28 protein-coding genes and 1 tRNA gene are annotated in these 49,492 nt (G+C 26.4%); 9 read left to right on the forward strand and 20 right to left on the reverse strand.

All coding sequences use genetic code 11. The features are described from left to right. Positions 1-233 precede the first annotated feature (233 nt). The 3 genes from KQI36_RS16335 to KQI36_RS16345 all read right to left on the reverse strand — a co-directional run bounded on the left by KQI36_RS16335 (position 234) and on the right by KQI36_RS16345 (position 3,139). On the reverse strand, positions 234-932 hold the full coding sequence (locus KQI36_RS16335; RefSeq protein WP_216451828.1) for a zinc dependent phospholipase C family protein: 699 nt from the start codon (positions 930-932) through the stop codon (positions 234-236). A gap of 195 nt (positions 933-1,127) precedes the next feature. Next, complete coding sequence (locus KQI36_RS16340) at positions 1,128-1,634, reverse strand: DNA topology modulation protein (RefSeq protein ID WP_216451829.1); 507 nt, start codon at positions 1,632-1,634, stop codon at positions 1,128-1,130. Between the two features lie 533 nt (positions 1,635-2,167). Further along, positions 2,168-3,139 carry an Rpn family recombination-promoting nuclease/putative transposase gene (locus KQI36_RS16345; RefSeq protein WP_216451830.1) on the reverse strand — a complete coding sequence of 324 codons (972 nt, stop codon included), beginning with the start codon at positions 3,137-3,139 and terminating at the stop codon, positions 2,168-2,170. A gap of 361 nt (positions 3,140-3,500) precedes the next feature. Here KQI36_RS16345 and KQI36_RS16350 point away from each other — a divergent pair, with 361 nt between their 5' ends. Next, the gene (locus KQI36_RS16350) at positions 3,501-5,138 is read left to right on the forward strand and encodes an ABC transporter ATP-binding protein (RefSeq protein ID WP_216451831.1); all 1,638 of its coding nucleotides are present in this window, start codon (positions 3,501-3,503) and stop codon (positions 5,136-5,138) included. A 135-nt stretch (positions 5,139-5,273) separates the two neighbouring features. Here the strand turns inward: KQI36_RS16350 and KQI36_RS16355 are convergent, their stop codons facing one another. Continuing rightward, positions 5,274-6,632: an MATE family efflux transporter gene (locus KQI36_RS16355; protein ID WP_216451832.1), complete on the reverse strand. Its 1,359-nt coding sequence runs from the start codon at positions 6,630-6,632 to the stop codon at positions 5,274-5,276. A 288-nt stretch (positions 6,633-6,920) separates the two neighbouring features. Between KQI36_RS16355 and KQI36_RS16360 the strand changes: the two genes are divergently transcribed. From KQI36_RS16360 to KQI36_RS16370, 3 genes are read left to right on the forward strand one after another with little or no spacing between them, the layout of a single operon-like run. Further along, positions 6,921-7,898, forward strand: coding sequence for a helix-turn-helix domain-containing protein (locus tag KQI36_RS16360; RefSeq protein ID WP_216451833.1), 978 nt, complete (start codon positions 6,921-6,923; stop codon positions 7,896-7,898). 56 nt (positions 7,899-7,954) lie between these two features. Next, entirely contained in the window at positions 7,955-8,716 is a 762-nt protein-coding gene (locus KQI36_RS16365; protein ID WP_216451834.1) for a thioesterase II family protein, read from the forward strand. A gap of 13 nt (positions 8,717-8,729) precedes the next feature. Continuing rightward, positions 8,730-9,509, forward strand: coding sequence for a 4'-phosphopantetheinyl transferase family protein (locus KQI36_RS16370; RefSeq protein ID WP_425321732.1), 780 nt, complete (start codon positions 8,730-8,732; stop codon positions 9,507-9,509). A gap of 129 nt (positions 9,510-9,638) precedes the next feature. Here the strand turns inward: KQI36_RS16370 and KQI36_RS16375 are convergent, their stop codons facing one another. From KQI36_RS16375 to KQI36_RS16420, 10 genes are all read right to left on the reverse strand, one after another. Beyond that, positions 9,639-15,125 carry a non-ribosomal peptide synthetase gene (locus tag KQI36_RS16375; RefSeq protein WP_216451836.1) on the reverse strand — a complete coding sequence of 1,829 codons (5,487 nt, stop codon included), beginning with the start codon at positions 15,123-15,125 and terminating at the stop codon, positions 9,639-9,641. A 40-nt stretch (positions 15,126-15,165) separates the two neighbouring features. Then, on the reverse strand, positions 15,166-16,260 hold the full coding sequence (locus KQI36_RS16380; protein WP_216451837.1) for a Gfo/Idh/MocA family oxidoreductase: 1,095 nt from the start codon (positions 16,258-16,260) through the stop codon (positions 15,166-15,168). 27 nt (positions 16,261-16,287) lie between these two features. After that, positions 16,288-17,412 (reverse strand): saccharopine dehydrogenase NADP-binding domain-containing protein, encoded by a 1,125-nt coding sequence (locus tag KQI36_RS16385; RefSeq protein WP_216451838.1) that lies wholly within the window; start codon positions 17,410-17,412, stop codon positions 16,288-16,290. A gap of 14 nt (positions 17,413-17,426) precedes the next feature. Next, complete coding sequence (locus KQI36_RS16390) at positions 17,427-25,295, reverse strand: non-ribosomal peptide synthetase (protein WP_216451839.1); 7,869 nt, start codon at positions 25,293-25,295, stop codon at positions 17,427-17,429. A gap of 198 nt (positions 25,296-25,493) precedes the next feature. Next, positions 25,494-27,083, reverse strand: a complete 1,590-nt coding sequence (locus tag KQI36_RS16395) for a (2,3-dihydroxybenzoyl)adenylate synthase (protein ID WP_216451840.1) — start codon at positions 27,081-27,083, stop codon at positions 25,494-25,496. Positions 27,084-27,127: 44 nt separating this feature from the next. Next, on the reverse strand, positions 27,128-28,864 hold the full coding sequence (locus KQI36_RS16400) for an ABC transporter ATP-binding protein (protein WP_216451841.1): 1,737 nt from the start codon (positions 28,862-28,864) through the stop codon (positions 27,128-27,130). Then, positions 28,864-30,675, reverse strand: coding sequence for an ABC transporter ATP-binding protein (locus KQI36_RS16405; protein ID WP_216451842.1), 1,812 nt, complete (start codon positions 30,673-30,675; stop codon positions 28,864-28,866). The genes KQI36_RS16400 and KQI36_RS16405 overlap by 1 nt, the downstream gene beginning before the upstream one ends. 34 nt (positions 30,676-30,709) lie before the next feature. Beyond that, positions 30,710-32,134: an ABC transporter ATP-binding protein gene (locus KQI36_RS16410; protein ID WP_216451843.1), complete on the reverse strand. Its 1,425-nt coding sequence runs from the start codon at positions 32,132-32,134 to the stop codon at positions 30,710-30,712. Positions 32,135-32,610: 476 nt separating this feature from the next. Beyond that, complete coding sequence (locus KQI36_RS16415) at positions 32,611-33,306, reverse strand: energy-coupling factor transporter transmembrane component T (protein WP_216451844.1); 696 nt, start codon at positions 33,304-33,306, stop codon at positions 32,611-32,613. After that, the gene (locus KQI36_RS16420; RefSeq protein WP_216451845.1) at positions 33,306-33,908 is read right to left on the reverse strand and encodes an MptD family putative ECF transporter S component; all 603 of its coding nucleotides are present in this window, start codon (positions 33,906-33,908) and stop codon (positions 33,306-33,308) included. The genes KQI36_RS16415 and KQI36_RS16420 overlap by 1 nt, the downstream gene beginning before the upstream one ends. Positions 33,909-34,242: 334 nt before the next feature. On the opposite strand from KQI36_RS16420, the gene KQI36_RS16425 reads away from it, so the two are divergent. Beyond that, entirely contained in the window at positions 34,243-36,720 is a 2,478-nt protein-coding gene (locus KQI36_RS16425) for a GxGYxYP domain-containing protein (RefSeq protein WP_216451846.1), read from the forward strand. A gap of 188 nt (positions 36,721-36,908) precedes the next feature. After that, on the forward strand, positions 36,909-37,898 hold the full coding sequence (locus KQI36_RS16430; RefSeq protein WP_216451847.1) for a DUF4003 family protein: 990 nt from the start codon (positions 36,909-36,911) through the stop codon (positions 37,896-37,898). Between the two features lie 70 nt (positions 37,899-37,968). Here KQI36_RS16430 and KQI36_RS16435 read toward each other — a convergent pair whose 3' ends face one another. From KQI36_RS16435 to KQI36_RS16445, 3 genes are all read right to left on the reverse strand, one after another. Continuing rightward, on the reverse strand, positions 37,969-39,306 hold the full coding sequence (locus KQI36_RS16435) for an MATE family efflux transporter (protein WP_216451848.1): 1,338 nt from the start codon (positions 39,304-39,306) through the stop codon (positions 37,969-37,971). A gap of 346 nt (positions 39,307-39,652) precedes the next feature. Further along, the gene (locus KQI36_RS16440) at positions 39,653-40,333 is read right to left on the reverse strand and encodes an HD domain-containing protein (protein ID WP_216451849.1); all 681 of its coding nucleotides are present in this window, start codon (positions 40,331-40,333) and stop codon (positions 39,653-39,655) included. A 401-nt stretch (positions 40,334-40,734) separates the two neighbouring features. After that, positions 40,735-42,645, reverse strand: coding sequence for an ABC-F family ATP-binding cassette domain-containing protein (locus KQI36_RS16445; protein ID WP_216451850.1), 1,911 nt, complete (start codon positions 42,643-42,645; stop codon positions 40,735-40,737). 754 nt (positions 42,646-43,399) lie between these two features. Between KQI36_RS16445 and glsA the strand changes: the two genes are divergently transcribed. Next, positions 43,400-44,314: a glutaminase A gene (glsA, locus tag KQI36_RS16450; RefSeq protein ID WP_216451851.1), complete on the forward strand. Its 915-nt coding sequence runs from the start codon at positions 43,400-43,402 to the stop codon at positions 44,312-44,314. A gap of 62 nt (positions 44,315-44,376) precedes the next feature. Here the strand turns inward: glsA and KQI36_RS16455 are convergent, their stop codons facing one another. Continuing rightward, on the reverse strand, positions 44,377-45,735 hold the full coding sequence (locus tag KQI36_RS16455) for an alanine/glycine:cation symporter family protein (protein WP_216451852.1): 1,359 nt from the start codon (positions 45,733-45,735) through the stop codon (positions 44,377-44,379). Between the two features lie 817 nt (positions 45,736-46,552). On the opposite strand from KQI36_RS16455, the gene KQI36_RS16460 reads away from it, so the two are divergent. Beyond that, positions 46,553-46,634: transfer RNA gene (locus KQI36_RS16460), tRNA-Leu, on the forward strand. Positions 46,635-47,643: 1,009 nt separating this feature from the next. After that, on the forward strand, positions 47,644-48,228 hold the full coding sequence (locus tag KQI36_RS16465) for a DUF4883 family protein (RefSeq protein ID WP_216451853.1): 585 nt from the start codon (positions 47,644-47,646) through the stop codon (positions 48,226-48,228). A gap of 67 nt (positions 48,229-48,295) precedes the next feature. On the opposite strand, the gene folK is transcribed toward KQI36_RS16465, so the two are convergent. Together folK and KQI36_RS17965 are read right to left on the reverse strand one after the other, a co-directional pair. Next, the gene (gene folK / locus KQI36_RS16470) at positions 48,296-49,114 is read right to left on the reverse strand and encodes a 2-amino-4-hydroxy-6-hydroxymethyldihydropteridine diphosphokinase (protein WP_216451854.1); all 819 of its coding nucleotides are present in this window, start codon (positions 49,112-49,114) and stop codon (positions 48,296-48,298) included. 248 nt (positions 49,115-49,362) lie between these two features. Then, positions 49,363-49,476 (reverse strand): integrase core domain-containing protein, encoded by a 114-nt coding sequence (locus tag KQI36_RS17965; RefSeq protein ID WP_425321733.1) that lies wholly within the window; start codon positions 49,474-49,476, stop codon positions 49,363-49,365. Positions 49,477-49,492 lie beyond the last annotated feature (16 nt).

Here is a 49,492-nt window from a genome sequence, read left to right on the forward strand (position 1 = left end):
ATAATGAAAAGGCAATATAAAAATTCATCTTCTAACAAAGATACCTTTAATAATTTTCATCAAAGAAAATACGATTTTGATAAATTAGAGAAAGAACTTTTAGGCTATGATTTTTGTTATTACAGTAAATACTAAATAATAAAAACATAAATTTTCTTCACTTTAGATATGTTTTAAAATAGTTCTAATAATATTACATTTTTAAAGGGAAGTCATTTTTAACTTCCCTTTATTTATACTATAAATTGACTGTTACTAATTTTTGAAACTACTCTATCTATGAAATCAAGCATATCAGAAAATTTCACCACATTAAATTCGTAATCTAAATCTGACTTACGATTATTGTACATATGATTTATCATCTCATTTATTAATATTGATAAGTCATTAACATCAAATAGACCTGATAAGCAATAATTTGTAGAATTTTCTAGTAATGACCATAATATTTCTTTGTTTTCAAGACTTTCTAATAAGCGTGAATCGATTTCAGCAATATCTTTTAAATAACTATCTATATTTTTTTTATTTTCTGCAATTATATTAGAGTTTTTATTTTTTAAATAGTCGTCTATATTTTTTTTATCTTCTTTAACCCTAATAGGAGTCCAAAATCTACTTGTATAAGCAATATCAGTAATTATATGTGCATAATATCCAAATAAAAAATCAGGATTTGTTGTATTAGCATAATTTCTAATGTTTAAATTTAAATTATTTTCCCATTCATCATAATTAGTATAATATCCCCAACCTTCATCTCCAACACAAAAATGAGTTGATGACTTTTCAGAACGTTTACATCCTTTTCTAAACATAATAGCATCTGGAGCAAGTGATCCTTTGTAAAATGCACCAATATCTTTTATATTAGCATTGTTTTTTAATAATTTTTCAGCGACTTTTAAATGTACCATAAAATACCCCATTTATTTCTCTCCTTTGCTAAAAAGTACAAAACATAAATAATTATCAGTTGGACTTCATTATAGTTGTGATGCTTTATTTCACAATTGAAAAGCAACTACTATATAAATCATAATATCTTTCACCATATATTTTCATATTTATTAGCATAACTAATTTGAACCTGCTTTCTTAAATAGTTACTTTCTTCTATATTATTAAATCATTTTTTTAAAGAATAACTCCACATCTTTAGGCCTTTTCAATACTACAACTTTATCTTTAAATTCTTTTTCTATATTTTTATAATGATTATGTTTTTCTTTAGTTCTACCCTCATGTAGAATCCACCAAATGAATTCTAAATCAATTTTTTCTATACACCCTTCAGCCATACTTTCTCGGGTTTTATTTCGATTCTTAAAATATCTTTTTATAGCTCTATAAATACATATCCTACGAGGGAAATCTAAGAAAATAATTTTATCAGCTTGTTCTAATCGTTCTTTCTCAAAAAAATCATTATAGTTTCCATCAATTACCCATGACTCATTCTTCATAAATTTCCAAGTTATAAAACGGCATTCTTCTGTATCACGTTCAACCCAATTTGGTAAAAACTTAACTGTATCAAGAAATAAAACCGGTATATCATAATGTTCGGCAAGTTTTCGAGCAAGTGTTGACTTTCCACTACCGCTATATCCAATTATTGCTATTCTCATAGAATACCCCTCTTCCTATTGAGTTAATAATATATAAACTATAACCTTTTATTTATAATATTGTTTTAAATCACTTTCTAGCTTTGTATAATCTATAAAAAATATATAAATCTAATACATTTTCGCTACATATATATGAAATTCCTTCATTATTTTTTTAATACTATAATTTTAAAAATTTTAGATTTTTTTGCTTATACTTAAAATCCTATATTTATAGGGAAACAAGCTCCAATTTAAATTTATTAAATAACTTTAAAATATTTTCACACAAAATACAGTGTTGAATTTTAAGTGATTCGGAGCATGTCTCACTATTTTAGGTATCCAAGTTTTGGAATGGATAATTTTAAAAGTCAACTTGGAACCTTATAGATTTTTAAAAACTTTATAAAATAAAAAAACATATATTATCATATGTTTTTTATCTGTTTTCAATTGACTATATTGATTATATTATAATGTTACAAGCATGCACGTAAATCTAAGCCATTCTATTTTAATACTATAATTGAGAAATTTTTATAAATAAATTAATTACTTTTTTCTAAGTCTTTTATAATGTTATTTATTTCCTCTAAACTTAATTCTGTTGTCTCAATAATAATATCAATATCTATACCTTTTTTTAAAAGTTTTTTAGCTATTTCTCTTTTACTTTCCTCTATACCTTCTTCTCTACCTTCTTCTCTACCTTCCTCTTTTCCAACTTGTTTATAATGTAGTTTTCTAATTTCTTCTATAGTCATTTTAAACGCACCTCCACTTTTCTTTTTATACTCATCAAACTTTCTTTCTAATTCAGGGTTTTCAATTAAAAATAAGTATTCTAAAAAGTCTACTAATGCTTTTATTTGTTCATTATTTTTTACTTTATCATAGTTTTTTAACTCATCAGCTAAATTGATTTTTGCATCGTATATTTCTTCATCAGTTACACCGATTTCCAGCAAACTTTTCGCCATTTTAAAAACTAATTTTAATGGGTTATCTTCACTAATTTCTTCAAAATTCATTTTCTCTATATCTATAGTTCTAAAATTATATATTAATATATCATTATCTATTTCTGGCAACTTATAAACATACCTTTTATCTTTTCCACGTTGTCCCTTATAAGTATATATTGCTGCAGCTACTATTTCTGATTTATCTTTTTGTTTATATCTAAACTTATCCCATATTCTATAAAAATATCTAAACATTCTTTCCCCAAAAACTTCATGGTCACTACTATAACTTTGTACTTCCACATGTATAAATAGTATTTTACTTTCTTTGTTTTTTAATCTTACTTTTATTATTTTATCTGAAATTATTTTCTCACTACTATCTCTATCAAATATATCCTTTTGAATTTCTTGTAATTCTTTATCTAGTGATTCGGTTCCTAAATTCCAATTTATCTTATTAAATATCTCTGGAAAAAGCAGTTCTACTATTTCTGTTTCAAAAGCTTCTAATATAGACTTCCAAGCTGCATCAAAATCATGTTTTTTAGCCAATTTATTCACATCCTTTGTTTATCTAATTATATCATAATTTAATTATTTTCTTCATGTCTTTATTTCATAAATAATTATTGTATTACATAATTTAGTTACACAATTTTATTGTAAAAGGTTTTAATGAAAATTTTATTAGTGAAAATAATGCTTTAATGTTATTTAAAAAAAAATTCTTTAATACTAATTCTTTTTAATTACATTCCCTTATTTATAGATAATTTAAGCTTCTATATATTTGTTAACAAATTCTTTCCATTTTATTAATTATCTTGAAATTTATTGTTTTTATATGATGCTTAATGTAACATATTTGTAAAAAGGAACCAAATTTATTTATATTATTATGGAGTATTTTATAATGAGAAGTAAAAAAAATTTAAAATTTTTATATAAATTTATAAAACCTCAAACACCTAATATAATATTTGCTACAGTTTTAGAATTTTTAACAATATTATGTTCTGTTTTTATTCCTTATCTTTTAGGCGGAATGTTATCAAGTTTAGAAAACAGCACCGCCACTGTTAATTTACTTGTTAAAAGATTTTTTATTGTTATACTGTTATATTTTATTTGGGACTTATGTAACATATTGATTTCTATAAGATTTTCTGTTATCAATAAAACTATTGAAAATAATATAAGAACTTTTTGTTATGAAAAGCTTTTTAATTCTAATATGGTTTTATTGGAAAAAGAAAGTGAAGGGGAAATTATAAATAAGCTTTTAAAGGATACTGAAAGTTTAGAAAAAGCCTTTTTTAATTTTTTTTATCTTATAGTGTCTTTAGTTCACATTTTAGTTTTAATAGTGGCAATGTTACGAGTAAATGAAATAGCAACACTTATTGTATGTTCTTTATTTATTTTTTTAATCTTACTACAAAAAATATTTTCTCATAAGCTAAAAAATAATTATTCTAAATATAAAATTTCTGAAGAAGATTTATTAAAAGACTTAAAAAATTTCATTTCTGGATTTATGAATATTAAAATATTAGGTTTAGAGGAAAAATGTATATCTATATTAAAAAAAAGAAATACTAAAAATTTAATTAACTGTAAAAAATTAACTAAAACATCTAGTATATATTCCAATATAAGTTTTTTTGTATTATCTATTTTTAGAGCTTCCTCAGTGTTAATTGGAGGACTTATATATATATTAAATCATACGATTCATATTGGAGATATATTTACTATATATTCATATGCTATTCAATTAACATCTCAATTAAAAATCATTATAGAAATAAATATAATATTAAAAGATATAGATACTTCTTTAAATAGAATATTAAATTTTATAAGTAAATTTGAAGTTGATGATAAAGAAATTGATTTGAATTTTAAAATCAACTCTATATGTGCTAGAGATATTAACTTTAAATACAATGAAAATTATATATTTAAAAATATGAAATTTAATGTAAATAAAAATGATATTATTGCTATAAAAGGAAGAAATGGTTCTGGGAAAACATCTCTTATGAAATTAATATGCGGATTTTATCATGTAGATAATTTATTTTTAAATGAAATTCCTCAAAATATACTAACTGAAAAACAAATTTTAAATAGAGTAGCCTATGTACCACAAAATATATATTTATTTCCAGATAGCATAATAAACAATATAAGTTGCTTTGGAAAAACTTCAAAAGAAAGTGTTTATAAAATCTGTAAAGACTTAAATATTCATGAAAAAATTATGTCTTTAGAAAATGGGTATGATACAATTATAAATGATAAAAACTTAAATCTGTCCGGTGGTGAAAAACAAATTATATGTATAGCAAGGGCTTTATTAAAAGATAGTGATATTCTATTATTAGATGAAATAAATTCTGCTTTAGATTCTTCCATGGAAGAAAACATTATAAATAACATAAAAAAATATTATAAAGATAAAATTGTATTTATAATATCTCATAAAGATAAAATATTGGAACAATGTAATAAAGTAATAAATATTGATGATTTTAAAGTTAAATAAAATCCCCAGTTAAATTATATATTGAAAAATATATAATTTAACTGGGGATTTTTTCAGTAAACTTACTTTATGATTTTTTGATCTATAATAAATCTTTTACATTCAAATTTAACTACAAACTTAATTTTATTCATATTACACTTTTACTTTCATTTCACTTGAGTTATCCATATTTTTATATTCCTTGAAAATTAAATATAACGCCATAATAAATACTGTTCCATCTACTAGTGGTGTTGCAAGCCACACCCCATAAATTCCTATTATTTTAGGAAGTATTGTTATTGTCGGTATAAAAAGTATTACTTGTCTTAATAAAACCATAATACTAGCATTTTTTCCATTACCTATTGATTGAAAAAAAGTTATTCCCATAATTATTGTTCCCAACACTGGGAATACACTATACATAGTTCTAAAGCTAACTATTCCTGCCTTAACAGCTTCTACATCTGTTATAAATAATGCTAATACATTAGATGAAAAAATTTCAATAGGAATCCAAAATATTAATGCCAAAACTGTTGCTCCTATTATAAATATATTCGTAGATTTTTTTACCCTTGAAAATAATTTTGCTCCATAATTTGTACCTACTACTGGTTGTAACCCTTGACTCATCCCCCAAAGAGGAATAAATGAAAATGCTTGTATTCTTAAAACTGCACCCATTAATATTAACTGACTTTCTCCACCATACTTTGATGCCATCCTATACATTAAAGTTTGTTGTAAAATACTCATTAGTTGCATCATCATAGCAGATAATCCTACTGAAAATATTTGAGGAAGAAGTAATCTTTCAACTCTTATTTTATGGAATCTTACAGTTTTACTCTTCTTAATAAAATATATCATTGTTATTACAAATTGTACAAATTGAGAAGATATTGTAGCTACTGCTGCACCTTCAATTCCATATTCTCCAAAAGCTATAATTAAAATAGGATCTAAAATTATATTTAATATTGCTCCTATACCCATAAAAATCATAGCTTTATTCATAAGTCCTTCACCACGCATTATCATATTAGCGCTTTGTGCAAAATTAACAAAAATTGAACCTAGAAAAACAATTCTAATATATCTTACTGCTAATTCTAATATTTCTCCTTTTGCTCCAGTTAAAAGTAATAACTTTCTAGCAAATATTATACCTAAAATCATAACGGCAATTGAAAGTAATAAAACTAAAGATAGTAAATTTCCCATAATTTTATCTACAGTTTTTTGGTCATTTTTCCCTATAGCCCTAGCTAAAACCGAAGCAGATCCGATACCTACTAGAGTAGCTATGGCACAGTTAATTAAAGTAAGTGGATATGCTACTGATACAGCTCCCATAGCATTTTTTCCTATTAATTGTCCAGCAAAAACTCCATCCATGAAAGAATATAAGCCTATTACAACCATACCTACTATTGCTGGAACACATAACTTAATCATTAATTTTTTAGGGTCTTCATTTATTAATTCTTCTCTATTTTTACTCATAAATTTATCCCTCCATTAATCAATTAATTATTAATAAATATTAATAAATCTAAAACACATATTATCCCCCCTTAAACTTCAATTGACTTAAATAGTAAAATAATGATATAATTACCTTATAATAATGATAATCATTATCATTATTATATTTCAATATATGCTATAAAATTTTTACTTATACACTTATATATAATTCTATTTAGAATCATTGTCAATTGATAACAAGATAGTTGTCTATTAGCGGAAATTTAATGTCTTATTCTGCTATTTAAAATGGGAGGGGTATTTATGAAAGATATTATAAAAGAAATGCATGAACCTTGTTTATTTAAATGTGGTTTTCGCCCTGCCAAATCTACTTTTAATTATAACAAAGAAGGCTTATGTTATTGTGTATCACCTAATAAAGGTAATGGATATTACTGGGTATATGCTAAAGAAAATCTATTTTCTATTTCTATACAGGACTATGTTCTTTATGATGATCTTTTTTTAGAGTATAAACAACCTACCTACATAGGAATAAATTATTATGATTCTATCTCAAAAAAAGAGCTTCAACCTTATAAACAATTTAATAAAAGTTGTATACGAGGACATATTTCCAACAACGATTTATATAGAGCAATTTACCATAGAAATATTCCAGTTCATTCAGTTGGTATAGAAATAATGCCTGAATTTTATGAAAACTATTTAGATATAAAATATCCTGGTGAATTTAAGAATCCTCAATTTGCATTTAACTCTATTAATGATATAGATGACTTTTCAGAACTTATATTTGTATTTAGACAAATAAGGAATTTTCGTGGTACCGGTGCTGCTGCTAAGATGTATTACGAAAGCAAAGTTTTTGAAGCATTCTCTTTAATAATAGAGAAAAATAGAAATAGGAACTTTACTAAAAAAAAGATTTTAACTTCTCAGGATTCACATTTTCTTTCTTTAGTACATGATTATATTGAAGATAATTTTATATATGATATTAAGCTAGATAGACTTGCTGAAATTGCTCTTATGGGAAAAACTAAGCTTAAATACATTTTTAAAGAAGCATATAAATGTACAATTACTCAATATATACAAGATATGAGAATCAACTATGCTGAATATCTTCTGGTAAATAGTAGTTTAACTATACGTGAAATTTCTAGAGCTGTTGGCTACAATCATGTTGGTTACTTTTCAGAGCTATTTAAACGTAAAACAGGTTTATTGCCAACTCAATATCGTAAACTAACTAAATGTAATATAAGTCTATAACTATAGCTTTCATTGACAAATGATTTAAAATGAATAACAAATTATGGGAGGTTATTATGAAATTCAAAACTAAAACTACATCTTGGTTATTAACATATCCAAATCCTAATGATAAAATTCGTATTTTTTGCTTGCCTTGTGCTGGTAGTGGAGCATCTATATATGGTCAATGGCATAAATTCTTACCAAAAGATATAGGCGTATACCCTATTCAGTTACCTGGAAGAGAAAATAGAATCTGTGAAGATCCTATCCTTGATATGGATAGTTTAGTTAAATATATTACAAACTCTATATTGCCATATTTAGATAAACCTTTTTTGTTTTTTGGTCATAGTTTAGGTGCTAGAGTGGCTTTTGAAATTACTCATAACCTTAATTCTGTTTATAATAAAATACCAAACTGTTTGATTGTTTCAGGAAGTCGAGCTCCACACATCCCAGAGCCAAATCCTATTCATTTTTTACCTGATAATGAATTTTTAAATGCAATAGGAAAATTATCTGGTATTCCTAATATTATTTTTGAAAATAAAGAACTTATGAATTTATTTCTTCCTATATTAAGAGCAGATTATACAATAGATGAAACTTATGTATTTAAAGATAAATCTCCTTTGCCTTGTCCTATAATAGCTTTTGGAGGCGTATATGATACAGAAGCATCTGAAGATGAAATTCAAGACTGGTCAGCTTATACAAGCAATTTATTTTCTTATAGTATGATTGAAGGCGATCATTTCTTTTTCAAATCACATGTTGAGGAGCTTTTAAATAAAATCTCTAAAATCATTTCAAATTATAGGGTTCCAAGTTAACCTTAAAAATTAGATGATTAATAATTATTTTGATTTTTTTAATAAAAATGATAATGAATTTTTAAAGATAATAGTAAAGGATTTTGATACTATCAGTTTTAAGATTTCAAGTTTATTAGAACTAAATAAAAATGAAATTCATATTTGGCTGATTTATATTGACTTATATAAATCTAATACTTTATTCTTTGAAAATCTTCTTTGTAATGATGAAGTAAATAAAATGAATAGCTTTTATTTTGAAAAAGATAAAGAACGTTTTGCAATAACACATGGATTATTACGAATCTTGATAAGCAGATATTTAAACTTACCAAATAATTTAATTAAATTTGAAAAAGACCTATATGGAAAGCCAAAAGTATTTATAGATGATAAAAATATTAATTTTAATATTTCTCATTCAAATAATTTAATTGCTTTTGCATTTTCAAGTTCAGCAACTATTGGAATAGATGTTGAATATAATAAGAATATTAATGATTTTAATGATATAGTTACTAACTATTTTCATGAAATTGAAATTGAAAACTTTAATAAAGTTTCAAACTTAAAAAAACAGGATATTTTTTATAGATATTGGACCCAAAAAGAGGCTTTTCTTAAAGCTACTGGTGAAGGATTAAATAGGTCACTGAGTTCATTTTATATACAAAATAAATTTGATAATTATTATAAAGTTAATGATGAAAATTATTCAGGATATATATGGAATATCATTTCATTTAATATCCTAGACAACTATACTGCATCTATTTGCTTTAAACATGATAAATTAGGTGAATACTATTAAATAATTTAAGACTTTGCCTATAATTCTCAACGTATTTTTTTAAATTTAATAGAACATATTTTGTAAAAATTTTAAGCTATCATTTATCTAAATTAAATTATTAGATAAATGATAGCTTTTATTATTTAACTAGTTAGTAATTATAGGAGATGCAATTAATTTAACTAGTTCTTTAACATAAGATTCATTATTTACACAAGAGAAATGATTTCCTTCAATTTCTATAACTTCTAAGTCGCCAATACATATATCTTCCCATAAATCTATAACTGTTTCATTATCACCTACTAATATATTAGAAAATTCCTTGGCTTTAAAAAATCTAATTTCTCCTACATACGCTTCTGGAATATAATTAGCTGATTTTGAACTATGACAAAATACACTAAATAACTCTTGCAACATTTCTACTGGTATTTTATTTTCAATAGAGCTACTATATATTTTAAACCTTTCTTTTTTACTTAAAGAGCCCATTTTTCTAAACATATCTCCAACTTTATTTAATGTTTCATTTCCACCTATTAAACAAGCTGAACCCTTAGAAATTTTCTTTTTATTTTCTTTTAGCAGATAATTTATTCCTTTAGATAAACTATTTATACCTACATTATTACAGCCAACTTGGTTTAAATTTATATTTAATGCTAATTGAAACATAGCTTCAAGAATTAAATCATCTTCAATATAAAATGTTCCTGGAAAGCTATCAATTAAAGCAACATCTATTACAGATATATTATTTTCTAATAAACGTCTTGCAACTTCAACTGCTATTAATCCCCCCATACTATGGCCTATTAGTTGAAACTTTTCATATCCTGTATCAATTAAAAGCTTTGAATAGTCATCTGCAAGAGCATTAATAAGTTTTTTTTCATCTATTTGCCTATAAATTTTATCATCATTTACAGTGATACCTACAACGGTACCTAATCCTTGTTCTTTTAAATTTTCTAAAAGTAAACCAAATTCATTTATGCTTCCTAATCCGGCATGAAATACTACTCTTAACGGCTCTTTCTTTTCAGAATTAAATTTTGTTATTACTCCATTACTATTATTCTCTTGTTTTAAGGAAACCTTCTTATAATCATTATCATAGTTTCTTATGAATTTTGCACTTGATTTAATATTAGGTTCGTTGAGCATTTGCTTTAATAACACATCAAAGGGTATATCCTTTTTAAAAGGCTCTTTTGAAAGTTTGCTACGTAATTTTGCAGCAACTTGAGCCATAATTAGAGAATCTGCACCAAAATGATAAAAATCTTCTGTTTTATCAATACATGGAATACTTAATGCTTCTGTCCATAAAGTAGTTAAATAATTTTCTAGAAAATCTTTTTCTTCATTTTTAACTGTAATTATATCTTTATTTTCTATAATTTTCGGTCTCCATGTACTTAATTCTTTTTTATCAACCTTTCCATTAACAGTAAGAGCAATCTCGTCTACTATTTGTATATGAGAAGGTATCATGTAATCTGGAACTTGCTGTGATAAATAGTCTATAATCTCTTTTTCTTTAAGTAACTCTTTTTCTTCCTTTACACACATTGCAAAAACATTAATTCCAAAAGGAGCCAGTCTATGTTCTCTTTGTGGCAACATTAAAATTGGAGATTTACTATGTTGTTTCATAAGACTTAACCAGCTATCTGCATTAAGATATGAACTCTTTACTCTAAGCTCATCACTAGGTTTTGTCATCATAAATGCTTGTGATATTAAAATCCAATTCTGTTCCTTAACTGGTTCTGAAAAAACCATCCAACCTTGTGGAGACAATAACTCTATTAGATTTTTAAAAGTCTTAGGTATATTCTTTGCATTTTCTATTACTTCTGCTCCAATAATTATGTCAAAACTATTTGGTGCAAATCCTTGAGTTCTATAATTATTATCTATATCGAATATGCCAAAGGTTACACCTTTATATTTTTCAAATCGACTTTTTGCACTAGGTATAAAAAACTTTGTATTATCCGTAAATAAATATTCTATTTCTTCTTCCTTAAGAATATCTAATACTTGCTCAGTAGTTGCTCCTGTCCCTGCTCCTATTTCTAAAATTCTTAATGGTTTTTTAGGATGATTTTCAGCTATTCTTTTTATTAAAGTAGCTATACAACTATTTAAATATCTAGAAATTATATGTTCAAAATATAAAGACTGTACATAATCCATTTTACCTTCTGGATAAAGTAATGAAACTGGATCTTGCTCTTTAGCTAATAACTGTGGCAACTTTTCAAAACATCCACGTAAATAGTTTATAAATCCTTTAGTGCCACTTATTTTTTCCCATACTTGTTCTAAAATATCCCACTGTTTTTCTATCTCATCTTTAGTTATATATTTACTACATACATAATTGCTATTATCATCTGTTAATAAAACTTTATCTTCTTTTAATTTTGATAACCAACGAATTACAATCCAATGAAAATCATCACTAATTTTTTTACAATTAATTATATCTTCAATATTCATTTTTTCTCCATTTTTTAACAGTCCAATTTTTTGAAGTGAATATAACATAGAATTTAGTACTACTTTATCAAGACAGTTTACTGCATTTTTTATGCTATCACTATCTATATCTTCAATGACTGAATCAGAACTTTCATGAATTCCATCATATAGTTTATACAAATTAGAACTAATTTCTTTTTTATCTATATTCCTACTGTTAGCAAGTTTAACAACACCTAATAAAGATTTTTCCTCATTTATTTTATCTACTAAAACATTTGCCATAGCAATAGACGGATGTTTAATTAATGCGCTTTCAATTTCTCCTAGTTCAATTCTATGTCCTTTTATTTTTACTTGATTATCTATTCTTCCTAAGAATTCAATATTACCATCAGGGTGATAACATCCTAAATCACCGGTTTTATACATTCTCATTTTATCTGATGGATGGGTAACAAACTGTTTAGATGTACTCCCCTCATCATTTAAGTACCCATATGCTAGACCATCACCTAAGATATACAATTCTCCTTGACACCACACTGGACAATCATTCATTTTATAATCTAAAATACGGAACTGTTGATTAGATAAAGGTTTTCCATAAGGTATGCTTTTATATTCATCATTATATCCTTCATAAATATGATAAATAGACCATATTGCTGCTTCTGTAGCTCCACCTAAACTAACAACCATGCTATTAGGTAAATAGTTATTTATCATATTAGGCAATTTTAAAGGAATCCAATCACCTGAAAGTAATGTTAAACGTAGTGTAGAAATGTTAATATTTGAATTATAACTTAGATAAGATATTAAAATTTCCATCATTGCCGGAACTGTATTCCATATTGTTACTCCATGTTTTATCATTAACTCAGCCCAATGAGATGGATCTGTTAACCTATCATTATTTGGATATATTAAAGTTCCACCTACTGAAAGTAGTCCAAAAATATCGTAAACTGATAAATCAAAGCTTAATTTAGCAAGTCCAATCACCTTATCAGTATATTTAACATCAAATTTTGTATTAATATCATCAATTGTATTCATAGCAGCTTTATGGCTTATAATTACACCTTTAGGCTCTCCAGTAGAACCAGATGTGAAAATTACATATGCCGGAAGTTCTGGATTCCCTAATTGAGGAGTTACATTATAATCATTAGAATATATTAATTTATCAACCTCTATTACATTTAAACTTTCATCCCAAGTTCTTTTTACTGATGAATTTGTTATAATATATTTTATATTTGCTTTTTTAATTATATTTTGTAAACGTTTATATGGCTGTTTTACATCTATTGGAACATACACTCCCCCAATAGCTAATACTCCTAACACAGAGGATACTTGGTGTACAGATTTGTCCATAATTATCGCAACTTTGTCTTGAGGCCTACAACCTAATTCTTTTAATTTGCTACCAATATTTAAACTTCTAAAAACTAATTCACTATAACTAAGTTGCTCTTTTGAGTCAATAACTGCAATTTTTTCAGGATATTTTATAGCATTTTTAAAAATATCATAATGTAATAATTTGGTATCCATATTTAACTTTGTATCATTAACCTTCTTTAAAACTTCTTCCTGCCAAGAAGGAAGTTTTAAAATTTCTTTTTCGTCCCATAGCTTTTCATTTTCTGATAAAATGTTTAAAAGTTTTTTAAATGTCTTAAACATATCTTCTATTATATGTTTAGGAAATACCCCTTCTCTAACATCCCAATTTATATCTAATCCCATTTCATTATCCATTGCTTGACAATCTATAAATACTTGTGGAGTTTGACTTATTCCATGTTCACCTATTTGTCCTTTCATTTTGCTTTTTTTAATCTGTTTTGTAAGACCAATTGCACTAGTAAATACTATTGGCATTAAAGCATTTTCTCTACCTTTTCTACGGGATGTTTCTCTTAATACTTCTACGCCAGAAAATAAACGGTGATCTAAATCATCTAATAATTGATTCTGTATTGATTTTGCACATTCTTTAAAAGAATAATCATTTTCCATATTAATTTCTAGTAAATTTACCGATGTGAAATCTCCAATAATCTCGTTTACTTGTGGGTGTAATGGTTGGCGATTCAGTAATGTAAGATTCAATAAAAACTTTTTATTACTACTCCACTTTTCTATTACCTTTGCATATGCAGTCATTACTATAGTAGATGGTGTTAATCCAAAATTCTTAGTATGATTTTTGATTTTTGTCCATTTTTCATTATCAAGATGTAATGAATAACGTTTAAAATTAACTGCTTTTTTATCTTCTGCTTTTTTATTATTTAAAGGTAATTTAGGTGCTAATGGTAAACTATCTATTCTATCCATCCAATATTTTTTATCACTTAAATATTCAGGACTTTTCTTTAGATTATGTTCCTTTACCATATAATCTTTAAATGTTATTTTTAGTTCTGGCAAAGAAATATTAGGATTTTCATATATTTTTTCAAATTCTGATATTAGTAAAAGAATGCTTGTCCAATCCGCAATTAGAAAATCCATAGAAAAATGTAAAATTGAATTATTCTTCATTTTAGTTATTCCTACATCAAATAATGGCCAATTTTCAGCATTATATATTCTATGTCCCATTTCTTCTCTTATAGAGTTAAGCTTTAATTTATTATATGAAACATCACCTTCAGACAAGTCCATATAGTTTATTTTAAATCTAGGAACAGTTTCTAATATTCTTTGATTACCTTTTTTATCAAATACTGCTCTCAACATATTATGTCTTAAAATAAGTTTATTCCATGCTTCTTCTGCCATTTCATGCTCTAAATCTGAATAATTTAACTCCATATAAATATGACAAGCAACACTACCATATTCAAAAAGTTCTTCTCTTCCTAACAAATATGCAGATTGCACATCTGATAAAGGAAATGGTATAAATTGTGATTCTGAATCTATTTCTGTTTTACCCTCCCTCTCTTGATTTGCTAATATATTTATTATATTATTTTTATAAAATTTTAGTTTTTCTAAATTACTGCTAGATAATACTCCTTTAGGTGCTCTATAGCGTAAGGCTCCATCCTCTTGCCATAATGTTACACCTATATTATTTAAATATTTCAAAAGTTTTTTAGCTTCATTTTCCACTCAAATGCAACTCCTTTCAAATGCTCGATATAAATATTTTTTAATCATTTACTATAATTTGTTGCAGATTATTTATAGATATATGTTTATAATCATCATTGTTTTTTATAGAAGGGTATCCTAATTTTTTAGTTATTTCATGCCAATACTTAGAACATAAAAGATTCTGTTGTCCATTTTTGTTTAACACTTCTTTTTTAATGTCTTTTAAAATCATATCTTTTATGAATATTAAATCTTTACCTATTGCTACTGGCCACTCTTTTGTAAGTATATCTTTAAAAGAGTTTTCTGTTATTCCACCAAGTATTTCAGAGCTATTATCAATTAAATTCAAAGGACACTTATCTTTAAACTTATTTGGAATTCCATTAACTTCAGGCACATATAAACAAGGTGACCAAACTATAAAACCATGAGTTTCTATTAAAGATATTCTTCCTCCTTCAAATCCAATATTTATTTCATGTAACAAAGGTAAACAGTTATCTGGATTTTCTGGATCCAATCTATTGTCCGCTTTTATTAAAATAGGAATATCTCCAATTTTTCCAGTAAGTATTTTTAATATCCCAACTTTTTCAATATTATCGTTAATTTTTAAAGGTCTGGTTGATGATAATATTTTCAGTAAAATATGAACTAATGGAAAAGATACTTGAGTTGTACATGATAAATCTATATATAATCCTTTTTGCTCTTTTAATATTGCCTTAGAATATAAGCTAAATTTTTTCACTGATGGAAGATTTACATATAAATCACCTATATGGAAACAAACATTATTTTTTCTAGCAACTTTCATGCATTTTGTTATATCATTATAATGAACAGGTTGCTCTAAAATTACATTTATTCCTTTAGATAAAAACTCTAATGTTAACTCTGTACCATTGCCACCGATGACACCAGATTTTACTACAACACAAGCTAAATCTATATCCGTTGGTAACTCTTTAATATCTGTATATAATTTAATCCCATATTCTTTTGCACAGCTTATTGAACGTTCACTTCCTTTAGCTAATAATCCAACTATTTCAAAATCTTCTTTTAACAAATTTAAAGCCTCTATATAAAATTGTCCAAATCTTGAACCACAAACTATAGTTTTTAGTCTTTTTTTTAACTTCATTTTTTTATCCTTTCATTTTTCAATGATTTAAATCATACCTTCTTCAATGTTTAGAATTTCAGTTTTTATTATTATAGATTGGTCTATTAACCTATTAATAAAATTTTTTAGATTTATTATTTGTGATGGGTAGTAAGTTCCTACAATATTAGATTTATTAGAAATAATATTATCTACAACATTAGCTGCAACTACTCCAGATAATTTATTTCCATCATATTTGCATAAAAGCTTAGATATAACTTCAATATAACAATTATCCTTATAACCGTTAGCTTGAATATCCATTGACACGAATTCATCTTTTTTTATTGATTTTAAATTGTGTTTCATCAATAGTCTAGCAGATTCTTTTTTTTGCTTTTCTGTTTCATATTGTTTTAATGCTTTAATGATTACATAATCATTTAATATTGATTTATCTTCATAAACATTATAGAAATATGCATTTTTAATTTTTTGTTGTCTTACCATTCCAATAAATTCTGTATTCAACACTGGGTATACATCAAAACTTTTTTCTAATCCATAATCCTTATAATTTTGATTTCTTCTATTTTCTAGTTTTACTGAAATACCATCTCTACAATACATCATGCCTTGTCCACTATTTTCTTCAATGCCACATACAAAATCGTATGCAGCATTGAATGACATTTCTCCCTTGTGATTAAAATAAATTTCTAATTTATCTACTTTATCAAAAATACTTTCAGATATATAAGCAGGATAAATTTCAGATAATCCTGGGTATATTCCAGCTGAAATAATAAATAATAGTTTCTTTTTTATAATTTCACTCTGTTTTTCTTTAATATAATCATATAAAGCTTTATTACCTGAAACATCTAAATAATTAACATTTTTTTTAATACATGATTTTGCTACTTTAATACTTATTAAATTAGACGGTCCTGCACAATTAACTACTAAATCACATCTATCACAAAAATTATCAACTAAATCTTCATTATTAATTTCTACCTTCATATATTGATCTTCACTAATCATATCTTTATATAAACTTTTAATTTTCTCTAAATTTCTATATCCAAGTAAAACATCATATTTATTTAATTTTAAAATAGTTTTAACAGCACCTATACCAACTACTCCTGTAGCTCCTAAAATTCCAATAATTTTCTTATCCAATCTATTATCACATCCTATATTTCACCTTCTACAAAGGTTTCAGTTAAATTTGTTTCTATTGATTTATTTTCTATAAGTTTTTCTAAATCGTATATATTAGATGCTTCAAAGAAACTTTTTAAAGATAACTTAATATTATATTTATCCTTTAATATATTTACACACTGAATTGCTTGTAATGAATCTCCTCCTAGTTTAAAAAAGTTATCTTCTACACTAATTTCATTATTATGAAGTATATCTTTCCATGAATCAGCTATTTTAATTTGAATGTCTGTAAAAGGTACAACATTAGATTTTTTATAATTTTTATCATAATTTTGACTGAATCCTTCTAATGTTTTTCTATCTACCTTTCCATTTTTTGAAAGAGGTATTTCATCTAATAAAAAGTATTTTTTAGGCAACATATAATTTGGTAATTTTTCTTTCATGAAATTAGAAAGTGCATCTGATTTAAACTTTTTAACAGTTTTAGGACCTTCTGCAATAATTAAATTTTGTCCAAAAATTTTAGAAATTTTATTATATAATGAAGAAAAATCTATATTTGAAAACCCTTGTGATTTTAATATATCTATCCATTGCTTATTAGATAATAATGGAAGCTTGTTTTCTTTTCTTATATCTTCTATATTAGAAAACCCATTTTCTAAAAGAGCTACTGTATTTAATTGAATTTTTCTATTTTCAGTAGCTTCTACAATGAGTAATATACCTCCAGGTGCTAGCATATCTTTTAAAAATCTTAAAGTTTTCACAATATTTTTTGAGCGATGTATAGAATTATTAGCAACTATAATATTGTATTTATGATATTCATAACCTTGATTTAAAGGAGATTTATTAACATTTAATAGTTTAAAATCTATTATTTGGGACCCTTTATGCTCATTTTTTACTTTTTCTAAAAAATAAGATGATTCATCTGTGTATATATACTCACAGTTTTCCTTAGGCAAACACTCTTTTATTAATGATAGAATATTACCCATTCTTCCACCTATTTCTAAAACATTTATTTTATTATTATATGAGTTTATAAAAGTTTTTAGAGCTTTACATAACAACCCCTTATAATAGTCTCCTCCTATATTATATTTTTCTAATTTATTAGGAGTTAAACATAAACTATTGTCAATAACTACTTCACGTGAATCTTTTTCACCTTTTAATATAGAAATATTAGTATTTATATCTTTGTGCATTTTCATATCTACTAAAACTATTTTTTCTTTTAAATCTGGATATGAATTTAACTGATTAATCATCTCAGTATTTTTCTTGTAATTTCCTATAGGATATAAATTAAAATACTTTCCTTTGCAATCTTTTTGTAGAATGCCTTCTTTAACAAAAGTTTCTAACCAATGAGTTATTAGTGTTTTAAAGCGGTTATCAAATTTATATTTTTTAATTAACTCTTCTACAGTATAATCTTCTTTAGCATCACTGCTAAAAATACCTATATTTCTAAAAGTATCACACATGGCCTTAATACTAATATGATCTAGACAATTATTAAATAATACTATTTTACTTAAATTTACATCATTTGATAGATTATTCATTTCCTCTTCTATAGACATTTTTATATGTTTTAAGCATTTATCAATATGCTTTTTATCAGATTCTACATTTTCAAAACAAATTGATAACTCTTTATTTTTAGGAACTATATAACTTATTAAATTACGTTCTTCATTATTCTTTTCATCTACAATAACTACAGCATCCTTTATATCTTTGTTAAGTTTTATTGTACTTTCAATTTCACCAAGTTCAATTCTATATCCATTTAATTTTATTTGAGAATCCTCTCTACCAAGGAACTCTATATTTCCATCTGGCCAATATCTTCCTAAATCACCGGTATAATATATCTTCTCTCCAGTTTTAGGGTATAATATAAATCTTTCTGATGTTTTCTTTTCATTTTTCCAATAACCCTTAGCAACGCCAATACCACCAATATACAGCCTACCAGGAACCCAGTTTGGACATTCTTCCATTAATTCATTTAATATATAATAATGTTGATTAACCATTGGTTTACCGTAAGGAATACTCTTCCAATTTGCATTTACTTTATCAATTTTATATATATTAGACCAAATCGATGCCTCAGTAGCTCCACCAAGTCCAATAACTTCAGTATTTTTAAAATGAAATTTTATTTTATCCGACAATTCAAGTGGAATCCAATCCCCACTTAATAGAACTAATCTAAGTGACTGTGGCAAATCTCTTGTTTCATTGCTTAAATATTCCATAAACATTTGCATAAACATCGGTACTGTATTCCAAATTGTAATATTATATTTTTCTAATAACTCTAGCCAATGAGAAGGATCTTTAATAGAATCACTATCTGGAAATACTATTGTGGCCCCAGCAGCAAGTGTTCCAAAAATATCATACACAGATAAATCAAAATTTAAGTTAGAAAGTGCTATTATACTATCTTCTGGTCCTACTAAAAAGCGTTTATTAATATCAAGAATAGTATTTACAGCACCAATATGGTCTATCATTACACCTTTAGGAACCCCTGTAGAACCTGATGTGTAAATAACATATGCTAAATCCTTAGGATTTACAATTACATCCTGTGATATATGACTACTTTCTTTATTAGCAATATTATTTATTTCTAACAATTCAAATTTTGTTGGTAAAATTAATTTATCTTTTATACTGCCTTGAGTTAAAACAAACTTTATCTCTCCCTCATTTAGTAACATTTCAAGTCTATCTTTAGGATTATTAGGATCAATTGGCAAATATGCCGCTCCTGCTTTTATTATTCCCAAAACAGCTACAACTTGTTCCCATCCCTTTTCCATAATAACTGCTACTAAATTGTTAGGTTTTACTCCTTTGTCTATTAAAACATTACTAGCATTAGTAACCTTCTTTAACAATTCTTTATAAGTCAATTTATAATTTGTTGATGATATTGCAATGTTATTAGGATATTGTAAAGCTTTCTTTTCAAATAAACTATTAAGTGTTTCATAACATATTGGTCTTTTAGTGCTATTTGCCTCTATTCTTTTTTCAATATTAGGAATAGAGATAATATTTCTAGACTTTTTCTTCCATACTTTTATATCATTTATAACTTTATCAATAGTTTTAGAATAAGCTTTAAACATGTCATCTGTTAATCCCTCTGGGAACAGTTCTTTTACTACATCCCAAGTTAATATAAGCTCTTTATTTTCTTCTATAACTTGATTATCTATCCAAACTTGAGGTGTTTGTGAAATACTATATATTCTTTTTCCTAATAAAGATCTACTAATTTCTTTAGAATTTTTGTTTTCATATCCTATTGCACTTGTAAATACCACTGGCATAACCATACCTTGATTCTTACCATTAATCTTTGCAAGTTCTCTTTGCACATCAACGCCACTTACATATGAGTGATCTATATCTTGCCATAATTTTTGTTGTATATTCTTACACCTTTCAATGAATGTATCTTTTAAAGAATTGTCTATAGCAAGTAATGTTAACGATGTGAAATCTCCTACAATTTCATTTATTTTAGGATGTATTGGCATTCTATTAAATCTTGTTAAGTTGATAGTAAACTTTTGATGTCTACTCCATGCTCCTATAACCTCTACATATATTGCAAGTAACACTGCTGATGGTGTTAATCCAAACTCTGTAATATCTTTTTTAAATTTAGTCCAATTATTTTTGTCTATTATTTTCTCATAATGTGTAAATTGATGATTGTCTAATTGGTCTGGATTTTTAGCTAACGGTAGCTCTGGAGCCATTGGTAAATCTTTTATCTTATTAAACCAATACTCTTTATCTCGTTTATATAATTCACTATTTTTTATTTTTTCAGTAGCTAGTACATAATCTCTAAAAGAAAAGTCTAATTTTAATAAAGGTTTCTCTGGATTAAAATAAACATCAGCCATTTCATTTAGAATATGAAATATGCTCCAACCATCAAAAATTATATTATCAAAACTAAAATGAAGCCTTACTTTTCCTTTATCAAAACAGGATGCTCGTACATCAAACAATGGCCATTTGTCTGTTATAAATTTTTGATGAGACATTTCTATACGGATATCCTTTAATGTCTTTTCTGCATCTATAAGGCTTTTTGAATTTAAATCATAGACTTTTATCTCATAGCTTGGAACGTCTTTATATATTTGCTGATTTTCCCCATCAGGAAGTATTATTGCTCTCATCATATCATGACGTTTTATGATTTTTTCCCAAATATTATTTATCCTAGATACATCTAAGTTTTCACCTTCAAATTCAAAGTAATAATGAGTTGCAACTTTTCCTAAAGAATATGCTCCACTTCTTCCTATCCAATATGCCTTTTGTATATCTGTTAATGGAAATGGTTTATATAAATTTTTTAAATCTTGATTTACTTTTGGTAATTGAACATCTTTTTTTATAATTTCATTTCTACTCTTTAATAAGCTATCAATACAATCTACTTCATCAATAAACACAGGATTTTTAAATATCATCTCTAAAGATAAATTAACACCAAACTCCTTTTGTATTTTTGTGCTCAATTTTGTTGCCATTAATGAATCGCCACCTAAAATGAAATAATTATCATTTATATTTATTTCATTTATATTAAGAATTTCACACCAAATTTTAGATAATAACAATTCTGTTTTTGTTTTTGGTTTCATAAAACGCTTCTCTAATTTTTCATTTTTTTCAACACTAGGTAATGGCAATATTTTTCTATCTAATTTCCCATTAATATTAAGTGGTAGTTCTTTTAATAATACAAATCTAGTAGGAATCATATAATCTGGTAATATGTCATGTAAAAAAATCTTTATATTTTCTTCTATACTATTAAAATCATCTGTATTATAATCTTCATATTTATTTTTAGGTATTACATATCCAACTAAATGCTTATTTTTATATGAATCATCTATTGTAATAACTACAGCATCTTGCACATTAGGATATTTTTTTATTGCAGTTTCTATGTCCCCAAGTTCAATACGATGTCCTCTAACTTTGACTTGAAAATCTTTTCTACCTAGGAACTCAATATTCCCATCACTCCAATATCTACCTATATCTCCTGTTAAATACCATCTATTATTATTCCACTCTACAAAACGCTCTTTTGTAAGTTCGTCATCACCTGCATATCCCCTAGCAACTCCAACTCCACCAATCCATAATTCTCCTGAAACCCAATTAGGACAATCTCTTCCTTTTCTATCTACAACTCTATAAATTTGATTAGTTAAGGGTTGTCCATAAGGAATTGATTTCCACTTAGAATCTAGTGGCAAAGTTACATTAAAATAATTTGACCAAATAGATGCCTCTGTAGCTCCACCCATAGCTACCATTTGTGCATTTTCTGATATATTATATAATCTTGAAGGTAAGTCAAGTCCAATCCAATCTCCAGATAGCATAGCTACTCTTATTGATGGTATTTTTATTTTTTTGCTTTCAGCCATTAATAAGAACATATCCAATAATATTGGCACTGAATTCCATATGGTAACATTATAATTTTGTACTATCTCTACCCAACTTGCAGCATCTCTATAGTTATCTTCTGTAATAGTAACTACTGTTCCACCAACAGATAATATGCCGAATATGTCATACACTGATAAATCAAAATCTAAGGATGAAAGAGCTAACACTATATCTTCATTTGAAACATTATAACGTTTATTAATATCAATTATTGTATTTACCGCTGCACAATGTGAAATTTCAACACCTTTAGGTTCTCCAGTAGATCCAGATGTGAAAATTATATATGCTAAACTATCTGAAGAAACTTTTTTAAATTCTGTAAATAACTCCATTTCTTTAGAATTTTCAATTTTTAAAATTTTATTAGTTGTTGGCCATTTTATATTTTCATATAACTCTTCATTAGTAATAGTAAAACTTATATTAGCTTTTTTATAAATTGCATTTCTACGTAAATATGGTTGCTTTTCACTAATAGGCACATAACATGCACCTACAGCTAATATACCTAAAACTGCTTTTATTTGGTCTATTCCTCTTGGCAAAGTTACTGCAACTAAGTCTTTATTACTAATTCCATTTTTCTCAAGCATTGTAGCTATTTTCAATGCATCTTTTGCTAATTCTTTATATGAAACTTTAATTCCCAATACTCCGTCTATAACTGCTATTTTATTAGGGGTTTTTTTTGCAATTTCGAAAAACGACGTATGTAAACATTTTTTATATTCAAATGAAAGTTCATCATTTTCTACGTCATAACTCTTTAATTCTCTAATATTATAAAGAATTTCAGGAACTTCACTCCAACTTTCTTCATTAACTATCCAATTAATTAATTCTTTAAATTTATTAAACATATCATCAATTAAACCTTCTGGGAAAAGTTTATCTACACTATCCCATGCAAGTAATAACCCATTATTAATCTCATAAACTTGAAAATCTAGCCACACTTGAGGTGTTTGAGAAATCATATATGAAAGTTTTCCTAAAATTTTTTCAAATTTTTCACTAATAAGTGGAGTCCCATAATTACATGAAAATACTACCGGTGCAAAACTTCCTTCTCCAGGATATAATCTTCCCATATCTCTTAATATATCTATTCCTGAATATGATGAATACTCTACAGTTTTATGAAAATTTTTCTGAATGTCTTTTACCCTTTGTAAAAATGGCTTTATATTATTGCAATCTATTGGTAATAATAATACATTTGTAAAGTCTGCTATAACATCTTCTATTCCTTGTTCACTAGTTTCACGGTCAAACAATGGCATATTTATTAAAAATTTAGAATTTTCACTCCATTTGTCTAATATTTCTGAATATGCAGCTAACAATACCATAGCTGGTGTAACCTGATTTGCTGCTGCTTTACTCTTAAGTGATTCCCATTGAGAATTATTCAAAAAATATTTTCTTCTTTTAAATACAGGTTTTATTATATTTTCTGGTGTTTCTTCTAACGGTATTGTAGGTCCTTTAGGTAAAATATTTAAATTATTCTCCCAATAATTTTTAGCTTTTTTCTTTTCTTCTAATAGCCTTTGTTGATTCCTTTTTAAGTACTTTCCAAAACTCCAATCAATCGGTGCAGAAAGCTCTTTTACTCCGTCATAAATTAATGCTAAATCTCTAAAAATCACTTGGAGACTTTGCATATCTGCAACTAATAAATCTATATCAAAATGTATCCTTGTTTTATTATCTGGTAATAAGCTAACTTCTAGCCCACAAACTTGTCCACTTTTAACATCTAACACTCTATGAGACAACTTTTCCCTAATATTTTTTAAAGATTTTTTTATATTTTCTAAAGATTTATCTTTAAAATTATTAATTACTATTTCTTTTGAATATGGATTTTTTAATATTTCTTGTTCTCCATTTTCTAAAAATCTTGCCCTAAGCATAGGATGATGGTATAACAATTTAATCCAGGCTTTCTGTAATTTATCTAGTATAATATCATTACAATCTATTTCAAAATAAGCATGACATCCCACTCCACCAAGTGGTTGATTTTCACGTCTTCCTACCCAATATGCATACTGTACATCATTTAATGGAAATGATTTTATAAGCTCTAAATTATCCTCATCTATATTTGATTTTTTATCTTCATTACTATTTTTAGATTCTACTTTTATTTGCTCTTTTATTAGTCCCCACCAATGATTCAGATATGGTGATGAAATAAGTTTTGAAAATGTAATATCTATTCCTTCACGACGCCATTGGTTTACTAATCTCATTATTTGAAGTGAATTTAATCCTAATTCAAGTAAATTACGATTATCTTCTATATCACCTTTTATTGATAATATATTTTTAATTTTATCTTTCATATCTTCATAGTTAAATAATATTTGTTTGTTATTTATTTTATCCAGTTTAATCACTCCCTTATAAAATAATTTATACTAAATTGAGAACTATATAATATATCTTTTATCAATAATAATTATCAATTGATAATACAATGGTATTATACCTCTTTATATATTTATTTTTTATAAATTCATTAAATTAATCTATAAATTAATCTATTTTAAAATCCATTTTTTAAGCTCTTTTTTATTAATTTTTCCAACCCCTGTAAGTGGAAAATAGTCTACAAATTCCATTTGATCTGGTATTTTATTTGAAGCAACTCCCATATCTATAAAAAATTTTGTAATATCAGCCTTTTTTAAATTTACATTATCTGAAATTATAAATGCACAACTTCGTTCACCTAACACTTCATCTTCAATAGCTATTACAGCAGAACTTTTAATATTATTATGTTTACATAATATATTTTCTATCTCAGATGGCATTATTTTTTCTCCTGCTCTATTGATTTGTTCTTTAAGACGTCCTACTATTTGTATTTTATTATTAAATACTATTCTTGCCTTATCTCCAGTGCGATAAAAACCATCCTCAGTAAAATAATTATCCTTACTTGCGTCTTTTTCATAATAACTTTTTATAGTGTATGGTCCTTTTACTAAAAGTTCGCCATACTCTCCATTTGATATAATACTACTATTTTCATCAATAATTTTTATTTCATCAAATCTAGAAATAGGCTTACCTTGACTATTACATAAAACGTTATAATCATCATCTAAATCTGTAAAACATATAACTCCTTCTGAAGTTCCATACACTTGCTGAAGCTTACACTGCATATTATTTACTATCTCTTTTGCAGTATTACTACTTAACATAGCTCCTCCCACTTGTAGAACTTTTAAGCTTGATATATCATGCTTTTTGTCCCACTCTAAAACTTCCAGCCATAAATTTATTAAAGATGGTACTAATGATGTTATTGTTACTTTTTCATTTTCAATTATTGGAAAAACCTCTTCACAACTTCCTGATTCACATATTACAACTTTTCCACCTAATATTAATGTTCCAATAACTCCAGGCATACTTAGTGCAAATTTATGTGCTATTGGCAAAATAGCTAAATATGTGCTTTTTTCATTTACTTTAGAATTTATTGCACATTCCTTTGCATAATAAGCACAAGCACTATGTGTTATTGGAATTATTTTAGGAAGACTGGTTGTTCCACCAGATAAAATTAAAAAAGCAGTATCATTACATAATGGCTTTTCATATTTTACATTTGATTCTTTAAAATCTTTTATACATGGATTTTCATCATCTTTATCCACATTTATTATCCAATTTATACTTTTATGTTTTTTCTTTAGGTTAATTGCCATGTTTTTATAATTGAATCCTAAATAACTATCATTAATAACCATTGCACTAGGTTTAGTTTTTTTAATAATTTCATCAATTTCATTTTCTCTATAACTAGGCAAAACAAAAATTGGTAAAGCACCTATTTTAAACAAAGCAAACGAAACTATAACAAAATCTATGCAATTAGGAAGTTGTATTAATACTTTATCACCATTTTTTATTCCAAGTCTTAAAAATCCCCCTGAGATCTTACTTATCTCTTTATAAAGGTCTATATAAGTTAATTTTCTACTTTTCTCTACAAGTGCAATTTTACTTTTATACCTTTTTATAGCCAATTCTAGATGGTCATAAAGTGTTAGTTCTTCTAAAAAAATTTGTTTACTATCTTCTCTTTTTTCACATAATCCGTAATTTTTAACCATATTTTATCCTCCTGAAAAATGATATATATTTTTATAAGGATTTATTATGAAGTTATTTTCCATCCTCTTGTTTTCATTTGTAAATTCCATAATTTAAAATAAAGACCTTGTTTTTTTATAAGATATTCATGATTACCTTCTTCAACTATTTTTCCATTATCTATAACAATGATTTTATCTGCGTTAACTACAGTTCTTAACTTATGAGCGATCATAATTATAGTTCTATTTTTCACCAATTCATTAATAGCCCTTTGAACATCTAATTCATTCTCTGGATCAAGGGATGATGTTGCCTCATCAAGTAAAACTAATGGTGTATCCTTTAAAATAGCACGTGCTATTGAAATACGTTGTTTTTCTCCACCTGATAAAGTAGAACCCCCTTCTCCAACTATAGTGTTATATCCCTTTGGAAGTTTAACTATAAAATCATGGCAACAAGCTTTTTTTGCTGCCTCTTCTATTTCTTGCTGAGTTGCATTATTTTTTCCGTAACGAATATTATTTCCTATTGTGTCTTCAAATAAATATACATCTTGAAATACCATGGAAATTTTTTTCATTAACTTTTCCGGATTTATTTCACATAAATTTTTATTTCCAAAAGTAATCATTCCATCATTAGGGTCATAAAATCTTGCTATAAGTCTAAGCATTGTACTTTTTCCACTTCCAGATGGACCAACTATAGCAGTTAATTCTCCTTCTTTTATTTCAGTATTAATATTATTTAAAACCATATTTTTTTTATAACCAAATGTAACATTGTTAAATTTTATATTGTGCTTATTATTAGGACTACCTTCTCCTGTCATCTTAGGCTGATTTAGCAAATGAATAATACGTTCACCTGCAATCATGTCATATTTAAGCTCTGGAAGTTTTGTAATAGCAGCTGACAATGGATCAAAAATACGAGTTCCAACTAATAAAAACAGTGCAAAAATTGGTATAGTTAAACTTTTATTTAAAATTAAATAAACACCAGAAATTGAAATAAAAGATAAACCAGATTTAATGAAGGAAACTGCTACTAAGAAAAATGGGCCTACTAGTCCTTCTTGTTTAATACTCATTTTCATAAAATTATAAAAAGCTTGATTTAATTTGGAAAAATTTTTACCAGTTAAATTATAGGCTTTAATAACTTTTATTCCAGCAAGATACTCTTCAATACAATTGGATTGTTCAAGTTTTGCCCTAGAATGTTTTGTCGCTAAGTTACGTTGAAAGTTTGAAATAGCTACTATTATAAGAATTGATATTGGAAATCCTAAAAACATTGATAAAGATAATCTCCAATCAACAAATGCCATTCCAACTAAAGCAATTATTGGTACAATTATGCCACCTATAAGTTGTGGTAATATATCACTTGATGCTTCCTCTATTAAAGTAATATCATTCATTATCATACTTCCTAACTCTGCTGAATCTTTACTCATTAAAAATCCAAGAGGAAGTCTTCTTAAATGTTCAGCAATTTTTATACGTCCTTGTGTTGAAGTATTATATGCAGAACTTACAATAGCTCTATATGATTTTCTTTTACATAGAAATATGATAAAAAAGAATATTATCATTATGGAAAAAGTCATCCAAAGTATATTAAAATTCAATTCTTGTCTTTCCTTAGCATGATACTCATATATTATGTTTATAATTATTGTTATACAAGCAAAAGGAATCATATTAATTATTTCAGTAGCTACTTCCCACAAAACAGGTTTAATCATATTCTTAGGATTTCCTGCAGTAATGGTATATAAAAATTTCATTACTCTTTTTTTACCTCCTTAATAAAATTACTATCAACTTCCCAGTTTAAAGATGCATTATATGCTTGCCACATTTTTTTATATAAACCATTATTATCTATAAGACTATTATGTGTCCCTAGCTCTGATATTTCTCCATCCTCTATAACAATTATTTTATTTGCATCTACTATTGTAGTTAATCTATGAGCTATAACTAATACAGTTTTATTTTTTATAAGTTTTTGCAAGGCTAATTGTATTTCATATTCATTTTCCGGGTCTGCAAATGCTGTCGCTTCATCTAATATTAAAATTGGTGCATTTTTTAATATAGCTCTTGCTACAGATATTCTTTGTTTTTCACCCCCTGATAAATATGTGCCTTTGTTTCCTACATAAGTGTCATATCCATTAGGAAGGGCTTTTATAAATTCATGGCATCTTGCAGCTTTTGCAGCATCAATAACCTCTTTTTTTTGTGCATTTGGCCTACCAATTAAAATGTTATTTAAAATTGTATCTGTTAATAAAAAATTATCTTGAAAAACAAAGGATATAATATCCATAAGTTTTTCATTTTCAATACTTTTTATATTTATATCTCCAATAGTTATGCTTCCATTATTCACATCCCAGAATCTAGGTATCAATTGAGCTATAGTAGATTTTCCTGATCCTGATGGACCTACTAAAGCAGTAATTTCTCCTTGACATGCAGTAAATTTAATTTTTTTTAAAACCTCTTGTCCATTTTCATTATATGCAAATGAAACATCATTAAACTTTATATCAAATTCAGATGGTATTTTAACATCTTCTGAAATTTTAATAGGTTCTTCTTCTATAATCCTATCTATTCTATTTAGTCCTTCTGATATTCTATTTACTGTTGTAGCTAATGCATTTAATTTTAAAATTGGTGAAGAAATGCCCATTGATAGAATAAGAAAGAAAATAAATGTTATTGATAATGCTAAATTACTTGGCTCTTTACTTATAAATAACAGTCCAACTGGAACTATAAATGTAAATAAAGATGCAATAATTATATTAAATAAAACATATCTTTTCTCATAATTTTTTGCATATTGTGTGCTAAAATTACGATATGCAATCATATCATTATAAAATTCACGAAAGGAGTGAATAGTTTGTCCAAATATTTTTATAGATGACATTCCTCTGACGTATTGTATGGCTGATGTATTAATGCTTTCTAATGCATCAAAATATTCTTTTAATCCAGCTTTTGCTTTCTCCCCACATAACATAGAGTATTGCAAAGAATATCCCACAACTATTGGTATGATAGAAGCTAATCCATACCAAAAATTTAAATATAACATAGATATAAAAATTATTATAATCATTACAACAGTACTAACTAAATCTGGAAGTTGATGTGCAATAAAAAGTTCTATTTTTTCCACATCAGATTCTATTACGCTTTTAATTTTTCCAATAGAATTTTTATTGAAATATCCCATTGGAAGTTTACCCATATGTTCTGAAAGTTTTATTCTTATTTTATATATAATGTTATAAGCAACTATGTGAGCTATCATTGCACCTACATACAATAAAATGTATCCTATAATCATTGCTATGTTGCCATAAATTGCCCAATTCATCAAACTACTTCCACTTATATTTGATATACTAGAAGCGTTTTTTAAAAGTTCTTCCATAATTTTATACACCATTAAATATGGAAATAATAGAAAAAAGGCGCTTATAATTGATACCACTCCAGATATAATAAGAAACTTCTTTTTTTCACTGGCAATTTCAAAGAGTCTTGCTAATCCTTCTTTTTTTTTAGCCTCCAATTTTTTTACTTCCTTTCTAAAACAATAAATGAGTTTATTTTACTAAAAATTCTTTTACTTTTCTGCCATTTTCCAACTTTAAACCTTTATTACAAGTTATTTCAAAAAGTTCTTTATCATGTGTAACAATAAATATAATATGATTTTCTTTGCTAAGTTTTTTTATAATATTACTTACCTTATACATATGTATATAATCCAGTCCACTTGTAGGTTCATCAAATATTAGTATTCTTTTATTAGCTAATGCTCCAACTGCTATTGCAAGTCTTTGTTTTTGACCTCCTGACAATGACATTGGATGTTTACCCTTAAATTTATCAAGATTAAATTCCTCTAATATAGATAATATTTTTTCTTTTGGTATATTTTCATTTGTTAAAGTAAATTCTTCAATTACACTTTCGGCAAAAAGCTGATGAGTTACATCTTGCATAATCATATAGTGATAATCTAGTCTTTGCTTATAATTTAATTTTTCTCCATCAATAAATACATTTCCACTTTTTTCTTTTATAAGCCCTGCCAAACATCTCATTAAAGTTGTCTTACCTGCACCATTTTCTCCAAGAATACCTATAATATCTCCTGCAGATGCAGAAAATGATATATCTTTAAAAACTTCTTTTTTTCCATAATTACATGAAAGATTTTCTATAACAAGTTCTGCCTCATGTGATTTTTTATTTTCTACAATATGGAATTTTTCTTCAATTTCAGGTATCTTTAATGTTCGTAATCCCATATTTCTACGAGTGCTATCTTCTAAATTTAAAAATTCTTCTCTTGTTAGTTGACTTTTTATCTCTCCATCATCTATAAACACAATTTTGTCAATAATATCAGCTAGATAATAAATTCTATGCTCAGTTATTAATATTGTTTTTCCTTGGTTTTTAATTTTTATAAGTAATTCTTTTAATAACTTTATTTTATTAGCATCTAAATTAGCAGATGGTTCATCTAGAACATATATATCTGGATTCATTGCATGAACAGAAGAAAATGCGAGTATTTGTTTTTCACCTCCAGACATTTTAAAAATATTTCTTTTTAAAAGTTTTTTTATATTAAGTTCTTTAACTACCTTATTAATTCTATCTCGCATATATTTAGGCTCCAACCCTTGATTTTCAAGTCCAAAAGCAAGTTCACTATCAGAATCAATATTAAAGAATTGCGATTTAGGATTTTGAAATACTGATCCAATTTTCAAAGACAATTTATACATTTCTGTCTCTTTTACATTCATATTATTAACATGAACATTTCCTTTTAAATCTCCATCTATAAAATGTGGTATTAATCCATTTACAAGTTTTGTTACTGTGGTTTTACCACATCCACTTTTACCACATAATAAAACACATTCTCCATGATTAATCTTTATATCTATATTCTTTATATTATGATTTTTCTCTGTTGGATAAGCAAAGAATACATTATCAATATTTATCACATTTTTACCCCCAATATTAATATAAGTTCTCTAATTTTATAAAAATGGAAAGCTGAAAGTACTAGATTAAAATAATAGGAACTTAATTATAAAATTAATTATTTTCAGCTAACCACTATAGGGTTCCAAATTAAATTTTAAACTTATTCATTTATCAAATGAGAAAATTTAAATTAATGTTTTATCAATAACTAAAAGATTATTTTAGTTAAAAGTTAAGAGTGAATAGTTAACAGTTGTAGTTATTACTAATCACTTCGTTCCTAGTAATTCTCAACGTACCTTTTTATAAATTTGCAAAGCAAATTATATTGATAGATTTTTTAAAATCATTTTCAGAAAGTGATTTCCACTTTCATCCTAAATTCATAATAACTATATTTGTACTTATTTTTCTCAACTGATAAGAAAAATTTGATGTATAAATTTAAATTGGAGCTTGTTTCTCTATATATTTTAAAACATAAATTTTACTTTTAAATTTGAATTTTCACAGTAAATGCAATTATCATACAAACCACACCTACAACCAAAGAAAAATAATCTTGAAAATGAAATTTAATATTTATTACACTAGTTTTAGGTACAGGATTTTCAATGCCCCTTGTTATTGCAGCTTCACTTAATTCTTCTGCAGTATGTGTTGCAGATATTAATAATGGAACATATACACACTCAACCTTTTTTACAACACCTTTTATTCCTCTTAACTTCATTGCATCTTTAATGTATGAATATTCTTCTTTAATAGAAGGAAAATAACGTATAGTAATAGCTAAGGGTATTAAAATTTTTTGTGGAACTTTCCATTTTCTTAAAGACAACATAATTAGCCTTACTGGCGTAGTCTTAACTATAAGTGTACCAATCATCAAACAAGGAAGTATTTTCCTTGCATAAACTGCAAGGACATTAAATGTCATTACAAGTATAGCTGGTAACACTGGTATTACATAAAATTGAATTAATATTAATGAAAAAAAAACTATTACTAATTTTAAAATTGACTTGAAACATCCGCATAGTGATATAAGCATCATAAGAAGCAATACCACTGCTATCTCAATATATACCTGTGTAGTTGAAAAAATAATAATATTAGTTATAAACAATAATACTAGTTTAGTTCTTGGGTCTAAATTCAAATAACTTTTATTTGATACACTTTCCATTAAACAATACCTGCTTTTTGAAAATGTTTTTTCAACATTGATTTACCAATAAATCCACCTATTATTGCACAAATTATAGTTACAATTATCATGCCTATAAAAGACCATCCAGAAACCATTGTTGATATCTTTTCGACATAAGATGGATCCATACCCATCTCTATTATTGATTGAATAAAACTATCATGAAATAACCACAATGGTAGTGGTGAGCCAATCATTCCAAGTGAGAATACACAATAAGAAAATAAATTACCTTTAAAGCTTTTATATCCAAAAGAACTACGAATTACCTCAGCAATTAATCCTGTAACTACATAAGTTGCTAATATCACCCATGTACATTCTCCTGTAACTAAATATATAATTCCTGTTATAGTACTCATAATAAATACTGGACCAGTTTTTTCAATTTTGGCTGTTAATAGCATATATACAACACCACAAACAACTGCTAAAATTCCAGGATATAGTAACCATATAACAGGCGCTATTGCAACTAAAATCATAACTAATATAGTTATTACAAAATATATTGCTGTAAAAATACCTATAGTAACTAAATCCTTTGTTTGTAACTTATTAGTTTTTAAGTTAGACATACTAAAACTCCTCCTTTTAAATTTAATTATTATTTAAATTAACTTTTTTTACATACTCCCATCTCCTTATACAATTTTTTATGTATTCTTGTTTTCCTATAATTCTAAGACATTGTAATGTCCTCCTATTAATTTTAAGTATATATTTGTGGCAATTGATAATCAATATCAATAAGTTGTTCTTGTCCTATACTGTATTAACATTGACCGTTAGTGATATTTTAAAATTATATTTCATATAAATACTTACATATAAATTTTTTATTACGCACATCCTATATATAGTTATAAATTTATAATAAAATTTTATACTATTCTATGGAGGTGATAATAATTGAATAAAAAATTTAAAAATCATATTTCTTTTTTATTAATATTTTTCTGTATGTTCTACGGTATATTAATAAAACCACAAAATATCAAAGCATATGATACTCCACTAAACACTGTAAATCTTGTGTTAGATGTATCCAATGCATCACATTACAATCAAGTTCCTGAAACTTTCCGTAAAACTTCTGATATTTCAAGTATAAAAAATAATGCTAATTTAAATCTTACTGGCCTAGATAAGTTAAATATCTCTGGTAGTCATCAATTTTCTGGACATAATTTACCTATTCTAATAAAAAATATAGATACAAAGCTTCCAATAACAGTTGTTGATTTAAGACAAGAATCTCATGGATTTATAAATAGCTTCCCTGTTAGTTGGGCAAACACTCAAAATAATGCTAATGTAGGATTATCCAAAGATGAAGTTATTAAAAAAGAAAAAAATGATTTAGATACTATTAAATTAGGTGATCCTATAAAAGTTTATAACAATCCTAATTTCACTGTAGTTCCAGTTACTGTTGAAAATGAAGAAAAACTTGTTACTTCTAATTCATTATCATATATCCGTATTCCTGTTACTGATAATAATCTTCCTACGGATGATATGGTTGATTACTTTATTGAAACAATAAAGTCACAACCGAAAAATACATGGCTTCATTTTCACTGCAAACATGGTGTAGGTCGAACCACAACATTTATGGTTATGTATGATATGATTAAAAACTATAAAGATGTTTCAGCTGAAGATATTATAAAAAGACAAATATTACTAGGTAATTTAAAAGACACCCCAATTAAACCTTTTTATGATAAAAATTCTCTTGCATTTTTACAGAACTTTTATAAATACTGTAAAGAAAACGGTGATAACTTTAACATTAAATATAGCGATTGGAAAAAAACTACAACTACAAGCAATAGTTTTTTTCCTATTGCTTTTTTATCTAATTCTACCTCTAAATCTTACTACATAAAAAATTCTAAAACTCCAACTACTTTATATGTCATTTCACAAAATGTAATGACTGCTAGTGAAAGAACAATGATATCTACTCTTCAAGGAATAGTTAATCCTAAATGTTCTTCTCAGATATATACACTTAACTCTTCCCAACCTGATTATGAAATATGGCTAAATGATTTGAAAAATAATTACGGTATTATATGTAAAAATATTTCAGACCCTTGGGAATTATTGAATACATTTAAAGATTATACTGATGGATACGTACTTTATAACACTACATCTACAAAAAATCCTTCAATAAATAATGCCTGTTCTTTTGCATCATTAAATAATTGCATTGCTATTGATGAAACACTTCAAGACAAAGTAAAATCTTATGGTATAACAAAAATTAAAGGGGATTGTAGAAATACTGATAAGAACTGGGCTTATGATAATTTATGGGATAAAGGTTTAAATCACTCAATAGTAATTCAACTTTCTCCTGAAAAAGACACTGCTTTAAGAGATTATGCTATAATGACTAAATCCTTGATATTTTATGAAGATAGTGTAAGTGACACTTCTCTTAGAGATAAAATATTTTCATCTATGGAACTAGACTCTATTTGTTTAGGTTGGGGCCCTGATGAATTTACAAATGTAAGTACAACATCAAAATATGGTGTAGGTATGGTCGCTGCAGATTGGTCTTATAATTTAACTGTATTAAGTGCATTTGATTCATTACCTGTTAATCAAAAATCATCGCAAAATATTCCCAATAAAAAAAATGCTCATTATGTAACATTTATAATATCCGATGGTGATAATCAACAATGGAACCTTGGAAGTAATTATGGTTCTTTAAAGTGGTTTGGCTCTCCATATAGAGGAGAATTTAATTTAGGTTGGTCTCTAAGTCCATCATTATTTTTTTTGTCTCCTACTGTATTTGATTTATATTATAAAACTGCTTCTAATGGAACTAATAATGATTATTTTATAGTTTCTCCATCAGGTAATGGATATATATATCCTAGTAAATTTAATACAAATGCTCTAACATCATATACTACTAAATTAAATGAATATATGAAAAAGACCGATGAAAAATATGTTGCAATTATAGACGACTCATCTTTTTATAATAATGAACTTTGGGATAAATTTACTATTAAATCTAATATAGATGGATTATTTTATCTTGATTATCATAGACATGACAACTATCATGGAAAGATTAATTGGTCTAATAATAAACCTATTGTATCCTGTAGGGATTTGCTTTGGAGTAACTTAGAGGATGAAGATACTTTAATTAAGAATATAAATGATAGAGTTAAATCAGGCCAGACAGACATTCGTGATGCTAATAGCTATACCTTTGTTTATGTTCATGCTTGGAGTAAAGATTTAAGTAATGTTAAATATGCTGTTGATAAGCTTAAAGAAAATCCTAATGTTGAAATAGTAACTCCTAAAATATTTATGGAAATTATATCTAAGAATGTTACGCACTAATTAAAAATATTTCATTATTAGTTATATATTATAATTAAGGTATTATTTTTTTAATTTTGTAATTTTTTTGTAATTTTAACCATTAAATTCTATGTTAAAATAATTTTTGTAATAATATTATTACTTACTAAATGATTAAAATAACATGATAATTTTAAAATTTATCTTACTTTTATGGGGGAAACAATATGATTTGTGATAAATTAAATTTAATGATACATAATTGCCATGGTTTAGATGAAGTTCATGGTACTTTTGGAATGAGTCTTTTTAAAAAATGCAATGCTTTAAATGTAACATTAAAAGATAAAAATGTTGATGCTGAAAAAATTAATATGGCTATTAATTTAATCAAAGGTAAAACGTCTATATTTTCAAATTTTAGAGGAAATAATCTATTGACTCTAGCTGTAAATATTTCACTTACTGATAATATGGAGGCTAGTTTAGAGGAAATTATAAATATATATAATAAATTAAAAGAACAATTTTTTTCAAATCAATATCTTGTTTTAGCAGCTCAAGTTATTTTTGATGCAAAAGATAGAGTTAATACAAATGATGCTATAATAAATACAAGAACTGTATACAATCTTATGAAAAACAATCATAGATTTTTAACCGGTCACGAGGATATAGCTTGTGCTGCTATGATTGCTACAACTTCTAAGAATTATGATGAAACTTTTAATGAAATAGAAAAATGTTATACTATTCTTAAAAAACATGGACTTTGGAGCGGAAATAACCTTCAAACATTATCTCATGTATTGTGCTTTATAAATCTTCCAGCAGAAGATAAGTGTAAAAAAGTTGTTGAGCTTAAAGAAAAACTTGAAACCTACAACGTTCCTTTGAAAAGCTATTCTTTGCCACTTTTAGGTATAGCCTCTTTTGTCACAGATGACACTGATGCTTTTGCTAAAACTATTGTTACTACAAGTAATGAATTAAAAAAAGAAAAAGGGTTTGGTACCATTTCTATGGGAGCATTGATTAGAAATATGATTTCTGCATCTTTAGTAACTTCAATGTATATTGATACCATGGATGAAGTTATTAAAGATAATTTAATAAATACTACAAATAATGTTGCATTAACTGTAGCTATTGCAATAGAAATAGCTACAATGGCAGCTGTTTCATCTGCCGCTGCAGCATCTAGTGCTAGTAACTAGTTTAAACTGTTAAATTTAATAAACCATTGAAAAATAAATTGTTATTTTTCAATGGTTTTATTATTTTTACTTAAATTTTATTCCATCTTCCACTTTTTATATATACAAAAGATATAGTTACAGAAATAAATGTTGCTATTGGCGCTGCAAGGCCTATTCCTAGTAAACTAGTTGGTATATAAACACTTAATATATACGCTAATGGTACACGAATTAAAATTGATGCTAAAATTCCATTAATCATTGTAAATTTAGTTCTTCCACATCCATTTAAGAAACCATTTTGACAAAACCCAAATGCAACTAACATGAAATCAATACTAAATGTTCTCATATATTGTGATCCTGCCAAAGTTACATCTACATCTGCTTTAAACATATGCATAATTGACTGAGCATTTATTTGGGCCCAGGCAAAGAATACTATGGAACATAAAAAAGCAAGTAACATACTAGCATTTAAAGCTTTTTTAGCACGTTCTGGTTTATTAGCACCAATGTTTTGCGCTGTAATTGATGTTATTGCACCTGAAAATGCAATAGCTGGAAGCATTGCAAACATATCAAATTTGCTGGCTATTCCCACTGCTGCTGCTGGAACTACTCCTAAAGTATTTATAATAGCTGTTATAATTAAAAAAGATACTGAAACCATTGTTTCTTGAAGCGATACTGGTATTCCTAGCTTTATAAGCTTTAATGCTTTATCCTTATGTATTTTAAAGTTTTTGAATTTAAACTGAAATATAAAATTTCTTTTGCTTAAATAAATAATAGCTAGTACTACACTAACACCTTGAGATGCTATAGTAGCTATTGCTGCTCCTGATGGACCTAATTTAAATTTTCCAACCAAAATTAAATCAAGAACGATATTGGTAATACAAGCAATTGCAATAAAAATCATAGGGCTTTTAGAATCTCCTATTCCTCTTAACATGGCACTAATACCATTATACCCAAAAATAAATATTATTCCTGCTGAGCAAATTAGAACATATTCTTTTGCTCCACTAAATGCTTCTACTGGTGTTCTTAACATTTTTAAAAATGATGGTGTTAAAAACATCATAACTATAGTAAATAAAATTGCAAAACCAACAAATAATGTTAGCATAGTACTTATTGTTTCAACTGTATCTTTTTCCTTTTCCGCACCAAAGTATTGAGCTATTAATATGGTTCCCCCCATAGTTAATCCTGATATTAAGCTCGTCAATATTTGCATAACTTGACTTCCAATTGATACTGCGGATATACTAATTGAACTTCCAAACCATCCTACTATAGCCATATCAACGGCCCCATATAAAGCTTGTATAAAATTTGCGATTAAAAATGGTATAGCAAACATCAGTAAGGATTTATAAATGTTGCCTTCTGTTAAAATTTTATTATTTTTTTCCATTTTACCCCTTCTCCCAATTATTTAATTATTACTAAAAAAACCGGATAAGTCAGTTAACAATAGTTAACCATCTTATCCGGCATATATTACAAATATATCCTCCGATGACATTATTGATAATATCATATAAAAAAAATAATTGTCAATAAAAACTTTTAAAATTATATTTTTAATATATAGTGTTCTAAGTTGACTTTTAAAATTATCCATTCCAAAACTTGGATACCCCAAATAGTGAGACATGCTCTGAATCGCTTAGAATTCAACACTACATTTTGTATGAAAATATTTTAAAGTTATTGAATAAATTTAAATTTGAGCTTGTTTCCCTATACAAATCTAATTTTTAAGATTGATTGTTAATCTTATTGTAATACTCATCTATAAGCTTATATGAAGCTTCTTTTATATCACTATTTTGTAGTTCATCTATTTTAGATTTTGCTTCTAACTTATTTTCATCTAAAGTACTATTATTATCTTTAAAGAGTTTTGCTATTTTATCTGCTGCCCTTACAGTTTCAACAACTTTCAAATAATTTTCATCTTTTATCTCTTCTGTATATTTAGATCCTTTATGCCATCTTACTGCCAATATTATAAGTTCTTTAGCTTTATCATCACAATTTAAAATTTTATCCATATTTTCTTCCAAATATTTTGCACCAACTTTATTATGTTCATCACCAGTATGCTTTTGAATATCATGAAGTAATGCTGAAATCCCAACTATATCTTTATATTTTTCATCCATTCCTAACTCATCAAAAAGTATTAATGATATTTCTTTTACTTTTTTGCTATGCTCTACTAGCTCTTCAGCATCTTTTTCACCTAATGATTTATTTATTTCTCTTATTTTTTTTAATATCTCTTCTTCATTATATGTAATATTGCTACCATTTTCATTTATGGTATTAGTACCTATACTTTTAGAATGATTTTTATTTTTTACATATATAAAACTGCCACTAATTAAACTGATTATAGATATACCACACAAAATAATTATCAATTTTTTTCTCAAGGTTCCACCTCCAGTATATATAAGATTTTTCTAGTTGAGAATTAAGAGTTAATAGTTGTGGTTATTACTACTCACTTCGTTCCTAGTAATTCTCAACGTATCTTTTTATAAATTTGCAAAGAAAATTATATGATTAAATCAAAAGAAACTAATTTCCAGTTTTATTCTTAAACCTTAACTGTTAATTTCTAATTTTTAAACTAACTATATTTATACTTGCTTTTTTAACTAATAACAAAAATTTGATGAATAAATATAAAATTATTTATTACTTAAAACAATTTTATATTTTAACCTTGTCAGTTTAATATCAAAAGTTTAAATTTTTATTAAATATAACCACTTAAACTAAATAAGCCATTTAAAGATAGTTTTTAAAACTATCTTTAAATGGCGTTATTTTAATTATTCTTCTGCTCTTCTATTCTATCTGCAAGCTCATTTAGGTATACCCATCTTTCCATTAAATAATCAAGTTCACCTTTTAATGTCTCTTGAGCTTTTAATAGCTCTTGTAACTTCACAAAATCGCTTCCATTTTTAGCTATTTCTTTTTCTATATTTTCTATTTCTTCTTCTTTTGATGAAATATTATCATCTATTTCTTCATATTCTTTTTGTTCTTTAAAGGAGAATTTTAGTGGTTTATCTTTTTTCCTATTTTTATATTCAGTTTTTTCTTTAACCTCTTTTTTATCCCCTTCTTCTTTTAAAAATGCTTCTTCATAATCTTTATAATCACTATAGTTTCCTGTAATTTCTATAATTTCACCATTTCCTCTAAAAGAAAGTATTTTGTTAGCTACTCTATTTAAAAAATATCTATCGTGGGATACAGTTATTACTGTGCCATTAAACTCCTCTAAATATTGCTCAAGTATTGCTAAAGTATCAATATCTAAATCATTGGTAGGCTCATCTAAAAATAATACATTAGGACTCTCCATAAGTATTTTTAGTAGATATAATCTTCTTCTTTCACCACCGGAAAGTTTATTTATAGGTGTATACTGACTAGGTCCTTCAAATAAAAATCTTTCAAGCATTTGAGATGCAGATATTTTACTTCCATCATTAGTTGTTATAAATTCCGCACTTTCTTTTATATAATCTATAGCTCTTAGATCATAATTCATATCTTCATTTTCTTGTGAAAAATATCCAAGTTTTACTGTGTCCCCAAAGGTAATTACTCCACTGTCTGGTTCTAATTTATCACTTAAAATATTTAAAAGAGTAGACTTTCCTATCCCATTATTCCCTATTATTCCAACTCTATCTTCTTTAGTAGCTATATAGTTAAAGTCTTTTATTATAAGTTTATCATCAAAATTTTTACTTATATTTTCAGCTTCTATTATTTTTTTACCAAGTCTGCTACTGCCAGTACTTATATTAACTTTTTCACTACTTATATCAATTTTTCCATTTTTAATTTCTTCAAATCTATCAAGTCTTGCCTTTTGCTTAGTACTTCTTGCCTTTGCACCTCTTTTTACCCATTCAAGCTCTCTTCTATATAAATTTTGTCTTTTTCTTTCAAGACTCTCTTGCATTTCCATACGTTCTATTCTTTTCTCAACAAAAACAGAATAATTTCCATCATATGTATATAAATTACCTTTTTCTATTTCAAAAATTTTATTTGCAACCCTATCTAAAAAATATCTATCATGAGTAATCATAAGCAATGCACATTTTCTTACTTTCAATTCATTTTCAAGCCATTCAATAGCCTCATTGTCCATATGATTTGTAGGCTCATCTAATATCAAAATATCACACTGTGCAATTAAACTACTAGCTAATGCTATTCTTTTTCTTTGTCCACCGGATAAATTTTTCACTTTTTCATTAAAGTTATTTACTCCAAGTTTCGTTAAAATTCTTTTAGCATCACTTTCAACTTGCCATCCATTTAAAGCATCCATTTTATTTTGTAATGCTGTTAATTTATTTTGAAATTTAGTATTAGTACTATCCTTCTCTAGATTATATACAGTCTCTTCATATTCTCTTAAAACTTTCATAACTTCTGAAGATCCTTTAAACACTAAATCTAAAACATTATCTTCATCATCGTAAAACACTTCTTGAGCTAAATATTCTACTCTTAACCCATTCATTTTTACTATAGTTCCATTCTCATAATTTTCTATTCCAGCAACAATTTTCAAAAGAGTCGATTTACCAGCACCATTCACTCCTATAATCCCAATTTTATCTTCACTAGAAATCGTTAATTTTATATCATTTAGTAAAATTTTATCACTATAGCTTTTAGTTATATTATCTAAAGTTATTAAATTCATTTATTACCATCCTCTTGCTTTAATTTATCTATATGACTCCAAGCTTACTTGTAAGATATTTTATCTTAATACTTGGAAGTCTAAAAGAATGACGCAAGCTCGTAAGTATCTAAAGTAAGTACTTTCTTATAACATGAAAATATTTTCAAATTATTTAACAGATTTAAACTTGAGCTTGTATCCATATAATACTTAAATAAATTATATACTATATTAAATTTTTCTGCTAGTTTACCTTTAAAATATGTAAAGTTATACTTTTAACACATATCATTATTTAATCCGTGTTTTTTACCACATTTTACATATTTTTTCTATATAAAGTTACTAAATTTATATATTAATAACATTTTTTTAATATAATTTAAGTTTAGTAATTGATTTTCACTTAAAAAGCATATATACTCAATGTATAGTATTTTGTTAATAATTTGATTATTATTTTATTTCACAAGAAAATTTTATTATTATTTATTTTTTATTTTTATAGCAATTCAAATTCATAAATTCTTAGTTGTGTTTACATATTCAAAATTGTCTTAATACTTTTTATATTAAAACTGATATAACAATTAAGTTTTTGCTGAATGTTTTGCTTTGTATTTATTTTAATATTATACAAATATTGTTTTTAGTTTTTCAAAATTAAAGTCTTTTGCATAATATAATTCATATTATAGATGATATAATTATATTTATAATAATTTAAAAAGACTTTAACAAAAAAACATTGAGATTATAAAGGAGTGGACTTATGAAAAGAATTTTAGATAATATTATTGAAAAAAGTAGAGATTGGACTCAAAAAGGTGCTGTAGCAGATTACATTCCTGAGCTTGCAAAAGCTGATCCAAATGTTTTAGGAATATGCATCACTACATTAGATGGAAAAGAGTACTATTCAGGAGACTATGATACTAGTTTTACTATTCAAAGTATATCTAAGGTTATAACCTTAATGGTTGCAATATTACAAAACGGATCAGAATATGTTTTTTCTAAGGTTGGTATGGAACCTACAGAACTTGCGTTCAACTCTATAACAAATCTTGAAACCAGCCCCCAGAAAAAGCCTTTAAACCCAATGATAAATGCAGGAGCTATAGCTGTTACTTCTTTATTAAACGGAGAAAGTCCTGAAGATAAAATTAAAACTATCCTTAATTTCACAAGAAAAATTTGTGAAAATGATACTATTGAGATAAATGAAGATGTTTATAGAAGCGAAAAAGCTACTGGAGATAGAAATAGAGCACTTGCTTATTACATGAAAGGTAACGGCATAATAGAAGGTGAAGTTGAAGAAATTCTTGATGTTTACTTCAAAGCATGTTCTATGGAAGTTACTTGCAGAGATTTAGCTAGAATCGGAGCTATGCTTGCTAATGACGGTGTACTTATAAACGGTGAAAGAATTATATCTAGAGATATATGCAGAATGATAAAAACTATAATGGTTACTTGCGGAATGTATGATGCATCTGGTAAATTCGCTGTACATATTGGAATCCCTTCTAAAAGTGGAGTTGGCGGTGGTATAATGGCTGCTGTTCCTAGAAGAATGGGCATTGGTTTAGTTGGACCTGCTCTAGATTCTAAAGGAAATAGTTGTGGTGGATTAAAAGTTTTAGAATACCTTTCTAACGAATTAGATTTAAGTATATTCTAATATACTCTTAAGATAAAAAAGGAAACGTTAATCTTAACGTTTCCTTTATATTTTTTATATTTCTATTTCTTTAACTCATCATAATCCTTTGTGGCTTTAACAACTAATCTACTTAATACTAATAATGCTATTAAATTAGGAATAACCATTAATCCATTAAAAGTATCTGCTAACTGCCATACTAAATCAACTTTTAGTGTGGATCCAATAATAACTACTATCATAACTAATATTCTATAAGGAGTTAATCCTTTTTTTCCAAATAAAAACTTTATGTTATTTTCTCCAAAGAAATACCACCCAATTATTGTTGAGAACGCAAAGAATAATAAACATATTGCTACAAAAACATCACCAAAACTACCTAATGTTAATTCAAATGCTCTTTGTGTTAATTGTATACCTGTTAAGTTTCCTTCATTTAATGCTCCACTTGTTATTATAACTAATGCTGTTAATGTAAGAATTACAAATGTATCTATAAATACACTTACTATAGCCACAGATCCTTGCTCACTTGGATGTTTAACATTTGCAACTGCATGAGCATGTGGAGTTGAACCCATTCCTGCTTCATTAGAAAATAATCCTCTTGAAACACCATATCTTACAGCCTGTCTTATAGTTATACCTATTGCACCACCAACTACAGCTTGTGGATTAAAAGCTCCTACAAAAATGGCTTTAAATGCTGGAAGTAACTGATTTCCATTCATAGCAATTACTATTACTCCAACAAGTATATACATACCAGCCATAAATGGAACAACTTTTTCTGTTACAGATGCTATACGTCCCATACCTCCGAAAAATACAAACCCACCTATAATTGAAACTATTATACCTACTATTAATGGAGAAACTCCAAAGGAGTTATTAAAAGCATCTGATATGGAATTTGCTTGAACTGCATTCCCCATAAATCCTAATGCTAGTGTACATGATATAGCAAAAAATACAGATAAAAATCCACCAATTTTTTTGTTTTTAATACCATTTTTAATATAATACGCTGGTCCTCCTGTAACTTCGCCTTCAACTCTAGTTTTAAACAATTGAGCTAGAACAGCTTCTGCATATATTGTAGACATTCCTAAAAATGCACTGACCCACATCCAGAAGATAGCACCAGGTCCACCAGCAGCAATTGCTGTAGCAGCTCCTGCAAGGTTTCCTGTTCCTACTTGTGCAGCAATTGCTGTAGCTACAGCTTGGAAAGAACTCATACCATCTTTGCCTGCTTTTTTTCCTTTTAAATTTATACCACCAAAAACCCTTTTAAAACCTTCACCAAACTTTCTAACCTGAACAAACTTTAACCTAATTGTAAAAAATATTCCTGTACCTAATAGCAGCACTAATAAAACACTACTCCAAAGCACCTCATTTAAATTGGTAATAGCATTAAGTAATCCATCCATAAATAATCCTCCTATAGTATTGATTAAATTTTTGCTATTTAAATTTAAATTTGCTCATATAGAAGTACAAAATAAATCTACTTAATTTTGTATCTCTAATATAACTTTTATCACCTTCTTATTACCTTAATTTAAAATAAATAGTTTAAGTAATTAATTAAACTAATTAATATTAGAGCTTTATATTTTGTAAATACTATTAGTTACCACAAATAACTAGCTTTTATTTGTTCTTTTTTCTAACGTTTAATTTTATATTTTTTATAATTATAAATTGCTTAAATATATATGTATCTATTTGCTCTAGTGGTTATTACTATTCACTTTGTTCCTAGTAATTCTCAACGTATTTTTAACTTTAAGAAACTGACGCTCAGTTTCATCAATAATTTTTAATTCTTAATCCTTAACTAACTATATTTGTATGGTATTTTGAACTAATCTTATATATACTTTAAAAATATTCTTTTCAACTTACGAATATACCTTATTTCTATCATTAATACATATTTAACCATTTATTAATTAATTCAATTAATATGAAATTATTTCCTATGATATTAATTGAATTATACCTATAATAAACTATATGTTATATATACCAGTATTAAATTTTATTTAATAAGTTTTTTAATACTCTATAATTATTGTTTAAAATTTACTTTCTTATTTTAATATATTTAAATTATTTTTTTAGATCTTTCTTAATAATGTAATTATTTTTTATTACCTTTAGTTAAATTTGGAACTTTTTTATAAAAAACTATTGATTTTTAATATGTATCATGCTAAAATAAATATTGTCAGTTGGCAATTTGCTAGTGTGGCGGAATGGCAGACGCATTCGACTCAAAATCGAACGGGAAACCGTACGAGTTCGACTCTCGTCACTAGCACCAAAAACATGGTTTTTTATAAACCATGTTTTTTGTTTTGTTTATAAATAATTATATACAAGGTTTTAATGTAACTTTTAAACTTGTTCATTTATCAAATGAGAAAACTCAAATTAATATTTTATCAATAACTAACGTATTAGTTTAGTTAAAATTTAAGAGTGAATAGTGAACAGTTGTGGTTATTACTATTCACTTCGTTCCTAGTAATTCTCAACATATTTTTAAATCTACAAAATTAAAACTTCTAAATAAGCAATTATCCAAGACTTTTATTCCATAACAAGTGGGACAGGTTCATTTTCGGATATTTTCTTCGCTTAACTGTAGATTCCATAATTACTGTATACCCATAACAAAATAAGCAAAGAACCAGTACCTAACAAGTACGCTGCTTTGCAGCTCAAGTACTGGTTCTTTGCTCGATAATTTATTTTATCTCCCCTTTTTATTGAGCACTAGAGTTTTTTATGGTGGTACAATTAAATGAACCTCTCCTTCTTGTTACGGCTACAAGTTTTGAATATAGCTTTTGTTTGTTTTATATCCTAAACCCAGAATTTACTCCCTTAAATTGAAAAGAAACTGGAATCCAGTTTTAACCAACACTGTCAATTGTCCTTTGTCAATTTCTTTAAAACTCTCTACATCAACTAAATAATCAATTCACCCAAGTTCTATCTCCATCACAAATGGGACAGGCACGATAAATTTATTTTCTTCGCTAACACTTGATGCTCTTCTAACTTTATACTTATATCTAAAAATTCAAAGCCAGTCCCGAACCTCTTTTCAAAGAAAGTGGTTGCCACTTTCATCCTAAATTCATAATTCTTAACTAAACATATTTGCACTTATTTTTCTTAACTGATAATAAAAATTTGATGTATAAATTTAAGTTCTAAATTGTTTCCCTATATGAGTATTAGTTAATTAATTGCTTTTGTAATAATTTATAACTCCTCTTCATATTTTAGATATATATACTAATTAGACAAGGAGTTGATTTTTTATGTACAAAAGGCTTTCAGTTATAATTTGTGTAATTTTTATGTCCGTTACACTTACTGGATGCTCTAGTGACTTAAAATTTATTTTTAAAAAAGAAAAACCTAGTATAAATTTTTATACAGAAAACTTAATAAATTCTTACATAGAAAACCCTCCAACAGAGGTTTCAGTTTTTGATGTAAATATGTACAAGCAACAAACTTTAACAGAGGAACAATCTTTTGATGTTTTAAAATTCATGAATTCTTTAAAAAAGGATTATGCTTTAGAAAAAGATTCAGTAGATCTAAGTGATGAAAAAATAACTTATAAAGTTTTTATAACTTTTGATAATTGTAAATATGTTATAAATGTTTATAATGAAAAATATATATCTATTTATCCATGGGATGGAAATCACTCAAAAGATTATATGGATATATCTCAAGTACCTATAGCTTATAACGTATATGGCCTTTGTAAATACTTTACTGATAATTCACTAAACAAAGATGAAGAAGATATACCAGATAAAAGAGAGAATATTGAAAAAGAACAACCTATAAAAGAACCTAATGAATCTAAAGAAGAAAAAGAGGGCAATTAGAAATGCCCTCTTTTTTTAATCAACTTTTAGTTTACCAAGTATATTATGCTCATTTAGTTTATATTTTTTATTTGTTTTCCAATTCTTTTTTTATATCAATTACTCTTTTATTTAAAATTGGATGAACTTTATACGGCACTATATCGCACAGTGGATCTAATACAAATAATCTTTCCTCCATTCTTGGATGTGGAAGTATTATATCTTTTTCATAACTAATTAAATCTTCATAGAAGATTACATCTAAGTCTAATGTTCTTGGTCCCCATCTTATTATTCTTTCTCTTTTTAAATCTTTCTCTACTTCAAGTAGATATTCCATAAGTCTTTTAGGACTAAGCATTGTCTTTATTTTTATAGCTGTATTTAAAAACATATCTTGATCTTCATAACCAAAAGGCTCTGTCTCATAAAAATTAGCAATTTCCTCTATTTTAGTATGTTTAGAATTGTTTATTATTTCAAAGGCATTCATAATATTCTGTTTTTTGTCACCTATATTAGCACCAACAGCAATTATTGCTTCATGCCATGAACGCTCCATTTTTATTGCAACATAATCTAAGTGTTTTTTTACTGGTGCCCAAGGTTTTTTTAATTCTAAACTTATTTTATTAATAATATTATATTTAAACATTATAGAATTAATCAACTCTTCACATGCTGTTTCAATTAAATCATAAGTAGTTTTAGTGAATTCTTTTTCTATTTCATCACAAAGTATTCCATAATGAACGGTATCTTCTAAACTATCTTCACTACTTGCCCTACTTAAGTCAAGTTCCACTTCCATTGTTAATACAAATTTTTGCCCTAAATTTTTCTCTTCTTGAAAATATCCATGATTTGCAAAAATTTCTAAATCTTTTATAAATATTTTATCCATTCCAACACTCCCTAAACATCATCCTCAGTTTTTTTGCCAATACTAAATACTTATTATATAGAAAAACTAATACTTCAATCTTTTAATTTTATCTTATACCTCTATAATGAGAAAGCTCAAATTAATATTTTATCAATAATTAACAGATTATTTTAATTAAAAGTTAAGAGTTAATAGTGGATAGTTAACAGCGGACGGCTCCCCTCTAATTGGACAAACTTAACTTATACTAATATATGCTTAAATTTTTAAACACACGTTAAATTCTTAAGATAATATTCGTGTGGTGTAACATATCCAATTGAAGAGTGTATTCTCTCATTGTTATATCTATAAACAAAATCATTTATATTATTGCGAATATCATCTAAACTCCAA

Source organism: Clostridium senegalense (assembly GCF_018916625.1).
GTDB lineage: Bacteria > Bacillota > Clostridia > Clostridiales > Clostridiaceae > Clostridium_J > Clostridium_J senegalense.

Excerpts from the sequence above, each read along its gene's own strand:
- KQI36_RS16390 (WP_216451839.1), bottom strand. The coding sequence starts at position 25,295 with ATGAAAGATAAAATTAAAAATATATTATCAATAAAAGGTGATATAGAA.
- KQI36_RS16400 (WP_216451841.1), bottom strand. The coding sequence starts at position 28,864 with ATGAAATTTTTATATACCATTACTGCAGGAAATCCTAAGAATATGATT.
- KQI36_RS16420 (WP_216451845.1), bottom strand. The coding sequence starts at position 33,908 with ATGTCTAACTTAAAAACTAATAAGTTACAAACAAAGGATTTAGTTACT.
- KQI36_RS16395 (WP_216451840.1), bottom strand. The coding sequence starts at position 27,083 with ATGGTTAAAAATTACGGATTATGTGAAAAAAGAGAAGATAGTAAACAA.
- KQI36_RS16355 (WP_216451832.1), bottom strand. The coding sequence starts at position 6,632 with ATGAGTAAAAATAGAGAAGAATTAATAAATGAAGACCCTAAAAAATTA.
- KQI36_RS16445 (WP_216451850.1), bottom strand. The coding sequence starts at position 42,645 with ATGAATTTAATAACTTTAGATAATATAACTAAAAGCTATAGTGATAAA.
- KQI36_RS16370 (WP_425321732.1), top strand. The coding sequence starts at position 8,730 with ATGATTAATAATTATTTTGATTTTTTTAATAAAAATGATAATGAATTT.
- KQI36_RS16335 (WP_216451828.1), bottom strand. The coding sequence starts at position 932 with ATGGGGTATTTTATGGTACATTTAAAAGTCGCTGAAAAATTATTAAAA.
- KQI36_RS16360 (WP_216451833.1), top strand. The coding sequence starts at position 6,921 with ATGAAAGATATTATAAAAGAAATGCATGAACCTTGTTTATTTAAATGT.
- folK (WP_216451854.1), bottom strand. The coding sequence starts at position 49,114 with ATGGATAAAATATTTATAAAAGATTTAGAAATTTTTGCAAATCATGGA.
- KQI36_RS16455 (WP_216451852.1), bottom strand. The coding sequence starts at position 45,735 with ATGGATGGATTACTTAATGCTATTACCAATTTAAATGAGGTGCTTTGG.
- KQI36_RS16380 (WP_216451837.1), bottom strand. The coding sequence starts at position 16,260 with ATGAAGTTAAAAAAAAGACTAAAAACTATAGTTTGTGGTTCAAGATTT.
- KQI36_RS16415 (WP_216451844.1), bottom strand. The coding sequence starts at position 33,306 with ATGGAAAGTGTATCAAATAAAAGTTATTTGAATTTAGACCCAAGAACT.
- KQI36_RS16435 (WP_216451848.1), bottom strand. The coding sequence starts at position 39,306 with ATGGAAAAAAATAATAAAATTTTAACAGAAGGCAACATTTATAAATCC.
- KQI36_RS16350 (WP_216451831.1), top strand. The coding sequence starts at position 3,501 with ATGAGAAGTAAAAAAAATTTAAAATTTTTATATAAATTTATAAAACCT.
- KQI36_RS16465 (WP_216451853.1), top strand. The coding sequence starts at position 47,644 with ATGTACAAAAGGCTTTCAGTTATAATTTGTGTAATTTTTATGTCCGTT.
- KQI36_RS16365 (WP_216451834.1), top strand. The coding sequence starts at position 7,955 with ATGAAATTCAAAACTAAAACTACATCTTGGTTATTAACATATCCAAAT.
- glsA (WP_216451851.1), top strand. The coding sequence starts at position 43,400 with ATGAAAAGAATTTTAGATAATATTATTGAAAAAAGTAGAGATTGGACT.
- KQI36_RS16430 (WP_216451847.1), top strand. The coding sequence starts at position 36,909 with ATGATTTGTGATAAATTAAATTTAATGATACATAATTGCCATGGTTTA.
- KQI36_RS16340 (WP_216451829.1), bottom strand. The coding sequence starts at position 1,634 with ATGAGAATAGCAATAATTGGATATAGCGGTAGTGGAAAGTCAACACTT.